Here is a 44,548-nt window from a genome sequence, read left to right as displayed (position 1 = left end):
GCATGATTCCATCCTTGATAAACTAAATCCATTTAGTTTCGCAAAGCCAGGAGCCCCACTTCCTGCGGGTGCCCTGTCGGCTTTATACAGGAGGACAGTAGCAAAACAGAGGCTTGGAGTCTATGGGAGGGGGAATGACGAAATTGCATTGAGTAGGAGGTGGAACTCCTCCTACTCGGTCTGAGGTCAATCTTTGTCTATTTGACAACTTTCAGGCTCTGGTGGCGAAGGGTTTCCATCCGCGTGCGGATCGACGATTCAATACCCGCGGCGTCCAGACCACATTCGGCCAGCAGTTCCCCATGCTTGCCATGGTCCATGAAGGTATCCGGAAGGCCCAGTTGAAGTACCGGCATGGTAACCAGATGGCTGTTCAGGAATTCCGTCACGGCGCTGCCTGCACCACCGGCAATGGCGTTTTCTTCCAGGGTTACCAGCAGCTCATGCTGCTCGGCCAGCTCCAGCACCAGTTCCTCATCCAGGGGCTTGACGAAACGCATGTCGGCGACCGTTGCGCCGATGGCTTCTGCGGCCGTCAGAGCAGGCGCCAGCAGGGTGCCAAAGTTGAGGATGGCAACCCCTTTGCCGTTGCGAATCTGGCGGCCCTTGCCAATCTCAAGCGGTGTCAGTTCCTGCTGTATTTCTGCACCGGGGCCAGTGCCGCGTGGGTAGCGCACCGAGGCCGGCCCTTCGTAGAGCATGCCGGTCTGGAGCATCTGGCGGGTTTCGTTTTCGTCCGACGGTGTCATCACCACCATGTTCGGCACGCAGCGCAGGTAGCTGATGTCGAAAGCGCCAGCGTGGGTCGGGCCGTCTTCACCGACCAGGCCCGCCCGATCAATCGCGAACAGCACATCCAGGTTCTGGATCGCGACATCGTGAATCAGTTGATCGTACGCCCGCTGCAGGAACGTCGAGTAGATGGCGACAACCGGCTTGGCGCCGTCACAGGCCAGACCCGCCGCCAGCGTGACTGCGTGCTGTTCGGCGATGGCGACATCGAAATAGCGTTCGGGGAAGCGCTGTGAGAATGCCAGCAGATCCGAGCCTTCACACATGGCCGGGGTGATGCCCACCACGCGCTCATCCTGTTCGGCCGAATCACACAGCCACTGACCAAAGACGTTGGCGTATTTGGGTTTTTTTGGCTTCGGTTTAACCGGTTCAGGTTTGCTGGGTGGAACCGGTTCGATCTTGTTGATGGCGTGGTAGCCAATCGGATCGGCTTCAGCCGGGGCAAAGCCTTTGCCCTTGGTGGTTACGACATGGAGGAACTGTGGGCCTTCAAGTTCGCGGATGTTCTCCAGGGTTTCCACCAGCAGGGGCAGGTCATGACCATCGATGGGGCCGATGTAGTTGAACCCCAGTTCCTCGAACAGGGTGCCCGGGGCAATCATGCCCTTGAAATGCTCTTCCGTCTTTTTCGCAAGGGCCATCAGGTGCGGAGCGCCCTGAAGGACTTTCTTGCTGCTGTCGCGAACCTGGTTGTAGGCGCGGCTGGACAGCAGCTTGGCAAAGTAGTTGGACAGCCCCCCGACATTACGGGAAATCGACATGTCATTGTCGTTCAGTATCACCAGCATGTCGGCGTGCAGATGGCCGGCATGGTTCAGGGCTTCGAAGGCCATGCCAGCGGTCATGGCGCCGTCGCCAATGACCGCGATACTTTTACGGCCGGTGCGTTGCAGGCGGGCGGCAATGGCCATGCCCAGCGCGGCACTGATGGACGTACTGGAGTGACCCACGCCGAAGGTGTCGTATTCGCTTTCTGCCCGTTTCGGGAAGCCGGCAAGTCCGTTTTTACGCCGGATGCTGCCCATGGCGTCACGCCGGCCAGTCAGAATTTTATGGGGGTAGGCCTGATGGCCAACATCCCAGACCAGGCGATCGGCCGGGGTGTTGAAAACATAGTGAAGGGCTACGGTAAGCTCAAGCACGCCCAGGCCGGCCCCGAAATGGCCGCCGGTCTGGCCCACTGACCACAGCAGAAACGCCCTGAGTTCCCGGGCCAGCTGGGGCAGCTGTTCCTGGGCAAGCTCACGCAACTGGGCCGGTGCATCAATCCGGTCCAGTTGCGGAGTGTTGGGCCGCTGTGATGGGATTTCCTTGAAAATATAAGTGTCCTGCATCTGCTCGGGTCTTTTCCGGTACGTTCAGTAACTGACGGGCATTATAAGGGAACAGGGGAAGCTGTTTCACACAAACCGGGCCAGTTGTTACGAAAATATTTACGGTCAGTGTGCGCCTTCGGGGCGCCGGGGTTCAATGGGCTCTTGCCACCACGTAATCGGCCATTGCCCGCAGCGGATCCGCTTCGGGGCCGAACGCCCAAAGGCTTTGGTGGGCGTTCTCAAGCAGGGCCGCCAGATGCTCCCGGGCACCGGCCACTCCGAGCAGGGCGGGATAGGTGGGTTTGGCCCGGGCGGCGTCAGAGCCCTGGGGTTTGCCAATAACCTGGGTGTCCCCTTCGATGTCCAGCAGATCGTCCTGGACCTGGAAAGCCAGGCCAAGGGCCTTGGCATAGTGAGTCAGCGACGCCCGTGCCTGTTCGCTGACCGAAGGCGCGGTGATGGCGCCAATCCGGACGCTGGCTTCGATCAGTGCCCCGGTTTTGTGCCGGTGCATGGTCTCCAGCTGGGCCAGAGCCAGGGTTTTACCAACGGATTCAAGATCGATCGCCTGGCCACCGACCATGCCCCTGTGACCGCTGGCGCTGGCCAGTTCCCGCACCATGGCCAGGCGCGCTGGCTCGGACAGCCCGGGGGCCTCTGCCAGCCAGCCAAACGCCAGTGCCTGAAGGGCATCCCCGGCCAGAATAGCGGTCGCTTCATCAAAGGCGATGTGGGTGGTGGGCCGCCCGCGCCGGAGCTCGTCGTTATCCATGGCGGGAAGGTCATCATGGATCAGTGAATAGGCGTGGATCAGTTCCACGGCGCAGGCGGGAATCAGGGCCCGGTCACCGGACTGGCCCAGAGCTTTTGCCGCGGCAAGGCACAGGGCGGGCCGGATTCGTTTGCCGCCGCCCAGTACGCTGTAACGCATGGCTTCCTGCAACCGGCCGGAAGCGGATTTCTGTTCCAGGCACCGGTCCAGTTCCGCGTCAACGCGGGTCCGGCAGGTTTCGAGAAAGTCCGCTGCGAGTTGGTTCGGTCCGGACATCAGTCAGCATCATCCGGAGAGAAGGGGTGGGTTTCAAGGCTGCCGTCATTGTTCTGAACCAGTTGCTCGACACGCTGCTCCGCGCTCTTAAGGGCCTGTTGGCATTCGCGGGTCAGTCTGACGCCGCGCTCGAACGCAGCCAGGGATTGCTCGAGGGACAGCTCCCCCTGCTCCAGATCGCGAACCAGCTTTTCCAGTTCATCAAGGGATTTTTCGAAATCGGCTATGGATGTGGCGCCTTGTTCACCGGCCATCAGGGGCCTCCGATCAGATCAGGTGTCAGAATTTCGCGGAGTATACCAGAGCTCGCTTGCTACCGCTGCCAGTGGAAGTGACGGTGTTCACCGGTTTCGGCATCAGGTCCCCAGCTCTGTTCCGTTACCTGGATATCGCCGGTGTCGGAAATACTGACCACCGTAGTCGCCCGGGTGCCGTAGTCTGGGCCGACAATGAAGGGAGAGGAAAGAAATCGTTCGGTATCAATTCCTACTCCGGTGTCGGGTAATAGCCGGTCCGGGGCCGGTGTGGTGTCCTGGAGCAGGGCAACCAGCTCATCGTGCAGCGCGCCCGCATCCATGCCGGCTGTGGCAACGGCATCGCCAACGGCCCCGCGCAGCCGGACCAGCTTGGGCCAGGGAGTCTGCAGAAGATGATTGCTCAGGCCGTAAACGCCCCGGTGGATATGCCTGCCGGGATGAGCGTCCCGGTTACTGAAGTACCAGCCGTCCCGGGGCGTCAGGTGAACAAGGTTAAAGCCGGAAAAATGATCGGCATTGCCATGCAGGTAGCCTTCAAGCTGCAGCCGTGAATCAGTGAGTGCCCGCAGGGGAAGTTCGCCCCGGCTGATATGGCCGGTTTCCGGTGTGCCTTCGCGTACGTTGGTAACGGCGCTGACATGCCCTTCGGCAGAGACCGCAAGCCAGGTTCCGCCGGACTGAAGATCCCGGCCAGCGAGCACCCGGGTGCCTGTGTCGGTCGTCCACCAGTCCATGAAGGCCGTGGGGCGACGAAAGAATTCATCCCGGTTGGCCGCGACAACCAGCGGAAAATGAGGGTTCTGGCCAAGGGCAAAGGCGATCAGGCACATGGTGGAGGGCAGGCTCCCGGAGTTAGTGAAGTTGACTCTTGCGCTGTGTATCATACCAGCCTTGGTTTTCCAGGGTGCGCGACAAACTATGACGCTGGTCTTCGAAATAGCATCGTATCTGGCCCTCGGCGCCTTTGCCGGCACTCTCGCTGGCCTGTTCGGTATCGGCGGTGGGCTGATTATCGTCCCGGTGCTTATTTTTACGTTCGGCCTTCAGGGGATCAGCCCGGAGATTGTTCCTCACCTGGCGGTGGGTACGTCGCTGGCAACCATCGTGTTCACGTCGGTCAGTTCTATCCGTTCCCACCACAGGCATGGCGCTGTGCGCTGGGATCTGTTCCGGCCCATGACCGTGGGCATTATCGCCGGAGCCCTGATCGGTGCCTGGACAGCGTCGCTGATGAGTGGCCCCGCCCTGGAACTGGTTATTGGCGTTTTTGTCATCCTCGTTGGTTTCAAGATGTTTTTTCAGGTGGATCCCAAACCTGGCCGGGATGTTCCCGGTATCGCGGGGTTGGGGGTTGCCGGCGGAGGCATCGGCTGGGCCTCGGCCATCTTCGGGATTGGCGGAGGCACTCTCACCGTGCCCTACCTGAGCTGGTGCAATGTGCGCATGCAGCAGGCGGTGGGTACATCGGCCGCTTGCGGCCTGCCCATTGCCATTGCCGGTGCGCTTGGCAACATCTGGACTGGCTGGCAGAATCCGGTCCTGCCGGAACTGAGTGTCGGTTTCATATATCTGCCCGCGCTGACCGGTATTATCTTCACCAGCGTTTTCTTTGCCCGGGTAGGTGCCAACCTGGCCCATCGGCTGAACCCCCGGGTTCTCAAGCGTATTTTTTCCATCATGCTTTTGCTGGTGGGTCTCCGTTTTCTCCTGAGCTGAGAGGTTATCGATGCTGCAACATCCCCAGATTGATCCGGTGGCCATTGCCATTGGCCCCGTCAAGATCCACTGGTACGGCCTGACCTATCTGGTGGGCTTTGTCGCCGGCTGGTGGCTTGGCAGGATCCGCACACGCAAACCCTGGTCTCCCATCAACGAAGAACAGATGGGCGATCTGCTGTTCTACCTGGCACTGGGGGTCATTCTCGGGGGGCGTGTGGGTTATGTGCTGTTCTACAATTTTGATGCCTTTTTGGCAGATCCGCTCTGGCTTCTGCGGGTCTGGGAAGGCGGTATGTCCTTCCACGGCGGCTTGCTGGGCGTGATATTCGCCATGTGGTGGTACGGGCGTAAAGTAAGCAGTGGCTTCTGGCGCATGGCCGATTTCGTTGCACCGCTGGTGCCGGTAGGGCTTGGCGCCGGACGGATTGGCAACTTCATTAACGGGGAATTGTGGGGCAAACCCACGGACGTTGCCTGGGGTATGGTATTCCGTACCGCGCCGGATTCCCTGGCCCGTCATCCCTCCCAGCTCTACCAGTTTGCCCTGGAAGGTGTCGCCTTGTTTGTCATCCTGTGGTGGTTTTCCTCCCGGCAAAGGCCCAGAATGGCCGTCTCCGGACTGTTCCTGATCTGCTACGGCGTGTTCCGCTTCCTGGTGGAATTCGTGCGCCAGCCGGACCCGCAGTTGGGCTACCTGGCCTTTGACTGGCTCACCATGGGGCAGGTACTGTCCTTCCCGATGATTGTTGTGGGTGCAGCCCTGATGTTTATTGCCTACCGGAGGCGCGCCGAATGAAAGCCTATCTCGCCCTGTTGCAAGACGTTGTCGATAACGGATTCGACAAGGGTGACCGTACCGGTGTTGGTACCCGCTCTGTCTTCGGTCGCCAGATCCGGTTCAACCTGAAGGATGGCTTCCCGCTGGTAACCACCAAGAAAGTCCATCTGCGCAGCATCATCTACGAACTGCTCTGGTTCCTCAGCGGCTCCACCGACAATACTTGGCTGAAACAACGCAAGGTATCCATCTGGAATGAATGGGCGCTGGAGAGCGGTGATCTCGGTCCCATCTACGGCAAGCAGTGGCGCAGTTGGCAGTGCCCGAACGGTGAAGTGGTGGACCAGATCAGTGAGGTCATCGAACAGATCCGCACCAAGCCCAATTCCCGCCGCCTGATCGTCTCCGCCTGGAACCCGGCGGAACTGCCCGATGAATCCATCGGCCCCCAGGACAACGTCCGCCAGGGCCGCATGGCGCTGGCTCCCTGCCACTGCCTGTTCCAGTTCTACGTGGCTGACGGCAAGCTCTCCTGCCAGCTCTACCAGCGCAGTGCCGATCTGTTCCTGGGCGTGCCGTTCAATATCGCCTCCTACGCGCTGCTGACCCACATGATCGCCCAGCAGTGTGATCTGGACGTCGGCGAGTTCGTCCACACATTCGGCGATTGCCACCTGTATCAGAACCACCTGACCGACGACATTGTCTTCGAGCAACTGAAGCGGGAGCCAAAGGCTTTGCCGAATCTGATTATCAAGCGCAAGCCGGCGAGTATCTTCGAGTATGAACTGGAGGACTTCGAGTTCCAAGGCTATGACCCTTATCCTGGGATCAAGGCTCCTATTGCTATTTGACCGAGAGTTTGGGCCCGGTCCGGTAAGTTTGGTGGTGGCCGGGCAGCGGGTGGGGCGTTCCGAAAAACGCTGTGAATACGTCCGTGTACGCTTGGCTCCGCCATCCCTGGCTCCGCACATTTCCGGAACGCCCCACCCGCTGCCCGGCGTTCGAACGACAGAGATCGAAGATCAAAAACCCCAAGGCGGATTGTGGTCAACACTGTGATGTAACGTTGAGCGGAAAATTTGAAATGGATGACTGGGATAGTCTGACTGAACTGCCGAATCGCAGCAGGGCGGGTATGCCTCTCCAAAAATGTGCGGAGCCATGGATGGCGGAGCCCAAGCCGCGCATGGATGCCTCGAGGCGTTTTTTGGAGAGGCATACCCGCCCTGGTGCAGCCCCGGAATTATGAGATCCAGAGTTACACGTAAAAGGGAGAGGAAGGTGAGAAAAGCCCTGATAGTGGCTATGTCCCGCAACCGGGTCATAGGCCGGAACAACAACCTGCCGTGGTACCTGCCGGGCGACCTCCGCTACTTCAAGCAGGCCACCATGGGAAAACCCATCATCATGGGCAGGAAAACCTGGGACTCTATTGGTCGGCCCTTGCCGGGGAGGATGAACGTGGTGATTTCCAGGAACGATGCCTGGGAGGCGCCGACCGGAACGGTAGCCGCGAAGTCATTGCCCGAGGCACTGGTGAAAGCCGAAGCCCAGGCCGAGCTCGAAGGCGGAGATGAAGTGATGATTATCGGTGGCGGGCAGATCTATGCCGAGGCGCTGCCAATGGTCGACCGCATGTACATCACCCAGGTGCACGCTGAGGTGGATGGGGATGCATTTTTTCCGGAAGTAGACTGGGATGAGTGGGAGGAAATCGGACGGGAGGATTTCTCCGCGTCCGATAACAACCCTTACGACTACAGCTTTGTGGCCTATCAGCGCTTGGCGTCGGCCTGACGGAGCGGGCGCTTGCCTGCGGGCTTGCCGCCTTTGCCAGGGGGCTTACCCTTCGGGCCGGGACCGCCACGGCCCTTGGGGCCTTTTTTGAAGCCGGGCTTGTATCCGGGCTTGCCACCCGGCCGGCCGCCCTGGCGATCTCGACGCGGCGGCGCGCTGGCTGAAATCTCCGGCAAGGCCTCCGGTTGCTCCAGCGGAAGCGAGCCCGGCTGGAATGCTTCCAGCCAGCAAGCCAGGGCGCCGGCCACCATCGCTGTGTCCATGTCATTGCGCTCGGCAATCTCATCCAGCAGCGCCATCGCTTTAGCCAGCTTGCCATCCTCGGAAAAACCCAATAGCTGCGCTTCGAACTGCTGCTCGCGCATTTTTTTCAGCTCAACCGGCGAAGGTAGCTGATAGGCTTGCATGGGTGAGTTGGTGGCGCGCTCCAGGGTGCGCAGCCAACTGCGTTCGCGGGGTGTGACCAGCAGGATTGCCTTGCCTTCCCGCCCGGCGCGGCCGGTACGGCCGGTGCGGTGGATGTAGGCTTCGGTATCGTAGGGTACATCGTAGTTGATTACGTGGGTGATCCTGGGCACATCCAGACCGCGGGCGGCCACGTCCGTGGCGACGATGATGTCCTTCTTGCCGCGTTTCAGGTCTTCAACGGTCTGCTCCCGCTGGCGCTGGTTCAGATCGCCATTGAGCGGTGCAACCGCGTGTCCGCGGGCAGAGAGTTTTTCGGCCAGCAAGGTGGTTTCCGCCTTGGTGCGCACGAAGATGATGGCGGCGTCGAACGGCTCCACTTCCAGAATCCGGGTCAGGGCGTCCAGCTTGCGCTCGGCGTACACCGGCAGGACAAACTGGGAGATACGCTCAACCGTGCGGGTTTCGCTCTCGATGCGAACCTCGACGGCGTCGCTCAGGTAGGTCTTGGCAACCTTCTTGATCTGTGGCGGCATGGTGGCCGAGAACAGGGCACGCTGACAGTTCTGCGGCGTTTTCGCCAGAATTGCCTCTACGTCATCAATAAAGCCCATGCGCAGCATTTCGTCCGCTTCATCCAGAACCAGTGCCTTCAGACTATCCAGCTTCAGGGTGCCCTTGCGCAGGTGGTCCAGCATGCGGCCCGGTGTACCCACGATAACCTGGGCGCCGCGGCGAAGACCTTTGATCTGGGGATAGAAATCCTGTCCGCCATAAATCGGCAGAACATGGAAATTACGGAACTTGCTGGCGTAGGTCGTAAACGCTTCGGCCACCTGGATGGCCAGTTCGCGCGTCGGCGCCAGTACCAGAATCTGGGGCTCGGTTGCAGAGGCGTCAATCCGACTCAGCAGAGGCAGTGCAAAGGCCGCGGTTTTACCGGTGCCTGTCTGGGCGACACCCAGCAGATGCTTGCCGGCAAGCAGCGCGGGAATGGTCTGGGCCTGGATCGGTGACGGGGTTTCATAGCCAACGGCAGATACAGCTTCAAGTACGGCTGGATCAAGCCCCAGTTCGGCAAAAGACAATTCAGACATTGATTTACTCGGAATTCGGAAGGTAGAGCATTGCCGGGCAATGCATGATGTGCGCGCATTATAGCGGTTTTCTTGCAGCTTTAATACGCCAAACCTTGTGGGGCCTGTAGGTAGTTGCCGGTGAGCGTCCCGTTGCCGCGAGCCGGCAGGCAGTGACGGTCTTCGGTTGGGAGATTGGGGTGGCTCAGGCCGCCATTTCCGATTTCAGGGCGTCGATGATGATGCGCGCGAAATCTTCCGGTGAGTCCTCCTGAAGGAAGTGCCCGCCACGCAGGGTGATGTGGGGCTGGCCGTGGGCCCCGGGAATCCGGCGCTGCATGTGCCGGTCGCCGCCGCGGGTGATCGGGTCGCCGCTACTGAAGCAGGTGATGAACGGTTTTTTCCATTTTTCCAGAACCTGCCAGGCGGCTTTGTTGGCTTCGCTGTCCGGAGTCCCAGGTTCGGTTGGTACCAGCCTGGGGAAAGCCCGTGCTCCGGCTTTGAAATCCGCGGATGGGAACGGCGCCTCATAGGCGGCAAGTTCCGCTTTGCTCAGGGTTCGCTCGGTGCCCAGTTGAACAATCCGCCCGACCGGGAACCAGGGGCTGTGGGTGGCAAACGTCTTCCAGACCGAAAACACGGCGGGCATCCGGGCTTCTCCCGTCGGCAACATGCCATTTCCGACAATGATGCGGCTGAATCGCTGGGGATGCTCGGCAGCCAGTCGCAAACCCAGCAGTGAACCCCAGTTCTGGCATACCAGGGTTATATCCGTAAGGTTCAGGTTCCCCAGCCAGTTAGCCAGCCAGGCCAGGTGACGGCGATAGCTGTAATCCGCAACCGAATCCGGCTTGTCGGACTTGCCGAAGCCAATCAGATCCGGTGCCAGCACCCGGTGGCCGGCGCCTGCCACCCGCGGAATCATGTGCCGGTAGAGGTAAGACCAGGATGGCTCGCCATGCAGCATCAGCACCGGGGAGGCATTGCGTGCCCCATCGTCAACATAGTGCATCCGGAGACCGGGCTCTACGTCGAAATAGTGTGGTGCAAAAGGGTAGTCCGGAAGGCCCGCGAAGCGGGCTTCATTGGTTCTCAGAATACGCATGCCATCGACTGTCCTGACTGATTGGTTGCGTGATTGCCGGGAGCCATCTGGTGGTCAGGCCTCCCTGATGCAATCGTCGAGTGTCAGGATAAATCAGATGGGGATTTTGTGTGTTTGAGTTGCGTAACAGAGCGTTGCCGGTTTGAATCAGGAGGCGATGCCCGGCATCTGGGCCGGGTATGGCAGTTCAACGCCCTGTCGCCGGATTTATACGGCTTATTTGTCCGGATCGACCAGTGGCTTGCGGTTGGAACGCTTGTCTTGCCAGTCGAGTTCCTTGGGGTTGTACCAGCCGATGGCGTCCAGCACCCTCTCCCGTGTCTGCGGTGACAATGTCGGCCAGAGTTCCTGGAAGCCCTCAAGACCCAGCTCCCGCTGTTTCTGTTGCCTGCTCTGCAGGCGATTGATAATGCGGGGCAGTTGCAGAGCCTCGCCCAGTTGCCCGGGCACCATCACGTCCTGGCCCATCACCTTGCGTCGGTGGGTCCGTGTGGCCAGTACCTTGCGCAACTGCCTGGCAGCTTCCAGCGCGGTTTCGGTGGTGAAGGTTTCCGGTTCCAACAACATGACCTGTTAAGTGGTTGATCAATAACCCCCCACTATAACCCGAAGATGACTACACTGGCCACGTCAGCGTGGTAGGCTAGAATGGCTTGCCATCATTCAGAACGATTTTCGGGGAATTGCCAGAACTATGTACGCAAAACTTGAAACACGGACTTTTCTTGCTTTGTTGGTGGGGGTCTCTCTGGCTTTCGTGTTTCTCATGAAACCCTTCTTCGGCCCCATATTCTGGGCCGTTGCGATTGCCCTGATTTTCCATCCGGTGCAACAGTCGCTGGTTCGTAAACTGGGAAACCGGCCCAATCTGAATGCGTTGATAACCCTCTTCATCTGCATGTTTATCGTAGTGATTCCCGTTCTGGTGCTGGTGACATCGCTGGTTGCCGAGGGCGTGGCGCTTTACCAGCAGATCCAGAGTGGAGACATACGCCCCGGGGAGTACATAGACCGCGTCAATCAGTCTTTCCCGGCTATTCAGGCATTTCTCGCGCAGTTTGATATCAGTTTCGCCGAATTGAGAGACAGGGCAGTGAGTATTTTCGTGGGAGGCAGCCAGTTCCTCGGCAAGCAGGCCCTGGGGCTTGGCCAGAATACCTTCCAGTTTTTCCTGGGGCTGGCGCTGATGGTTTATCTGGCGTTCTTCCTGCTGCGGGACGGCAGTGCGCTGGTGGAACTGATCATTAGAGCGCTGCCACTGGGGGATGAACGGGAGCGGTTGTTGTTTGCCAAGTTTGCGGAAGTCACCCGCGCCACCGTCAAGGGTAATCTGCTGATTGCCATCATCCAGGGAGCCCTCGGGGGGCTGATTTTCTGGGTTCTGGGTATCACCGGGGCGTTGCTCTGGGGTGTGGTAATGGCGATTGTATCGCTTTTGCCAGCGGTCGGCGCAGCGCTGGTCTGGGTGCCGGCTGCCATCTATCTGGCGGCGGTCGGGGATGTGATCGAGGCGGCGGTATTGACGGCATTTGGTGTGGTGGTTATCGGCCTGGCTGACAACCTGCTTCGCCCGATCCTCGTTGGGCGAGACACCAAACTGCCCGACTACATCGTGTTGCTATCGACCCTCGGTGGCATCGTGATGTTTGGCATTAACGGCTTTGTGATGGGACCACTGGTGGCGGCGTTGTTCATGGCGTTCTGGGGAATCTTCATACGTGAATTCAGTGAGGAGGCGCAGGCCGCGGAATCGGTGGCCGAAGAAGCTGTTGGACCGGAGCAGAGCGAAGAGACGGGGCCCGATGTCGGGTAGGGCGACATGCGACAAAAGTATGGTAGTCTCTGGAATGTTTGCCCCAGCCTGTGGAGATAGGCACCACATAACAAGAAAGAAACCGGTATCGATGAGATATCAGGAGTTAAGCAGGTGAGCACCATGAGAAACGCAACTACCCGACTGGGACGCCTGGCCGCTGCGGCCGGTATGGCGGTTACACTGGGCTTTGCCCCCGCAGCCTTCGCGGACGAGACCGTTGCACTCAAGAACGCACTTTACGGCGCAGGGTATGAGATCACCAATGTCAGCCCGAAAATGGACGACACAACCCGGGCTGCACTGGCCAGATTCCAGAAGGACAACGGGCTTCAGGCCAGCGGAGTTCTGGACGAGCCAACGAAAAAAGCCTTGGGCATGATGTCAGTAAAGGTCGCGTCCTCGGCTCCCGCACAGTCAGCAGGCGGTTCCGCCGCCCCGGCCCAGGAAGCGGCACCTTCCTCCACTTCGACGGCGGAACCGGAGCAGGAAGCCGCCATCGAAGAAAAGGACGATGGCGGCTGGTCTCTCTGGTAAGTCTGGTTCGCGCATGAGAAGCCCGGTTATCCAGTCTCTCAGTCGAGTTTGCTGAGGTCCCGGACGGCGCCTTTGTCGGCACTCGTTGCCAGCAGTGCGTAAGCCTTCAGGGCCGCTGACACTTTTCTGTCCCGGGGCAGTTCCGGCCTCCACCCTTTTGCATCCCGGGCTTGCCGGCGCCGGTCCAGTTCGCGCTGGTCCAGCTCGACATTGATGGTCCTGTTCGGGATGTCGATCCGGATAATGTCGCCGTTCTGAATCAGCCCGATCGCACCACCGGCCGCAGCCTCGGGCGAGGCGTGGCCAATGGAGAGGCCGGAGGTGCCACCAGAGAAACGCCCGTCAGTCAGCAACGCGCACTCCTTGCCCAGCCCCTTGGATTTCAGATAACTGGTCGGGTAGAGCATTTCCTGCATGCCCGGGCCGCCACGGGGACCCTCGTAGCGGATGATAACCACCTCGCCGGGTTTGACGTCATCCCCCAGAATGCCGGCAACCGCCGAATCCTGACTTTCAAATACCCTGGCCCTACCTTCGAAAACATAGATGCTTTCGTCCACGCCCGCGGTTTTGACCACGCAACCGTCCGGAGCAATATTGCCGAAAAGCACCGCGAGCCCGCCCTCTGGACTGTAAGCGTTTTCAACTGATCGGATACAACCGGATTCCCGGTCGCCGTCCAGGCTTGGCCAGCGGGTGTTCTGGGAAAAAGCGGTCTGGGTTGGGATGCCGGCCGGCCCGGCCTTGTAGAATTCCACCACTTCGGGAGGCGGGGAGCGCATGATGTCCCAGGTCTGGAGGGCTTCCTTCATGGTCTTGCTGTGCACGGTAGGCAGGTCGGTATTGATCAGCCCTCCGCGTTCCAGTTCGCCGAGAATGCCCATGATGCCGCCGGCGCGGTGAACGTCTTCCATGTGATACCTGGGCGAGTTCGGCGCCACCTTGCAGAGCTGGGGAACCCGGCGCGAAAGCAGATCGATTTCATTCAGGGTGAATGGAACACCGCCTTCCTGGGCGGCTGCCAGCAGATGAAGTATGGTGTTGGTGGAGCCGCCCATGGCGATGTCCATGACCATGGCGTTTTCAAAGGCGGCCATGGAGGCAATGCTCAGCGGCAGAACGCTGGTGTCATCTTCCTCGTAATAGCGGCGCGCATTCTCCACAATCTGTCTGCCGGCTTTCAGGAACAGCTGTTCCCGATCTGCGTGGGTGGCCAGCAGTGAGCCGTTGCCGGGCAGAGCCAGGCCAATGGCCTCGGTGAGGCAGTTCATGGAGTTGGCGGTAAACATACCGGAGCAGGAGCCGCAGGTTGGGCAGGCGCTGCGTTCATATTCCTCCACCTGTTCGTCGCTGGCATTCGGGTCTGCGGCGATGACCATGGCATCCACCAGGTCCAGCTTGTGTTCGGAAAGCCTGGTCTTGCCCGCCTCCATGGGGCCGCCGGAGACAAAGACGGTGGGAATGTTCAGGCGCATGGCGGCCATCAGCATGCCAGGGGTAATCTTGTCGCAGTTGGAGATGCACACCAGGGCGTCGGCGCAATGAGCGTTCACCATGTACTCCACGGAGTCCGCGATGATTTCCCGGGAGGGCAGGGAGTACAACATGCCGTCGTGGCCCATGGCAATGCCATCGTCCACAGCGATGGTGTTGAATTCCTTGGCAACACCGCCGGCGGCTTCTATTTCGCGGCACACCAGCTGCCCGAGATCCTTGAGGTGCACGTGGCCGGGTACAAACTGGGTGAAGGAATTGGCAACCGCGATGATGGGCTTGCCGAAATCTTCGTTTTTCATACCGGTGGCGCGCCAAAGGGCGCGGGCGCCGGCCATGTTACGGCCTGCGGTGGATGTCCGCGAACGATACTGGGGCATGGTGCTCTGGTCTCTCTGTTGTTGCCTGATGACGTTGTGCAAAAAAACAGAGGATACCAGATTAGACTCCAGGCGCATGGCTGTTTTCAGGAGCGCCGTTTACACTAGTTAACAGAGTTGCCAAACGTTTTCCGGTTTGAACCGACAAGGAGTATGCCTATGGTTGGCCAGGAAAGCCTGCCACTACGTCGCCTTAAAGAGTTTCAGCCGCTTAACCGGCTGACGGATGCCCAACTGGTCCTGCTTGCCAGCCGTGCTGAACGGAGGACCCACGGTCCCGGCCAGCGGGTTCTTGAGCGTGGCGTCCGGGATGGCCTCGACTTCTTCCTGATTGCAGGCAAGGTGGAGCTGGAATCGCTGGATGGCCGCAAGTCGGTCATTGAAGCGGGAACTGAAAAAGCCCATAACCCCATTGCCCGGCTCCAACCCCGAATGTACGACGTGACGGCGGTCACGTCGTGCGAATTTCTGGCGGTGGAACAGGAGATACTCAGTCAGCTTCTGAGAGCGGCGCCCGTAGAGCAGGTTGAGATGGATTCTGGAGAGGACTCCGGGGGTATGGAAGGCGAGGAGCACCATCTGCTGATGGAGTTCTACTCGGAACTGCGATCAAACCAGGTCAAGCTTCCGAGTGTTCCCGATGTCGCCTGGAAAGTCCGGCGGGCGGTCGACCGCGAAGAGTCCACGGCGGACCAGGTGGCACTTGCGGTGTCTGCGGATCCGGCCATGGCTGCAAAACTGGTTCGCGCCTGTAACAGTCCTTTGTACCGTGGATTCAGCGACGTCCGGAATGTCCGTGAGGCGGTGGTCCGGCTTGGCATGCGGACTACCCGGCAGCTGGTGACGGTGTTTTCCATGCGGGAAGTCTTCAAGACCCGCCAGGCTGCTCTGCAAAAAGAAATGGAAAAGCTCTGGCGCCATTCAAGGGAAGTGGCAGCCCTGTGCTGGGTGCTGGCGGACCATGCCACTCGCCTCAACCCGGAGGAGGCGCTGCTGGCGGGTCTGCTTCATGACATCGGAGTGGTGCCGGTATTGGTGCAGGCAGAGCACCACGTGAATCTTTTTGCCGATGAGGCCAACCTGAACCATGCTGTTAACGAGTTGAGATCGGACGTGGGCACGGCCGTTCTGGAGAATTGGTCATTCCCGCCGGCGTTCATTGAAGCGGTTCGGCATGCTGAAGACTGGGGTTACGAATGCCGTGAATCGGCTCCGCAACTGGTGGATGTGGTCATCGTGGCGCAATTACACTCGATGATTGGTTCCTGCCAGAATGCCGAGCTACCTCCGTTCGACCAGGTACCGGCATACCGGCGTCTGGGCGAACTTGAACTTAACGCCTCCCGCAGTTTACAGCTTCTGACGGAGGCCAGGGCACGGGTAGACGAGGTTCAGCAATTGCTGTCCATCCGATGATTGTCCGGGCTTGGTAAACTGCGGGATCTGCCTTCCAGTAACTGTTGCACTTATGAATGTACCTCTGTTTCCCCTCAATTCCATCGTCCTGCCCAGGGGCAGGATTCCCCTGCAGCTGTTCGAACCACGCTACATCGATATGCTCACCCGCTGCCTGAAGGAGGACCGGGGCTTCGTGGTCGTGCTGTTGCGGGAAGGTGGGGAGACCGGGCCCACCACCGCTTTCTACGATATTGGCACCTATGTGCGGATCATTGATTTCCAGCAGCTTGAAAACGGGCTTCTGGGAATTACCGTTGAGGGGGCGTCGAAAGTGTCGGTGGTCCGCAGCTGGCAGCAGGAAGACGGGCTCAATGTCGGTGATGTGGAGTGCCTGATCGAAGAGGCGGAAAGCGAGGTGCCCCAGGGTTTTTGCGAGCTGCCTTCGGTGCTCCGGGCGCTGTTCCGGCATCCGGTAATCCGGGACCTGAATATGGATATCGACTACGGCGATGCCCGGGATGTGGGCTGGCGCCTGACGGAGCTGCTGCCACTTGAGCGGCAGGAGAAGCAGGAACTCGTGGAGTTGCAGGATCCGCTGGAGCGGCTCAGCCGCCTGCAGGGACTGCTGGAAGCGCTGGAGGAGGGCTAGCAGCCTGCGCGATTTCTGCCGCGCAGACTGCTAGAGTCCGTGGTCCACCGGGCGAAAGTTTGTGATTGCCTCATTCCAGGCAAGTGACATGTAGGTTACCGCGAAAAGCAGCCACAACGCCGATGCAACAGCAACAGTCACATCCGGTGCCAGTGGCACCCGGTCATACCGGCTGTAACTGGCCCTTACCGCCCCGGTCACCGCTAGACCAAGCAGAATCCCGCCGATAACATCCGTAAACCAGTGAACCCCCAGGTAAAGCCGGCTCAGGGCCACAGGCGCCAGTGGAAGTGACAGGATGACGTAGGATTGCCAGCGCTTGCGGTTCCGGGTTTCGCCTGCCACGAAACTGGCCAGCAGGGTAACCATCAGCGTGATGCCGGCCGTGTGCCCGCTGGGGAAGGCGCCGGAATCCGGCGGACTCAGGACTTCGTCCGGCCGGGGGACGCCGAGCATGGTTTTCAGGCCCCAGACCAGAAGCATGGTCATCAGGGCGGCAATCAGAACGTGGGCCGCGGCGGCATAGTAGCCTTTGAACAGCAGTGCCACGCAGGCCAGGATTCCGGCAGCAATCAGAACAGGCGGATCGCCCAGCAGCGTGAAGGCAATGAACGGTCCGTCCAGCAATGGTTGGCGCAGTTGCTCAAACCAGTGCAGGGTTGCCTGATTGAATCCGTCCAGCAAATGAGTATTTGTGGCCAGCTGGCCCCAGATCAGCAGCAGGGCGGTGGCGCCCAGCGCGAGCGTGAAGGAGGCCAGAGGGAATTCCCCCTCCCGGGCTGGTCGCTGGTTGGTGTAAAGGCGCCAGAAACGGTGAGTGGCCGCGTATTGCCCCATCCACTGTTTCAGCCATTGGTAAAAACGGCCTTCTTCCCCGAGCCCGAGCTGAAACCGCAAGAGCACGAAATAGACGATGAGCAGCGCCGAAAGGCTGATGCCGGTGACGGCATAGAAGTGGGCTGGTGGTCGTATGCCGCTGGCCAGTGCGCTGCCCACCAGGAAGCCGGGGAAAACATACGCCGGCGCCCAGGCGACCGCCGAGCCGATGTTGAACGCCAGAAAACGATGCCATGGCATCATCAGCGCCCCGGCAATCAGGGGGATCACTGGCCGCACCGGCCCCACGAAGCGCCCGATGATGACACTCTTGCCTCCGTGGCGACGAAAGAAGCGTTCACCCTTGTCGGTGATCACCGGGTAGCGGCTTATCGGCCAGACGGTCGTCAGGCGGCCCTGCATCAGACGGCCCAGGCCAAAACTCACTGTGTCACCAGCTATCGCGCCCAGGCCCGCCCAGAGCAGGGCCTCTGGCAACGGCATCCCGGTCTGACCTGCCAGCAGGGCCACCGCAAACAGGATAGCGACGCCAGGAACAATGATGCCGGCAATGGCAAGGGATTCGGTGAAGGCGGTGGTAAAAAGGGCCAGTGCCAGCCAGCCTGGATGCACGCTCAACCAGGCCGACAGTTCGTTAAGCCAGGCATTGCTCATGTTTCGATGGTTTCTCCGGGGCTGAACCAGACTGAATCCGGGCTTCGTTTGCGCGCATCCTCCATGGCCTGATGCGCTCGCTTACGGAGCGTGTCGGTCCGGGTGTCGCCGCTGCCACGGGTGGTGCAACCCAGACTCACTGTTGCTTTGCCGACCGCCGGCCAGTGGTGCTCGGCAATGGTCCGGCGGATACGCTCAGCAATCACCCTCACTCCCTCTTCCGGCGTGAAGGGCAGTATCAGGAAAAACTCGGATTCGTTCAGGGTATACAGGGTGTCGCCGGCACGAATAACACCGAACAGATGCTCGGTCATGTGCCGGAAAAGCCCCTGAACCTGATCCTTGCCGTGCAAGTCGGCAACTTCGTTCGCGTAGTCAATGCTCAGGTCTATCACGGACAGGGGGTGCCCGGTGGCGATTGCCCGGCTGATTTCCTTTTGCAGGGTTTCGTCCAGAAAACGGGAATTGTGCGCGCCGGTGACCGGATCGATGATGGCAAGATCCTCGGCAGACTGTGCCATGTGATCGTAATGCCAGATGTACAGTGCGGCGACTGAGAGCAGAATGAAGAGCCCTCCGATGACGGTGATCGCATCTGCCGGAGCCTGTCGCAGGAACAGGATGACCGACATCGGAATCAGCAGCAGGAGCGAGAGTGCCAGGCCCTGACGCAATGGCAGGACCAGTAGGTTCAGTGCGACCAGGGGCATGGCCCAGTGGGAAATGCCCGGCGCATCCAGGGTCAGCAGGGCGGCCAGCATGCCGGCGTTCAGGCCCGAGAGAATGACCAGGTGGCCCGGAGCGGAAAGCTGGTGCCGGCGGCAGATGACGGTATAGATGGCGCCGGCCAGCGTCAGGGCTGCCATGCCTGTGGCCAGGTAAAACAGCTCGTAAAAGCCGTACTGGAGATTCTGCAAGGCCAGTGCAAAGATAAACAGACAGGCGATGCTGTAGCCGAAGGTGTGTGTCCAGGTTCTGAGGCGGGTTTCAGTCATGAAACCGGCCCCTGTGCCTGCGGTCGGCTAGGTTGCGCCGGCTGCGACCAGGAGCTGTATGCCTGGCTCCGGTTACCCCCCTGTTGCTGGGCCCGGCGCAGGGCATTGGCCGCACTTTGCTGAAGCGTGTTGGCGTCGTCTCCGATATTGAGCCCGGCAATGCCTGTGCTGACGGTGAGATTCATGCCGTGACCTTCCAGCAGTGTTGCCAGCCCCTTGCGAATGGTTTCGCCCCGGGCGATGGCGTCACTGGTGGAAATGCCCGGGAGGATAACCAGAAACTGGAGATCCGCCACCCGGTAGTAGGTATCAAAATCCCGTATCTGGGAATGCAGGTAGCGGCCGATGCGTGGCAGGATTGAACGGATATCCTCGTCCGGATCATGATCGCTCAGATGGGTGTCCAGCCCGATCATGATAATGGACATGTCCGTACCTTCCCGCTCGCTGCGCTGGATTTCCTTGTGCAGGTCGGCAGAGAGGTAGTCCCGGCTGGCGGCCTGGGTCAGCTCATCGGTCCGGCGCAGTGGCGCCAGTTGCCGGGTTTTGTATTCACGCAGGAACACCAGCAGGGCCGACAGCAGTATGGTGAGAAGAAACGCGCTGATCATCTGGTGACGGTCTGCCAGGCCGACTGCCCACTGTGTGGCAGCCATGGCCAGGACCACGAAGACCAGGGTAATGAGTGCCGCCGCCGCAGGCGGAACAAGAGCGAATGCAGCGAGAGGGATGGCATACAGCCAGTGGCTCAGAACCCAGGGGCCGGTCCAGAAACTGGCCAGGAGAATCAGCAGGAGAATCAGGAAGAAAGCCTGCTGAAGCCGCGGCCAGGGTTGGTTTGTCCGGCTGGGGTGAAATGTTTTGCCCGCAATCACAACACCGGCGGCTGCGGCCGCTGCCGCCGCAACCATGGGTTCGCCCAGCATGACGCACAGAACTGCAATCGCAATCAGCGCCACGAAGCCTGCCCGTGACAACTTGCTTAACAGGAATTTTTCGGCCATTTGGGCCATGGTGTCCTTCCTTTTCCTCAACTCCCTGAAAAAACGTTCCCGAGGTTTTCAAGTATGGCATACCGCAGCGGTATAATATCCGTTTGGGATGCGTACTTGAAACGGGAAAGGTAAAGTTAGGCGCTTATTCCTGATTTTCCTTTGAAATAGCGTTTTGGAAACAAAAAGGTAACTGAATGGATATTGCAGCGTATATGGCTGAAGTGGGGAAGCAGGCCCGCGCAGCGGCAACACAGGTTGCGCGCTCGACTACCGCTGTTCGCAATCACGCCTTGCTGGCGACAGCCGAGGCCCTTGATGCGGAACGGGAAGAGTTGACTGTGGCCAATGGCAAAGACCTGGAGCGGGGCCGGGAAAATGGCCTCGATGCGGCCATGCTGGACAGGCTTGAGCTGACGCCCCCACGGATCGACGCCATGATCGAAGGGCTGAAACAGGTGGCATCGCTGCCGGACCCCATTGGCGCCATTACTGATATGGCGTACCGCCCCTCGGGCATTCAGGTTGGCAAGATGCGGGTTCCTCTCGGTGTGATCGGCATCATTTACGAGTCCCGCCCCAATGTGACCGTTGAAGCGGCCAGTCTGTGCCTGAAATCCGGAAACGCCACCATTCTCCGGGGTGGTTCCGAATCGATCCATTCCAATCAGGCCATTGCCCGCTGTCTCGCGGGGGGATTGGCAAAGGCTGGCCTGCCGGAAGCAGCCGTACAGGTCATCAAAACAACGGACCGCGCCGCCGTGGGAGCGCTGATCACCATGCCCGCGTATGTGGATGTCATCGTGCCCAGAGGGGGTAAGGGTCTGATCGAGCGGATCAGCCGGGATGCCAGGGTGCCGGTAATCAAGCATCTCGACGGTGTATGCCACGTTTACATCGACAGCCATGCCGATCCGGAGAAGGCGCTGAAGGTGGCGGTCAACGCCAAAACCCAGCGGTACGGCACCTGCAACACCATGGAAACGCTGTTGGTAGACAAGGAAATTGCGGAGGATATTCTGCCGCTTCTGGCACCGGCCTTCGTCGAAAAAGGGGTGGAACTTCGCGGTTGTGAACAGACCCGTGCCATTGTTGAAGGTGTTGCCAGGGCTACCGAGGCAGACTGGGAAGCCGAGTATCTGGCCCCGGTTCTGGCGGTGCGGGTAGTTGATGGACTGGATGGCGCCATTGACCACATTAGCCGGTACAGCTCGCAGCACACCGACAGCATCGTCACCGAGAATTACACCCGGGCGCGCCGGTTTATCACCGAGGTGGATTCCAGCTCGGTGATGGTCAATGCCTCCACACGCTTCGCGGATGGCTTCGAGTATGGCCTGGGCGCGGAGATTGGTATCTCCACTGACAAGATCCATGCCCGTGGACCGGTGGGACTTGAGGGGCTCACGTCCCAGAAGTACGTTGTGTTTGGCGACGGGCATATCCGGACCTGATGCCCATGCATGTGATTTATGGCGGAACCTTTGATCCGGTGCACCATGGCCACCTGCGGCTGGCCCTTGAAATTGGTGACCGCCTCGGGGTCGGGGTCGTCAGCCTCGTGCCCTGTCATATTCCGCCGCATCGGGGGCAGACCGGCGCGTCTTCCGACCAGCGTCTGGGCCTGCTCAGGCTGGCGGTTGCCGGCGAGCCTCAGTTGCGGATTGACGACCGGGAGCTGGCTCGGGAGGGCGCGTCTTACACAGCCGATACCCTTCGCCAGTTGCGGGCTGAACTTGGCCCGGACAAGCCGCTGGTAATGGTGGTCGGCACCGATGCCTTTGCCGGCTTTGATCGCTGGCGGGAGTGGCAGCAAATCCCCGACCTTGCCCATGTGGTTGTGGTTCGCCGGCCTGGCCCGGCGCCGGACCCGTCGGGCAAGCCGGCGCAACTGCTGGCGGAGCGGGCAGTGACAGGTCCGCAGGCGCTGCACCGTCGCCCCTGTGGCGGGTTTCTTGAACTGGATCTGCCGCTTCTGGATATCTCTGCCACGGGAATCCGGGAGCGTATCCGCGACGGCCGTTCGCCCCGTTACCTGGTGCCCGATACGGTCTGGCGGGAAATTCGCCGTCAGGGGCTTTACGGCGCATGCCCCGGCGGGAACTTTTAGTGCTACAATCGCGTCTGAGTATGATATTTCGGGCGGCCATTCGGGCAAACGCCCGTCCAACAGGGTGATTATGCAGGCAGAGCAACTGAAAGACCTGGTAGTAAATGCGCTTGAAGATGTGAAGGCACAGGACATCAGCGTGATTGATGTCCGTGACCGAACCAGTGTCACCGACTTCATGGTCCTGGCATCAGGAACGTCCAACCGACATGTGAAATCCCTTGCCGATTCCGTGGTTGTCGAGGCCAAAGAACAGGGTGTTCGCGCGGGCAACGTGGAAGGCACCGGCGTCAGTGACTGGATCCTGGTAGATCTTGGCGATGTGGTTGTCCATGTCATGATGCCTGCCACCCGGGAGTTTTACGATCTGGAGCGCTTCTGGCGGGATGCTCCGGATCTTGGTGTTGCAGGCAGCGAATAATCATGCGGTTACGCCTGGTCTGTGTGGGGCAGAAAATGCCCGGCTGGGTCAGTACCGGATTCGGAGATTACGCCCGCCGCATGCCGCCGGAGCTGCCCCTGGAACTGGTGGAAATAGCCATGGCCCACCGGGGCAGGAATCCCGACATTCCCAGGCTGATGCAGCGTGAAAGCGACGCCATTCTTGCAGCGACGGGCCCGAAGGACCGGGTGGTTGCGCTGGAAGTTGGCGGGCGGCCCTGGTCGACCGCAAAACTGGCCAGCCAGCTTGAAAACTGGCAGCAGGATGGCCGGGATGTGAGCTTCCTGGTTGGTGGCCCTGACGGTCTGGCGGAAGACTGCCGGAAACGGGCCGACCAGCAATGGTCCCTTTCGCCCCTTACCCTGCCTCACCCTCTGGTGCGAATAGTCCTGGCGGAACAACTTTACCGGGCCTGGTCGATCACCCGCAACCACCCGTACCATCGGGCTTAGGGGGCTCTATGCCGTGGGGCGAGTTCAAGGATACGGCGGCGGAACGCCGGCTGTTCCAGCGCCGGACCCTGGCCATGTTGGTGCTTGTTGTGCTGGCGATTGGTGGCCTGCTTGCGCGCATGTATCAACTGCAGGTCGTGGAGCACGACGTTTATACAACCCTGTCTGACAAGAACCGCGTGCAGGTCCAGTCGGTCCCCCCGCCCAGAGGTCTTATCTACGACCGCAACAACACCCTGCTGGCCGAGAACCGCCCGGTTTTCAGTGTGACACTTGTGCCGGAACGTGTTGACGGCATGGATGACACTCTCGGGCAACTGGGCACTATTCTGGATATTTCCGAGGAAGACCTGGAGCGCTTCCGGCGCCGGCTTCAGGAACCCCGGCGGCCGTTCCAGGAAATTCCCCTTCGCTACGACCTCAATGAGCAGGAGATGGCTCGCCTCGCGGTGCTTCGCCACGAACTCCCCGGTGTGGAGGTGAGTGCCGAGCTTGTCCGATATTACCCGTACAGCGAGCTGACCGCCCATGCGCTTGGCTTTGTCGGCCGAATCAACCGGGATGAACTGCAGCGTATCGACCCGGTGAACTACGCGGGCACCAACTACATCGGAAAATCGGGCATCGAACGGTTTTACGAGGAAATCCTCCACGGCCGGGTCGGTTATCAACACGTCGAGACCAACGCCCGCGGGCGGACCCTGAGGGTTCTGGAGCGTGAAAACCCGGTGCCTGGCGAAGACCTTCAGCTGCATCTCGATCTCAGGTTGCAACAACGTGCCCATGAGCTGCTGGCTGGCCGCCGGGGCGCTATTGTCGCGATTGAACCTGCCACCGGAGGCATTCTGGCGCTGGCCAGCGTGCCGGGATTCGATGCCAACAAATTTGTCACCGGTATCAGTGTCAAGGATTACCGCGAGCTCAGTGAAAGCAACGACAAACCTCTCTTCAACCGCGCTCTGCGTGGGCAATACCCGCCGGGCTCAACGCTCAAGCCCATGCTTGCTGTTGCCGCGCTCGACAGCGGTGCCACCACCCGGGAATACACCATATGGGACCCTGGATATTTCCGTCTGAATGCAGGTGGCCGGCTCTGGCGGGACTGGAAGCCGGGTGGTCATGGCTGGGTGGATCTTAAAGACGCAGTGGCAGAGTCCTGTGACGTCTACTTTTACGAAATGGCCGTCGAGATGGGCGTGGACACCATGTACAGCTACCTGTCCCGCTTCGGCTTCGGGGAGGACGCCGCCCTGGACGTTTCCGGTGCACTGAGTGGCCTGCTTCCATCGCGGGACTGGAAGCGGGCGGTCAAGAATGAGCCCTGGTACCCGGGGGATTCGGTGAACTTTGGTATCGGTCAGGGTTTCATGCTCGCCACACCACTGCAACTGGCCACGGCTACCGCCCTGATAGCCAATCGGGGCAAGTGGGTGGAGCCGAGGTTGCTCAAGGGCATAAAGGGGGATCATCCGGCCGATGAATATTTGCCCGAGGAAACCCACGAGCCGCTCAGGCTGAAAAATCCGGGTGACTGGGAGTATGTGGTGGAATCGATGGTCGAGGTCATGCATGGCCGGAAAGGAACTGCCCGCGGCGCAGCCCGCGGCGCTCCCTACAAGATGGCTGGCAAGACCGGAACGGCTCAGGTGTTCAGCCTGGCAGAGGATGAGGAATACGACGCGGAAGAGATCCGTGAGCGACTCAGGGACCATGCGCTTTTCGTCGGCTTTGCGCCCGTGGACAACCCGAAGATTGCGGTGGCCGTGATTGTTGAGAATGGTGGCAGTGGCAGCGGCACGGCGGCACCGGTTGCCCGTGCCCTGTTCGATGCCTGGCTGCTCGACTACGCCGGGCAGGCGGAGGGCGCGCTGGTCAGCGGTGTTGAAGCGCAGGTGCCGAACTGATGGCTGTCAAGGCGTTACTGGACCCAACCGCGACTAATCCCCTGGGCCGGCAACGGAGCATCTGGATGGCGTTGCATCTTGATCCGATCCTGCTGTTGTTGTTGCTCTTGCTGGTTTTTGGCGGCCTGTTCGTACTTTACAGCGGTGCAGACAGGAACCTGGAAGTGGTCAAGGCGCAGGGAATCCGAATGGGCGTGGCATTCGTGGTGATGCTCGTGTTCGCGCAACTGGACCCGTCGGTGTTTCGTCGCTGGGCGCCCTGGCTCTACGGAGCCGGGGTCATTTCGCTGATTGCGGTCATTCTGGTGGGGGTGGGGGCAAAGGGTGCGCAGCGCTGGCTGGCCTTGCCGGGACTGCCCCGCTTCCAGCCTTCCGAACTGATGAAACTCGTGGTGCCCATGATGGCGGCCTGGTATCTCTCCAGGCACTTTCTGCCTCCGCGCGGCCGGCATGTGGCAGTGGGGCTTGTGATCGTTCTGATGCCCATGGTGATGATCATGAAGCAACCGGATCTGGGGACCTCACTGTTGGTGGGAATGGCGGGTATTTTTGTTGTGTTTTTTGCGGGGATCAGTTGGAAACTGATCGCCGCTTTTGTGGCCATGGTGTCGGTGTCTGCGCCACTGATGTGGTTTTTTGGTATGCGGGAATACCAGAAGCAGCGGGTCTTGACGTTGCTGGATCCTCAAAGCGATCCGCTTGGCGCCGGCTGGAATATCATCCAGTCCAAAACCGCGATTGGGTCCGGAGGGGTTGACGGTAAGGGCTGGCTGCAGGGCACCCAGTCCCACCTCGAGTTTTTGCCGGAGAGCCATACCGATTTTATCGTTGCCGTGCTGGCGGAGGAGTTCGGTTTTATCGGTATGGTGGCCCTGATGACCCTGTATTTCCTGATCATACTCCGGTGCCTGTACATCGCAGCCACGGCCCAGGATTCCTTCGGTCGCCTGCTGGCCGGCGCACTGGCCATGACCTTCTTTATTTATGTCTTTGTCAATATCGGGATGGTAAGCGGACTTTTGCCCGTGGTGGGTGTGCCATTACCCCTGATCAGCTATGGTGGAACGTCCAGTGTTACCCTGATGGCCGCATTCGGAGTGTTGATGTCGATCCATACTCACCGGCGCATGATCGGCGCCTGAGCGGAATGCCATCAACCATGGCGGCCGGGTAATGGTGAAGGCCTCGGATAACCCGTTACAATGGGAGCAACGCTGCCGGAACTTTGGTGACGGCGGCCCAGGTGGTCAAGAGGAAAACCGGACTGTGAACTGCAAACCTTCCCTATTGTTCGTTCTGGCGGTTACCGCGGCAGTGATCCTCAGTGGGTGCGCTTCTGCGCCCGAGACGGATCACTCATCCCGCTATACCCTGGCGAATGATCGGGCACCTTCGGGCAATTTTGATACCTCCGGGCTTAACGACGCGGTTCCGGTTTACGAAGCGCCCAGTCGTTCAGGAAATAAGTCTCCCTACACGGTCTGGGGCAAGCAGTATCGTGTTCTCGACAGCAACAACGGTTATACAGCTCGGGGCACGGCGAGCTGGTATGGCGAAAAATTCCATGGCCATAAGACCTCCAACGGCGAAACCTTTGACATGTATGCCATGTCTGCGGCCCACAAATCATTGCGGATCCCCGGGTACGCCCGGGTAACCAATCTTGATAACGGTCGCTCGGTGATTGTCCGGGTTAATGATCGCGGGCCTTTCCATGGCGACCGGTTAATCGATCTTTCCTACGCGGCCGCCAAAAAGCTGGGTTACCAGGCCCGGGGCACTGCGAGGGTTGAAGTTGCCGCCATCACGGTGAAGCCAGATGGCTCCATGTTTCTTGCTGGCAAGCCCTTTTCGCCGGTGGATGCCGGACCCACCGAAAGCCGGGTGAGGGCAAGCGGTGAGATGGCAATGGAGAAGCGCTCGCTGTTCGTGCAGTTGGGCTCTTTCAGTAGCCGCGATCCGGCCGAGAAGTTGCTCGGCCAGGTAAGGGCAGTACTTGAGAACCCTGCGCGGGTCAGAGCTGTCGATACCGCCTCCGGACGGTTTCACCGTGTTCAGGTGGGACCATTCCGGGATGAAGATTCCGCCAGGAAGACCCAGAGTCTCCTGGAGGCGCGTGGATTTGATCAGTCGATCCTGCTGACGGATTCACACTGAACTGGTCAAAAAAAGACGCTGAAAACGACACACACCCAACGACGAACGAATGGACCCATGGCCTTAAAATCTGCTTTCCGAACACTATCTGTTGTCTTTGTACTGATGCTCGCCCTGGCCGGCAAGGTGATGTCGCAGTCGGTGCTGATCCCGTCGCCACCCCAGATTGCCGGCAGCTCCTATGTCCTGATGGATGCGAAGAGCGGCCGGATCATCATGGAAGAGAACAGCCATGAGCGCCTTCCGCCGGCGAGCCTGACCAAGATGATGACGGCCTACATTGTCGAGCGGGAGCTGGACGAGGGGCGAATCTCCATGTCCGACATGGTCCCGATCAGCGTCAAGGCCTGGAAAACAGAAGGTTCCCGCACCTTTGTCAAGGAAGGAACCCAGGTTGCCGTCGAGGATCTTCTCAGGGGGGTTATTATCCAGTCCGGCAATGATGCCTCCGTGGCCCTGGCCGAATTCGTCGCCGGCAGTGAAGGTGCCTTTGTTGATATCATGAACCAGCAAGCGCAGCTGTTGGGCATGAAAGACACCCATTTCGAGAACGCTACGGGGCTGCCGTCTCCGGATCATTTTTCAACCGCCTACGACCTGGCGATCCTGGCCCGGGCGATCATCAACGATTACCCGGAAAACTACCCGATCTACGCAGAAAAGCATTTCACCTACAACAACATCCGTCAGCCGAACCGGAATAGTCTCCTGTGGCGGGACAACAGTGTTGATGGTCTGAAGACCGGCCATACTGAAGAGGCCGGTTACTGCCTGGTGGCTTCGGCCAAGCGCAATGACACCCGTTTGATTGCCGTGGTCATGGGTACAGGCAGCGCTGAATCCCGGTCACAGGAAGTTCAGAAGATGCTGAACTACGGCTTCCGTTATTACGAGAGTGAGCGTCTGTTCCGGGCCGGACAGGAACTGATCGAGGCCAGGGTCTGGGGCGGTCAGGCGGATGAGGTCTCGATCGGCATGGCGGAAGATGTTTACGTCACCATTCCCCGGGGCTCCAGGGACAGCCTTGAGTCGACAGTAGACCTTGATTCGGTGATCAAAGCGCCCATCAAGGTGGGGGATGAGCTGGGACAGGTCAAGGTGTCGTATAACGGTGACGTGCTGGTTGACCAGCCGGTACTGGCTCTGACCGACGTTCCCGAGGGTGGTTTCTTCAAGCGCATCTGGGATGCCATAAAGCTCTTTTTCGTTCAGTTATTTCAGTAGGGTGCCGTCGGTCCCCGGGAGTGAAACGGCATGAGTCAGCCGAAAGCGCCAAAAATTGAGTTTCCATGCGACTACGTGATCAAGGTGATTGGCAGTTCTGCACCGGATTTCACTGAGTTCGTGGTCGAGGTCGTGAAACAGCACGCGCCGGGGATTTGCGAAACCGATATTTCGGTGAATGAGAGCAGCAAGGGCCGCTTCTCATCGGTGCAGCTGAAAATCGTGGCCACCGGTGAGGCTCAGCTCAAAGCCCTGTTTGACGAGCTCAAGGCCAGTGGCCGCGTGCACATGGTGCTGTGATCCAGATGGCTGAACTGATCGTCCGCTCCCTGGGAGAACAGCCCTATCCGGAAACCTGGGAGGCCATGAAAACCTTCACCGCCAACCGGGACGACACCGTGGCCGATGAGCTATGGTGTCTTGAACATCCCCGTGTCTATACCCAGGGCCAGGCGGGCAAGGCCGAGCATATTCTGGCGCCCGGTGATATCCCGGTGATCCAGGTAGACCGCGGCGGCCAGGTGACCTATCACGGCCCGGGCCAGCTGGTGGTTTACCTGATGATCGATCTGTCCCGGAAAAAACTGGGTATCCGCAGCCTGGTGGATGAGATTGAACAGGCCATCGTCCGCACCCTTGCCGGTTTGGGTGTGGAATCCGCACCGCGACCTGATGCACCGGGGGTCTACGTGGGCGATTCGAAAATCGCGTCGCTCGGCCTGCGCGTGCGCCGGGGCTGCTCGTTCCACGGGCTTGCCCTCAATGTGGACATGGACATGGAACCTTTCCAGCGCATCAATCCCTGCGGTTACGCTGGCATGGCCATGTGTCAGCTGCGCGATTTCGTTGCGGGTGCGAGGGTTGCGGATGTCCAGAAACGCCTGGCAGAGCATTTGGCCGGGGGGCTTGGCTGCTCAGAGGTTGAGTTCCGTCAGGGCTGGTAGTCCAACCGTCGCTTCGGTTAGGTCAGCCCACCGGACTGGCCGTATAATGGCGTGAGCCGCCAAACCTGGTGAAATTCTCTGATCCGAACAGGTTATTCATGTCATCCAGACGCTCAGGAAATTCGGTCTCCCGCATCAAGACAGGCAGCTTTGAACGCCGCTTGAGCATGACGCGTGCCGGTTTGTTCGCTGGTACCCGCATGGCCTCGCATATGGCCACCAACTGGTTCAGCAGCAGGGAGAACCGGGAAAAGCGCCACAGGGCGATGCTTTCCAGTCAGGCGCGATTTCTGGTGGATGAGCTGGGTAAGCTTAAGGGCAGTGTGGTGAAAATTGGCCAGGTGATGGCTCTGTATGGCGAACATTTTCTGCCCGAGGAAGTGACCGAAGCGCTGCACACCCTTGAGGACCAGACCACCTCACTGGAATGGCCGGCGATTGAGCGGGTGCTGAAGGCTGAATTGGACCCAGAGCGGCTTGCCGGGCTGGACGTGGATCCTGAGCCCATCGGCGCCGCCTCGCTGGGCCAGGTCCATCGCGCCTGGCGCCGCAGCGACGGGCTCGAGCTGGTTCTGAAGGTGCAATACCCCGGCGTGGCCGAGGCTGTGGACAGCGACCTGAATGCCGTTGCCCAGTTGCTCCGGGTTGCCAGGCTGGTCAGTTTTGGCCCGGAGTTTAACGATTGGCTGGAAGAAGTCCGCGAGATGATGCACCGTGAGGTGGACTACCGCCTGGAAGCCAAGACGACGGAAAGGTTCCGTCAGATACTTGCCGGGGACCCCCGGTTTATCGTGCCGAGGGTTTTGCCGGAATTCTCAACCGAGCATGTCATCGCCTCGACCTTTGAGCACGGCCACTCGGTCAGTTCCCAGGCCGTCAGAGACTTGCCTCTGGCACGCCGCAGTGCGTTGGGGGAGGCGGCATTGGAGCTGTTTTTCCGGGAGCTGTTTGTCTGGGGTGAAATCCAGACCGATCCCAACTTTGGCAATTACCGTATCCGGATCGCCGGCGAAGAGGGCGAAGATCCCGGGTATGACCGCATCGTCCTTCTCGATTTCGGGGCTGTGCAGGTATACTCGGACAAGTTTCTCAAGCCGGTGATCCAGATGATCAGGGCCTCGTACGAAAACGATCTGCAGGCAGTGATCGACGGTGGCGTGAAGCTGCGGTTCATGAGCACGGAATGGCCGCAGGAAGTGCTGCAGAAGTTTGGTTTGGTGTGTATGTCGGTACTCGAACCCCTGTCCAGCGACAAGGATTCCTGGCCGGATTATGCCGTCAACCGTCATGGGCAGTACCGCTGGAAGCAGAGTGACCTGCCTTCCCGGGTGGCTCGCCAGGCGACCCGTTCCGCCATCAGCCGGTATTTCCGGGTGCCTCCCAAGGAATTCGTGTTCCTGAACCGCAAGCTGATCGGGGTCTACACGTTCATTGCCGTTCTGAACTCCGAGTTCAATGGCGAACCATTGCTGCGCAAATACCTCTATGGCGAGGGTGACGATGCCCCGGATGCCTCTGCCACCAGCCAGAGCACGAAGGCGTAGCGGGCGCCCTTGCCGATAGCCACCAGAATAACGAAGTTCAGCCAGGGCACGCGCATAATGCCACCCACCAGGGTCAGCGCGTCGCCTCCCAGGGGCAGCCAGCCCATCAGCAGTGACCACTGGCCATAACGATTGAAACGGTTCCGCGCCTTGTGCAGCTGCAGTTCGCTGACCGGAAACCAGCGTTTGTGCTTAAAACGGTCCACTTGCCGGCCGATAACCCCATTAACGACCGAGCCAAGCGTATTGCCCAGCGTTGCCCAGAACCAGAGCCACCACCAGGAATAACCCTGGGTGACCATTGTGCCAAGCAGGATTTCCGAGTAGGCGGGCAGCAGTGTGGCGGCGGCGAATGCCGTCAGAAATAGCGTCAGGTAGGCCACCGGGCCCTCCTTGATCTGTGATGAACGGAACCTCCAGCACCCCGCAGACTCCCAGGCGCCTGTTGTGTCAATGCTCCTGATTATGGGCCAGCATTGTGGTTACTATGGCGGCGATTCAAAGCATCAATTTTCAATTCCGGCTTGCCGTGTCATCATCCTGCCGTTGTCTTACTCATCTCAAAACTGATCGCTACAGACGTTTCGGAGGTCTTTATGGAGCGGGTCACGATATACGGCCGTTCAAGTTGTGGATTCTGTGTTCGGGCAAAGGACCTGTGTGAGACCAGAAACATCACCTATGTCTGGGTCGATATGATCGAGAAAGGCATGAGCAAACAGGATATTGCCGACAAAATCGGCCGGCCGGTGCGCACCGTGCCCCAGATTCTCGTCGGTGACCAGTATGTGGGCGGATTCGACCAGTTCCATGCCTATGTGCATCAACACGAAGCGGGGCTGGCGCGCTAAAGGCGCAGCGGTGCGCACAGAACACACTGGTGTTCCCCGAAAACCGAAAAAAGCCTTGCAGATCAACTGACAGGCCCTTTCCAGTGCGTCCCGGGGGCTGTGAGTGCCCGGCCTAAAGCTGGAACCCGGTTTTCAGCTTCCTTTCGATCAGAGTATTCTTCAGTGTGGCAACCCGCGGCAGCCCGTTGTCAAACGGCGGGAAACTTTCCCCGAAAATGAGGGGTTCCAGATAGTCCCGGCAATCCTGGGTGATGCCAAAACCATCGTCCGTGATGTAATGAATCGGCATCTTCTTTTCCTGGTTCGCCACGTCACTCAGGGGCGCTTCGCCAATCTTCCAGCGGTAGGGCTTCGCCTGTTCGCGAACAATGGTCGGCATCAGTGCCTGTTTGCCTTCCAGGGCCATTTCCACCGCGGCCTTGCCCACGGCATAGGCCTGTTCCACATCGGTGGCGGAGGCAATGTGGCGGGCACTGCGCTGAAGGTAGTCAGCCACGGCCCAGTGGTATTTGTGGCCCAGGGCCTGCCTGACCATATTCGCCAGGGCGGGCGCAACCCCGCCAAGCTGGGTATGGCCAAAGGCATCCTTGGCACCGGCGTCGGCCAGGAATCGGCCGTCTTCGTACTGGGCACCTTCGGAGGCGACGACAACACAGTAGCCGTATTCCTTCACACAGTGATCGACCCGAGCCAGGAAACTCTCGCGATCAAACGGGATTTCCGGGAACAGGATGATGTGCGGCGGCTCGCCCTCGCCCTGTCCGGCCAGTCCACCGGATGCGGCAATCCAGCCGGCATGGCGCCCCATCACCTCCAGGATGAACACCTTGGTGGACGTCTCGCACATGGACTTGATGTCGAGGCTGGCTTCCAGGGTTGAGGTGGCAATGTATTTGGCCACCGAACCGAAGCCCGGGCAGCAGTCGGTGAACGGCAGATCGTTGTCCACGGTTTTTGGAACCCCGATGCAGGTGATGGGGTAGCCCATCTTGTCGGCAATCTGGGAAACCTTGTAGGCAGTGTCCTGGGAGTCTCCGCCGCCATTGTAGAAGAAGTAGCCAATGTCGTGGGCGCGGAATACTTCGATCAGACGCTCGTATTCGCGACGGTTCTCAGAGATGTTCTTGAGCTTGTGGCGACAGGAGCCGAATGCGCCCCCGGGGGTGTGAATCAGCGCCTGGATGGCATCATCGCTCTCAAGGCTGGTATCAATCAGCTCTTCCTTCAGCGCCCCGATAATGCCGTTGCGTCCGGCGAATACCTTGCCGATTTTGCCCGGATGCTTGCGGGCGGTCTGGATGATGCCACAGGCACTGGCATTGATGACGGCGGTGACACCGCCGGACTGAGCGTAGAATGCGTTCTTGATGGCCATCTCGGGCTGGAGCCTCCTGCTGGTTCGACAATGGCGCAGATGATACGCCAAACGCCGGCAATTTTCATGGGCAGGATTGCGGATAGCGCGGCTCTTGACGGGGTGGGGCGGATACGGGAGGCTTGTCGGGTTTCAATACAGGGGGCAGTGGTCGAATGCACATTCATATCCTCGGAATCTGTGGCACCTTCATGGGCAGCCTGGCCGTTCTGGCCCGGGAGCTGGGCCACACAGTGACCGGATCGGATCAGGGCGTTTACCCGCCCATGAGTACCCAACTGGAGGCCCAGGGCATCAGCCTGATGGAAGGGTACAGCCCGGATCACCTGGAGCCGAAGCCGGATCTTGTGCTGATCGGTAATGCCATGACCCGTGGCAATCCGGAAGTGGAAGCGGTGCTCAATCGCAATATTGATTATATGTCCGGCCCCGAGTGGCTGAGCCGGGAAGTGCTCAGGCACCGTTGGGTGATGGCGGTGGCCGGCACCCATGGCAAGACCACAACGACGTCTATGTTGCTCTGGGTACTGGATCAGGCCGGGTTTGAGCCGGGGTATCTTGTCGGCGGTGTGCCCAGGGACTTTCCGGTGTCGGCGCGGCTGGGGCGCAGTGACTTCTTTGTCATCGAGGCGGACGAATACGACAGCGCCTTCTTCGACAAGCGCTCCAAGTTCATCCACTACCGACCACACACCCTGATCCTGAACAACCTGGAGTTTGATCACGCGGATATCTTCGAGAATGTCGAAGCCATTGAGCGACAGTTCCATCACCTGGTCCGAACTGTCCCCTCCCAGGGACTGATTGTCCGGCCTGCGGTGGATGGCCATCTCGATAATGCCCTGGCCATGGGCTGCTGGAGCCAGGTGCAGGACACCGCCATTGGCAGCGAGACCCCGCGCATGTCGGATTGGCGGGCCGAACTGCTCTCCGAGGACGGCAGCCGGTTTTTGGTGATTCACCACGAACAGCCGGTGGCGACGCTGAAGTGGGATCAGACCGGCCTGCACAATGTCCGCAATGCCCTGTCTGCCATTGCCGCCGCCCGCCATGTCGGCGTCACCCCGGATCATGCGGTGGCGGCCCTGTGCCGGTTCTCCGGCGTCAGGCGGCGGATGGAATTGCTGGCCGATATCGGCGGCGTGCGCGTCTACGACGATTTTGCCCACCACCCGACGGCCATTGCCACCACCCTTGAAGGCTTGCGAAACCGGGTTGGTGACGAGCCGATACTGGCGTTGATTGAGCCGCGCTCAAACACCATGAAGCAGGGTGTCCACCAGCAGGCATTGCTGTCCAGCGCCAAGGCGGCCGACCAGGTATTGTGGGCCAACCTGAATGACATGGACTGGCTGCCGGCGCTGGTTTCCAGTTGGCAGCAAGGCAACGCGGGGTCTGATCTGCACCGGATTGAAGCCTCTGTGGAGAATCTGATCGCCCGGGTACTGGCAGATCTGCCCAGCCCCTGCCACATTGTGATCATGAGCAACGGTGGTTTTGGCGGCATTCACGGTAAACTCATTGCCGAGCTTGAGCGTATTCGTGGCTGATCCGGCGTGGCCGGAGACTTCATTTGACTGACGAGTGGCGGAATCCATGACCAACGACCAGAGCCGGGCATCAACCGTTAACCTGGCCTTGACCGGCGCGTCTGGTGCCCAGTATGGCCTGCGGCTGCTGCAGTGCCTGGTGTCGGCCGGTTGCCGGGTGAACGTGATGATCAGCCGGGCCGCGCAGGTGGTGATTGCCACGGAAACCGACCTGAAATTGCCGGGGGCGCCGCCGGCCATGCAGGAGACACTGTCTGCCTACGCCGGCGCCGGGCCTGGCCAGGTTCTGGTGTTCGGCCGGGAAGACTGGTTTGCATCGCCGGCCTCCGGCTCCGGGGAAAAAGCCCCGCTGGTGGTTTGCCCCTGCAGCACGGGCACAATCTCGGCCCTGGCGACCGGGGCCAGCAACAACCTGATCGAACGGGCCGGTGATGTTGCCCTGAAGGAGCGGCGCGCCCTCATACTGGTACCCCGGGAAGCGCCTTTCTCGGAAGTGCATCTGGAGAACATGCTGAAGCTGACCCGCATGGGTGCCGTGATCCTGCCGGCGAGCCCCGGCTTCTACCACAAACCGCAATCTGTCGAGGATCTGGTGGACTTCATTGTCGCCCGCATCCTTGACCATCTGAACCTTCCCCAGGACCTGATGCCCCGCTGGGGCGAAGCCCGTGCCGAGGACAAGCGCAAGAGCTGATGCTGCGCCTGGCGATGGTTTTGGCCAGCCCGATTGATGCTTTTCATCATTGAGCAAACGGACCTCCGGGCCGAGACTTGGTGAACGACAATCACAACACAGGTTATTCACCGAGGTTCACCATGATTCCACGCACTCTCTTCGACGCCGATCTTGAAGGCTTCCGCGATTCTGTCCGCAAGTTTCTTGAGCAGGAAGCCGTGCCTTACCATGACCAGTGGGAGAAGGACGGCCAGGTCAGCCGCGAGCTCTGGCGGAAAGCCGGCGAGCTGGGCTTTCTCTGCCCGTGCCTGCCGGAAGAATTCGGCGGCGTGGGCGCGGACTTCCGCTACAGTGCGGTGTTGATTGAGGAGGTGGCGAGAGCCGGCCTGACCGGTATTGGCTGGGGCCTGCACTCGGACATCGTGGCGCCCTACGTGCTCAACTATGGCTCCGATGAGCTGAAAAACCATTACCTGCCCAAACTGGCCAGCGGTGAGATGATTGGAGCCATTGCCATGACCGAGCCAGGCGCCGGCTCGGATCTGCAGGGCGTTAAAACCACAGCAGTCAAAAACGGCGATCACTACGTTCTCAATGGCTCCAAAACCTTCATCACCAATGGCCAACTGGCCGACGTGGTCATTGTTGTCGCCAAAACCGATCCCAGGGAAGGTGCCAAGGGCATCAGCCTGTTCATGGTGGAAGCCGGGTGGGAAGGTTTCGAAAAAGGCCAGAACCTCAACAAGGTGGGCATGAAGGCCCAGGACACCTCCGAACTCTTTTTCCAGGATGTGAAAGTGCCTGCGAAGAACCTGATCGGCCCGGGCGAAGGCCAGGGTTTTTTTCAGTTGATGCAGGAGCTCGCGGCAGAGCGTCTGCAGGTGGCTCTCAGTGCCGTTGCGGCAGCCGGGGCGGCCTGGCAATGGACCCTGGATTACGTGAAAGAGCGCAATGCCTTTGGCAAGCCGGTGATCGCGTTCCAGAACACCCGGTTCAAGATGGCGGAAATGAAAGCGGAAATCACCGCTGCCAGGGTGTTCACGGATCGTTGCCTGGAACTGCACCTGGAGAAGAAGCTCGACACTCCGACGGCGGCGATGCTCAAACAGCTCACCACCGACCTGCAATGCAAGGTGATGGACGAGTGTGTCCAGCTTCACGGTGGCTACGGCTATATGTGGGAGTACCCGATTGCCCGCGCCTGGGCGGATTCAAGGGTGCAGCGCATCTACGCCGGCACCAACGAGATCATGAAGGAAATCGTCGCCCGCTCACTCTGAGCAGGGCACGGCTCCCTGGCTCCGGAGTGTATGCGCCCCCGGGGCCAGTCGGTTACCAAACTTTACAAATTGCCAAGCCTGTCAAGGTCTCCGGCAAGCACATCCCCTAAAGTAGCGGCACAACCTCTGACAAGGATAAACGGTTGCCGCGATGAAATACCTCATTTACCTGTCTGTTGCTGTTTTTCCCCTCGTCCTGGCCGGTTGTGGCGAGGAGTCCGACCAGCTGCCTGTGGACGGTCGGGACTTCGATGGGGTGGGGTACAGTGAGCCGGCGCCCTATACTGGCAAGGTCATCGACGGCTACCTGAACAACGCCCGGGTCTGGCTGGATATGGATGGTGACGGTCAGCCCACCCCGGGGCCCCTTGTTATCGAACTCGAAAATGGCCGGGAAGTCACCCTCGATGCCGGCGAACCAACCGCACTGAGCGGTCCGGGTGGCCGGTTTGCAATGGATATCTCGGAACTGGTACTGGAGCCGTCGGTAGGCCCGGATATCGATCCGAGGGACTACCCCCTGTATGCCGTGGCCCTGCCCGGCAAAACCTTTGAAGAGACCCGCAACGGCGAGGTTCCGGTGGCCAGCGCCTACATAATGTCGGCGCCTCCGGGGGTCCGGAACGTCACGCCACTGACGACCCTGGCGCACTACCGGGGTTTGGCGGGTCTTGGCTCTTTTCTTGAGAATCCGGCCGGAGCGGCCGCCAGTCTGGCGGATCTCAACCTGGTGCGGGATTACATCCTCGTTGGGGATGACCGCGCCCACGCCTACGCCCGCGCCCTGGCAAGGTTCATGGCCAGCCAGGTCCCCGCCGCCTATAACGATCTGCTGGCGGCAGAGGGCAGTGTTGGCACGGAGCGCCTTCTCAACAAGGAAGCCGTGTTCCTGCTGGGTCTGTCACTGGTTCAGAATGCGGAAGCTATCATCGCCGTGGTCGATGCGGCCGAACAAGGGGGTTACGCGAATATTGACGTCGATGCCCTTGAGCTCCCCGAGGTCAGTGTCGATCTCAGCGATCCGGTCCTGCTTACGAACCAGAAAATCTATGCCGAGCCCGCCAGCCAGGATTTCCTGCCGGCGAGCCGCTCCGGCCTTCTGATCTCCGCTGAACTTACGTTTGATTACACTGAGGGCGGGCGGCTTTTGTCGGTGTCGGCGAATGGATGCCTGGCACCCTCCATGCCTGAACTGGCAAGGCTGATCAGTGTGAATGGCTACATGGCGAAACTTCAGACCCAGTGGCTTCCTGCCGTCGCGCTCTCGGAGCAGAGCCGGATCAATTTCGACATTGAAGGTACCGATGAGAGACTGGTTTTTGACTGGGACAATCAGCGGATATATTTTGAGACCGGTACCACCTGCCACGACCATGAAGGTGTTTCTGCGGACTCAACCGAGCTGGGGGGCAACCCGGAGGTTGTCTACAGCTGGACCATTCAGGGTGGGAATCTGGTGGAGCTTGTTGCCCAACACGTTGGCGGAATGACCCGCAGGCTCGTTCCGGAAACCGCCAATGCACCACAGGTGTTCCCGGGTTACCGGATGTGGCAGAGCGGTAGCGAACGGGAAGCTGTGACCTTTGCCGCCGGTATCGAGAGCTGCAGCCCACAGGCCGATGCCGCGGACCTGAGCCAGGTGGTTACCGCCTATCAGGCATACCAGTTCTCAGGCTATGAACCCCAGCCTGCCGGTTTTACCGACCCGGTTCTGGAATTTGATCGACGTGAATTTTCCGGGCCTGAGCAACCGAATCTGCGACTGTTGCGCTATGGATTCCTTAATCCGGATCTTCTCCAGCTAGCCCGTGTGAACGGCGATGGCAGTTTCGAATGGGTGATGAATTACCCCGCGGCAGGTGGTCCAGGCTTCGTTTTCCAGCAACCTAACCTAATCCGAGATGCCTACCTCAAACGCTACAACTCTGCCGGTGACTGTGGCCGTGAGTTTGAGGGGGTGCCCAGTTCGGCGTATGCGCGGGTGGAGTACGGTTATCAGAGGTTGTCCGATTATCTTGTGGGATTGCTTGAGTGATGCTGCCCGACAGGTAGGGCGTCAGTTTTTTGAGCTAAGTTTCGGAATAATTTCTTTTATAACATGGGATTGCAGAAATTGGATGCTGTAATGATGTAACTATCTGTAAATTCCTTATCCTGCATACTCAATGCTCTTAGCAAAGGGTACGCCCGCATGCCGTTGTCATCTGCCAGCGGTCGGTTTTCCTTCCTGGAGTATTACCTTCGGCTGGTCACCCGGGAATTCGAAAACTGGCGACCTACGCTTCAGGTCGTGACTGGAAGTTCGAGCTTCTGATTCTGGGGCAATTCTTATGCCTCTCCATGGAGCGGTTGAGCTTGAAGTGAATGGGCAACAGAATGCCCATGTGTCGATCATTGAAAGTACCCTGTTCCATCCCGGACTGCGACGGTCTCAGGCACCGTTCCTTTGCCGCAAACGATAGACGAGGCCCGCCACTTCCCCGATCTGATGTTTCAGTTTTTGCATGGACTCCTGAGCTTCCTTGACGACTGCCATGGCGGTATCACCCAGATCATTTATGCTCACGATTTTGCCTGATATCTCTGCAGACGCATTGTGCTGCTGTTCCGCCGCCGCCGAGGTCCCGTCGCAGGCTTCGGAAATCCGCTCAATAAATGTGACAAGTTCGGCAAGGGTATTCTCGGAGCTGATGGCATTTTCCACCGTTTGCTGTGCGTAGCTGTCGCACCGCTCCATGGATCGAGTGGCATTCGAAACGGTCTCATGAAACCGGCTAAGAGTTTCGTTGATTTGTTCGGTCGTTGTCTTTGTTCGCAAGGCGAGGCTGCGAACTTCATCGGCGACGACTGCGAAACCCCGGCCGGCCTCTCCAGCCCGAGCCGCTTCGATGGATGCATTCAAAGCCAGCAGGTTAGTCTGCTCTGTAATGTCTCCAATGACACTCAGAGCCTGGGTGACACCTCTGCTCGCCTCTGTCAGTTGTCCCACGGCGTGCGAGGCCTCCTTGAGTTCCCGGGAAAGTGAATCCATACTGTTCCGCGTTTCTTGCGTCAGCTCCTGGCCGCTGGCCACTCGATCATTGGCCATTCGCACCTGGTCAAGCATACCGGATGCGTTGCTTGCCACTTCTCGCGACGTAGCAGACATTTCCTCGCTGGCCGAGGCAATGGTATCTGTGGCGGTAGACTGTTCCTGAACCGCTGCGTGAGCGTCATTGCTGCGGGCAATGGATTGTTCCGCGCCACTCTGAAGTTTGCCGATAACGTCGTCCATTCGCTTGACGATGGCGTCGAGTTCCGCTTGTTACTGACTTATCACCAGATCGAGAGAACCAATATCATCTACTCTGCCGGTGAAAATGTGTTCAGCAACTGTATCGTTGATAACGTCTCGGGCGCGATTGACGCATTGTCGCAGCGGCCTGGTGACGGCAATAATCGCAGAGGCGCTGACCAGAAATGTGGCTACCCAGACTGTCAGAATGGCCAGGAGGGATGCGGCGAAAAACTGTCCGACGCTGGCTACAGCCAGACTGATGGCCATCATTGTGATCAGCTTTGTGTGCAGTGACACCCCGCGCCGAAGGCTCGCTGCCTGGATGGGACCTTTATTTGGCTGATTCTTTCTCAGTCTGTTGTAGAGCTTTTCAGCGCGGGATTCGGCTTTGGAATCAAGCTGAGAGCGGATGGATTGCAGCTCGACGAGCTCCCCATTTTTTCCAATGACGGGGATGGCGTAGGCTCTGACCCAGTAGTGATCGCCATTCTTGCATCTGTTTTTGACGGCGCCCAGCCAAGTCTCACCCGATTTTAACCTGCGCCACATCTCTTCATAGGCCGCTCGGGGCATATCCGGGTGTCGGATGATATTGTGGGGCTGGCCAATCAACTCTTCCCTCGAGAAGCCGCTGATTGCGACGAATTCATCGTTGATATGGGTGATCTGACCTTTCGGGTTTGTTGTTGAAAGAATGTTGGCACTTCGACTGACGGGTATGTTCCGGTTGGTAACAGGGTGGTTCGCTCTCAAGGTTCAACCTCTTTAAGAATAATATGATGGATATTCTATCAGTATTTTTACGGATTCCTCTACGCTTTAGATCATGCTGTGGATCACTGCATGTTGGTTGTTGATCTGCGAAAGTACTCGACAATGAGATTGATGGATTCATCCAAACTCTCCAGAAGTGCGGTCAAGACCATAAAAACGAAATCCTTAGCTGGTTCCCATCCATAAACATAAAACACTGATATTAAATAAAAAAAGTAACTATTGGTAAACGGGATCGCCGGGTCGTCCAGAAAGCGAAGGACATCCGTCTCATAGTCGCGCAGCCGCTCCAGCAGGTTGCGGGCGCGCGTGCGTTTGAGCCGGCCGCGCCGGCCCTGGCGTTGGCTTTCATCCGGTGGCGGACACGCTTTTTCCGCCCGGCCAAGGCATTTCCGGTACACCTTGCGCCACCGGTCCGCCTTGTCCGGCGGCAGTCAAGCGCTTTTTGAGAAAAAGTGAGCTGAATAGTTGCTTAACGACAAAGGTTCACGAACGTGGGCGCAGCCCATCGTCTCGTGCAATGCGTTTTATGCCCTATGCCCGATTTCTGGCACAGAGTTCCATGGGCGGATATTCTTTAACTGCTCTTCAAGGGCATCTTCTGCAATTTCTGTGTCGTAAGCTGCCTGAGCCCGCAACCAGTAGCCATTGGAAAGTCCAAAAAAACGGCAAAGCCGAAGATCTGTGTCTGCAGTTATCGAGCGCTTCCCGGCAATAATCTGACCTATTCTTTGGGCTGGCACACCAATTTCTTTAGCGAGGCGATATTGAGAAATACCCATCGGCTCAAGAAACTCTTCTTTCAGCAACTCGCCAGGCGTTACGGAGTTAATGTTGCGCATGAGTTACCTCCTAATGATAATCGACAATTTCGACATCTTCCGCACCGGCCTTCGTCCAGCGGAAACAAACTCGAAATTGCTTGTTAATTCGAATGCTGTGCTCACCTTGGCGGTCGCCATACAATGGCTCCAACATATTGCCGGGTGGCACTTTAAGATCACTCAACTGACTTGCGGCCCTTCGCCCCATAAGAACTGCACGTGATAGTTTCCCATCATACAGCTCAAGCCCTTTGAAGGCCGCGCAGGCGACCCACCTATTCATATCCAGTAAGGCTTCCCTTCAAGTGGGTATGAAGTTGAACAGCGACCCCGCGCTCAGCGCAAGGCCGACCTGATCCTCGAAGTACTCGCGGACGCGTTCGTAGGGCAAGAGCTGGTACTGCGACAGATAAACCGCATGCGCCTTCAACCGGGGGCCATACTGCACCGGGCGGTCGACCGCTTGGTCACGGGAATGGCTTGGACACTCGGTAATCGCTCAACGATATCCCTGAGCCACTTGAGGTGTTGCAGGTAGGACCGGATCTCTTTGTTGGTCGGCTTGCGAACTTCTCGCTTCAGACGCTGCCAACCGCTGATTTCGATCCCAGGTGGCGATACCAGCAAGTCATTCACCAGTGCCTTTGTTTCGTCGTTGAGTTCGCTGACGATGGACCGGTAACAACGTTCATTGACGGTGGTCCGGGCATCCTTGGCAAGCCGCAACAGCACTGTGAAGCCGGGAATCTCAAAACGGTGACGCACCAACTCTTCAAGGAGGATGTTGATTATATCAGCCGGAACCTCGCGGGACTCGGTGAAAGAGCAGCGTGAGCAGGATCAGCGGCGACTAATGTGGGATGGCCGGGATTCTGGTGACATCTCACAGATAACCCTAAGACTTGGTTTGATCCGTATGGTTGTTACCCAGCCCCGTGGTTAGTGGGCATACCGCACATACCGCCGCATCAGGTTGGGCCGGTGCGGCGTCGTCAGGCTCCGCACCTTGGCCATCATGTCGCTTTCTTTCTGCTTCCAGGTGTCGTCGTCCATATCCCGCCAGTAGCGGGGTGGTCGGTTCGTTTTCTTGTCGTATTCCGCAGTGACTGGATCGTTGGGGCGAAACTCTTCCCATAGCGGTATATCCGGCAAGGGGCGGCTGGTGTCCATGAAGTTCTGGAATAGGTCCCACAGGGCAAAACATTCCTCGCCGCGCACTTTTCCGATCAGGTTGCCCAGCGGAACCAAGATGGGCCGGTAGCGGTGGACCAGGTAGAGGGTGTGCACTACCTGGCCGGGCGGAATGATTTCGTTGGTCAGGTAGGCATCGAACTCGTAGAACGGGGCGCTGTCTTCTTCCGGCTGCCCGGTTTTGCCCCAGCTCCCTTTTTTGTTATACCGAAACAGCGTGACCAGACCGGTGCGGCGGTTGAGTTCCCACTGGGGGCCTTTGGAGGGCTTGATGGCCCAGCGGGGGAAAAACTTGAATGGGGCTGCGCCTATAAACCACGCAGCAAGTGGAACGCCAAAAAAATACGGAATCACTTCCAGTATCTGAAGTCCCCATTCAGCAAACGACACGTTCGATGATGTGTGGTATAGATCCACAAGAGACGCCAGAAAGAAAAAGGGAAACATCCCTAAGAAGATAACCTTCCCAAAAATTGCGAGAATATTGAAGAAATTGGTCCGAAAAGCCGGAGGAGCATGTCGATACTTCTGATGGTCAATCCGCTGATGGAACTCAATATGCTCAAACCCGGAGGGTTTGGATTCGATCTCCCGCAGCACCTCTGGACGGAACCGCTTTCTGAACGATTGGGGCGCGACGTCCTCTGTTAGCCCCCAGGGCAGCCGCATATCAAACGTCCGGTTAAACCAGGACCGCCCAGGATCAGCGGTCTGGCGCTGCTGGTTCGGCACACCATGCTCGTCGTAAGCCTGTGGGCCGTAATAACTATCGGTCATGCTCGATACGTCCTGAATCATGCTTTGGCAAACCCATTCACCCAATAGAGTTGATCATCGTTTTCAAAATCCGGCTCCGTATGTTCGGCGTTGGCCGCATCGTACCGCGTCGTGTCTTTGGGCACCGGCGCTGGAAACGCGTAGGGTTCGTCGCCAATGATCACACGGTACTGTGCCTTAGCCTGCCAGGAGTAACGGATCTCATGCTCACTGGTCGGGATACCCAAAAGGCGTTTCGTTGTGCGATGGGTATCTGGTGTTTTCACATAGAGAATGTGGCCCGTGGGCGTGGCCTGCTGGTGCAGAATGCTGCCTTGCTGCAAATCATCCGACACCGGGCGCTTGGACATTGGCACCGAGTCCCGCCCCAGTCGGCGGGATTGACTCAACAGTTGCACTTCGCACACAGCTTCGATGCCCGGAGAGCCCAATATCCCCGGCAGGTTACTGTCGACTCGAATGGTGTGAGTCGCATCCTGCAAGGCGCGAAGGTCAGGCGTAAGAGGTGCTTTCATCTCCTTCGCCTCAACACTCAGCAGCAGCGGAACAGGCTGGTGAGTCAGGCGCAGATTGATCAGCAGGCCCACCAGACGGTAGTAGGCTTCCACCGCGTTGTCGTCTCCCTGCAAATGAGGCAAACCATCGTGATCGCCAAAGGGGCCGTTGCGCAGCCAGTTTTCAATGGGCTCGTCCTGAAGCACCATGACCAAGGCCGTGCCTCCCAGCATCAGCGCCAGACCAATCCAGCCAAGCGGCCCCAATCCTAATAGCGTGGCCTGGGCAGGCACCATAGCTGCCAGAGTAATGAACACGCCGCTTGCCGTGGTGACACCATAGCCCCAGGCAGCCGGGTCACCCGTATTGAGGGCATAGAGTGTGTCGGACAAGCTGATTCCGGTAGCGGCTAGACCACCAGCGGCACCCATCACCATTTTCATGGTCACTGCTTTAACGCCCAGTGCTCGGGCAATGGTTTGAGCCACTTCACCATCGAATTCTAGGTTAAGAAAAGCCGCTAACTTGCCTTTTACATGATCGTTGGCGAAGCGCTCCGCTAATAAGAGCGCTGCCAGAGAAGAGTTATACGCTCCGGCAGACGCTCCAGACATCGCTCGATAGAAACCTCTTTGTCGTTTTATCTCTGAATA

The 44,548-nt window shown here is 59.1% G+C and carries 45 protein-coding genes and 2 pseudogenes (1 of these 47 cut by a window edge); 25 read left to right on the top strand and 22 right to left on the bottom strand.

Features of this window, described 5'->3' with window-relative positions; all coding sequences use genetic code 11:
• The coding region (locus QPL96_RS14375; protein WP_303288002.1) for a hypothetical protein at window positions 1–184 on the top strand (184 nt) is incomplete at its 5' end.
• 13 nt (window positions 185–197) lie between these two features.
• Here QPL96_RS14375 and dxs read toward each other — a convergent pair.
• The 4 genes from dxs to QPL96_RS14355 form a co-directional block, all read right to left on the bottom strand.
• Entirely contained in the window at window positions 198–2,129 is a 1,932-nt protein-coding gene (dxs, locus tag QPL96_RS14370; protein ID WP_303288001.1) for a 1-deoxy-D-xylulose-5-phosphate synthase, read from the bottom strand.
• 133 nt (window positions 2,130–2,262) lie between these two features.
• Window positions 2,263–3,159, bottom strand: a complete 897-nt coding sequence (locus QPL96_RS14365) for a polyprenyl synthetase family protein (RefSeq protein WP_303288000.1) — start codon at window positions 3,157–3,159, stop codon at window positions 2,263–2,265.
• Window positions 3,159–3,413, bottom strand: coding sequence for an exodeoxyribonuclease VII small subunit (locus tag QPL96_RS14360; RefSeq protein ID WP_303287999.1), 255 nt, complete (start codon window positions 3,411–3,413; stop codon window positions 3,159–3,161). The genes QPL96_RS14365 and QPL96_RS14360 overlap by 1 nt, the downstream gene beginning before the upstream one ends.
• A gap of 59 nt (window positions 3,414–3,472) precedes the next feature.
• Window positions 3,473–4,246 carry an NRDE family protein gene (locus tag QPL96_RS14355; protein WP_303288006.1) on the bottom strand — a complete coding sequence of 258 codons (774 nt, stop codon included), beginning with the start codon at window positions 4,244–4,246 and terminating at the stop codon, window positions 3,473–3,475.
• Window positions 4,247–4,334: 88 nt separating this feature from the next.
• On the opposite strand from QPL96_RS14355, the gene QPL96_RS14350 reads away from it, so the two are divergent.
• The 4 genes from QPL96_RS14350 (at window position 4,335) to QPL96_RS14335 (ending at window position 7,713) form a co-directional block, all read left to right on the top strand.
• Window positions 4,335–5,132, top strand: coding sequence for a sulfite exporter TauE/SafE family protein (locus QPL96_RS14350; protein ID WP_303287998.1), 798 nt, complete (start codon window positions 4,335–4,337; stop codon window positions 5,130–5,132).
• A 10-nt stretch (window positions 5,133–5,142) separates the two neighbouring features.
• Window positions 5,143–5,931 (top strand): prolipoprotein diacylglyceryl transferase, encoded by a 789-nt coding sequence (lgt, locus tag QPL96_RS14345; protein WP_303287997.1) that lies wholly within the window; start codon window positions 5,143–5,145, stop codon window positions 5,929–5,931.
• The gene (locus QPL96_RS14340; RefSeq protein WP_303287996.1) at window positions 5,928–6,767 is read left to right on the top strand and encodes a thymidylate synthase; all 840 of its coding nucleotides are present in this window, start codon (window positions 5,928–5,930) and stop codon (window positions 6,765–6,767) included. Before lgt ends, QPL96_RS14340 begins: the two co-directional genes overlap by 4 nt.
• Before the next feature lie 430 nt (window positions 6,768–7,197).
• Window positions 7,198–7,713 (top strand): dihydrofolate reductase, encoded by a 516-nt coding sequence (locus QPL96_RS14335; protein WP_303287995.1) that lies wholly within the window; start codon window positions 7,198–7,200, stop codon window positions 7,711–7,713.
• Here the strand turns inward: QPL96_RS14335 and QPL96_RS14330 are convergent.
• From QPL96_RS14330 to QPL96_RS14320, 3 genes are all read right to left on the bottom strand, one after another.
• Window positions 7,692–9,215 carry a DEAD/DEAH box helicase gene (locus QPL96_RS14330; protein ID WP_303287994.1) on the bottom strand — a complete coding sequence of 508 codons (1,524 nt, stop codon included), beginning with the start codon at window positions 9,213–9,215 and terminating at the stop codon, window positions 7,692–7,694. The two genes, QPL96_RS14335 and QPL96_RS14330, sit on opposite strands and share 22 nt — an antisense overlap.
• 184 nt (window positions 9,216–9,399) lie before the next feature.
• Window positions 9,400–10,299: a haloalkane dehalogenase gene (locus QPL96_RS14325; RefSeq protein WP_303287993.1), complete on the bottom strand. Its 900-nt coding sequence runs from the start codon at window positions 10,297–10,299 to the stop codon at window positions 9,400–9,402.
• 216 nt (window positions 10,300–10,515) lie between these two features.
• Entirely contained in the window at window positions 10,516–10,866 is a 351-nt protein-coding gene (locus QPL96_RS14320; protein WP_303287992.1) for a hypothetical protein, read from the bottom strand.
• 127 nt (window positions 10,867–10,993) lie between these two features.
• Between QPL96_RS14320 and QPL96_RS14315 the strand changes: the two genes are divergently transcribed.
• Both QPL96_RS14315 and QPL96_RS14310 read left to right on the top strand, forming a co-directional pair.
• On the top strand, window positions 10,994–12,112 hold the full coding sequence (locus QPL96_RS14315; protein ID WP_303287991.1) for an AI-2E family transporter: 1,119 nt from the start codon (window positions 10,994–10,996) through the stop codon (window positions 12,110–12,112).
• A 123-nt stretch (window positions 12,113–12,235) separates the two neighbouring features.
• On the top strand, window positions 12,236–12,649 hold the full coding sequence (locus QPL96_RS14310; protein WP_303287990.1) for a peptidoglycan-binding domain-containing protein: 414 nt from the start codon (window positions 12,236–12,238) through the stop codon (window positions 12,647–12,649).
• Window positions 12,650–12,687: 38 nt separating this feature from the next.
• On the opposite strand, the gene ilvD is transcribed toward QPL96_RS14310, so the two are convergent.
• A complete protein-coding gene (ilvD, locus tag QPL96_RS14305; RefSeq protein ID WP_303288005.1) occupies window positions 12,688–14,523 on the bottom strand; it encodes a dihydroxy-acid dehydratase in 1,836 nt (611 codons plus the stop codon).
• Window positions 14,524–14,682: 159 nt separating this feature from the next.
• Here ilvD and QPL96_RS14300 point away from each other — a divergent pair, with 159 nt between their 5' ends.
• Together QPL96_RS14300 and QPL96_RS14295 are read left to right on the top strand one after the other, a co-directional pair.
• Complete coding sequence (locus QPL96_RS14300) at window positions 14,683–15,939, top strand: HDOD domain-containing protein (RefSeq protein ID WP_303287989.1); 1,257 nt, start codon at window positions 14,683–14,685, stop codon at window positions 15,937–15,939.
• A 52-nt stretch (window positions 15,940–15,991) separates the two neighbouring features.
• Window positions 15,992–16,570 (top strand): LON peptidase substrate-binding domain-containing protein, encoded by a 579-nt coding sequence (locus tag QPL96_RS14295; protein ID WP_303287988.1) that lies wholly within the window; start codon window positions 15,992–15,994, stop codon window positions 16,568–16,570.
• 30 nt (window positions 16,571–16,600) lie between these two features.
• Here QPL96_RS14295 and QPL96_RS14290 read toward each other — a convergent pair whose 3' ends face one another.
• Genes QPL96_RS14290 through QPL96_RS14280 form a run of 3 tightly spaced genes read right to left on the bottom strand, consistent with a single transcriptional unit; the run spans window position 16,601 to window position 20,069 of the window.
• Entirely contained in the window at window positions 16,601–18,061 is a 1,461-nt protein-coding gene (locus QPL96_RS14290) for a bifunctional DedA family/phosphatase PAP2 family protein (RefSeq protein ID WP_303287987.1), read from the bottom strand.
• Window positions 18,058–19,056, bottom strand: coding sequence for a GGDEF domain-containing protein (locus QPL96_RS14285; RefSeq protein ID WP_303287986.1), 999 nt, complete (start codon window positions 19,054–19,056; stop codon window positions 18,058–18,060). The genes QPL96_RS14290 and QPL96_RS14285 overlap by 4 nt, the downstream gene beginning before the upstream one ends.
• Complete coding sequence (locus tag QPL96_RS14280; RefSeq protein ID WP_303287985.1) at window positions 19,053–20,069, bottom strand: GGDEF domain-containing protein; 1,017 nt, start codon at window positions 20,067–20,069, stop codon at window positions 19,053–19,055. The genes QPL96_RS14285 and QPL96_RS14280 overlap by 4 nt, the downstream gene beginning before the upstream one ends.
• Before the next feature lie 176 nt (window positions 20,070–20,245).
• Here QPL96_RS14280 and QPL96_RS14275 point away from each other — a divergent pair, with 176 nt between their 5' ends.
• From QPL96_RS14275 to QPL96_RS14225, 11 genes are all read left to right on the top strand, one after another.
• On the top strand, window positions 20,246–21,502 hold the full coding sequence (locus QPL96_RS14275; protein ID WP_303287984.1) for a glutamate-5-semialdehyde dehydrogenase: 1,257 nt from the start codon (window positions 20,246–20,248) through the stop codon (window positions 21,500–21,502).
• 5 nt (window positions 21,503–21,507) lie between these two features.
• A complete protein-coding gene (gene nadD, locus QPL96_RS14270) occupies window positions 21,508–22,158 on the top strand; it encodes a nicotinate-nucleotide adenylyltransferase (protein WP_303287983.1) in 651 nt (216 codons plus the stop codon).
• Between the two features lie 70 nt (window positions 22,159–22,228).
• Entirely contained in the window at window positions 22,229–22,579 is a 351-nt protein-coding gene (gene rsfS, locus QPL96_RS14265) for a ribosome silencing factor (protein ID WP_303287982.1), read from the top strand.
• Window positions 22,580–22,581: 2 nt separating this feature from the next.
• Entirely contained in the window at window positions 22,582–23,052 is a 471-nt protein-coding gene (gene rlmH, locus QPL96_RS14260; protein WP_303287981.1) for a 23S rRNA (pseudouridine(1915)-N(3))-methyltransferase RlmH, read from the top strand.
• Between the two features lie 8 nt (window positions 23,053–23,060).
• Complete coding sequence (mrdA, locus tag QPL96_RS14255; RefSeq protein ID WP_303287980.1) at window positions 23,061–24,956, top strand: penicillin-binding protein 2; 1,896 nt, start codon at window positions 23,061–23,063, stop codon at window positions 24,954–24,956.
• Window positions 24,956–26,098 (top strand): rod shape-determining protein RodA, encoded by a 1,143-nt coding sequence (rodA, locus tag QPL96_RS14250; protein ID WP_303287979.1) that lies wholly within the window; start codon window positions 24,956–24,958, stop codon window positions 26,096–26,098. Before mrdA ends, rodA begins: the two co-directional genes overlap by 1 nt.
• Window positions 26,099–26,222: 124 nt before the next feature.
• Window positions 26,223–27,113: a septal ring lytic transglycosylase RlpA family protein gene (locus QPL96_RS14245; protein ID WP_303287978.1), complete on the top strand. Its 891-nt coding sequence runs from the start codon at window positions 26,223–26,225 to the stop codon at window positions 27,111–27,113.
• Between the two features lie 57 nt (window positions 27,114–27,170).
• Window positions 27,171–28,337, top strand: a complete 1,167-nt coding sequence (locus tag QPL96_RS14240; protein WP_303287977.1) for a D-alanyl-D-alanine carboxypeptidase family protein — start codon at window positions 27,171–27,173, stop codon at window positions 28,335–28,337.
• A gap of 30 nt (window positions 28,338–28,367) precedes the next feature.
• Window positions 28,368–28,637: a YbeD family protein gene (locus QPL96_RS14235; RefSeq protein WP_303287976.1), complete on the top strand. Its 270-nt coding sequence runs from the start codon at window positions 28,368–28,370 to the stop codon at window positions 28,635–28,637.
• Window positions 28,638–28,642: 5 nt separating this feature from the next.
• Window positions 28,643–29,281, top strand: coding sequence for a lipoyl(octanoyl) transferase LipB (gene lipB / locus QPL96_RS14230; RefSeq protein WP_303287975.1), 639 nt, complete (start codon window positions 28,643–28,645; stop codon window positions 29,279–29,281).
• 98 nt (window positions 29,282–29,379) lie between these two features.
• On the top strand, window positions 29,380–30,825 hold the full coding sequence (locus tag QPL96_RS14225) for an AarF/ABC1/UbiB kinase family protein (RefSeq protein ID WP_303287974.1): 1,446 nt from the start codon (window positions 29,380–29,382) through the stop codon (window positions 30,823–30,825).
• On the opposite strand, the gene QPL96_RS14220 is transcribed toward QPL96_RS14225, so the two are convergent.
• On the bottom strand, window positions 30,765–31,208 hold the full coding sequence (locus tag QPL96_RS14220; RefSeq protein ID WP_303287973.1) for a YqaA family protein: 444 nt from the start codon (window positions 31,206–31,208) through the stop codon (window positions 30,765–30,767). The two genes, QPL96_RS14225 and QPL96_RS14220, sit on opposite strands and share 61 nt — an antisense overlap.
• 213 nt (window positions 31,209–31,421) lie before the next feature.
• Between QPL96_RS14220 and QPL96_RS14215 the strand changes: the two genes are divergently transcribed.
• Window positions 31,422–31,676 (top strand): GrxA family glutaredoxin, encoded by a 255-nt coding sequence (locus QPL96_RS14215; protein ID WP_303287972.1) that lies wholly within the window; start codon window positions 31,422–31,424, stop codon window positions 31,674–31,676.
• A gap of 112 nt (window positions 31,677–31,788) precedes the next feature.
• Here the strand turns inward: QPL96_RS14215 and QPL96_RS14210 are convergent, their stop codons facing one another.
• Window positions 31,789–33,051, bottom strand: a complete 1,263-nt coding sequence (locus QPL96_RS14210; protein WP_303287971.1) for a 6-phosphofructokinase — start codon at window positions 33,049–33,051, stop codon at window positions 31,789–31,791.
• A 155-nt stretch (window positions 33,052–33,206) separates the two neighbouring features.
• On the opposite strand from QPL96_RS14210, the gene mpl reads away from it, so the two are divergent.
• The 4 genes from mpl (at window position 33,207) to QPL96_RS14190 (ending at window position 38,592) form a co-directional block, all read left to right on the top strand.
• Window positions 33,207–34,601, top strand: a complete 1,395-nt coding sequence (gene mpl / locus QPL96_RS14205) for a UDP-N-acetylmuramate:L-alanyl-gamma-D-glutamyl-meso-diaminopimelate ligase (RefSeq protein WP_303287970.1) — start codon at window positions 33,207–33,209, stop codon at window positions 34,599–34,601.
• A 46-nt stretch (window positions 34,602–34,647) separates the two neighbouring features.
• Complete coding sequence (locus tag QPL96_RS14200; protein WP_303287969.1) at window positions 34,648–35,295, top strand: flavin prenyltransferase UbiX; 648 nt, start codon at window positions 34,648–34,650, stop codon at window positions 35,293–35,295.
• A 122-nt stretch (window positions 35,296–35,417) separates the two neighbouring features.
• Window positions 35,418–36,557: an acyl-CoA dehydrogenase family protein gene (locus QPL96_RS14195; protein ID WP_303287968.1), complete on the top strand. Its 1,140-nt coding sequence runs from the start codon at window positions 35,418–35,420 to the stop codon at window positions 36,555–36,557.
• A 151-nt stretch (window positions 36,558–36,708) separates the two neighbouring features.
• Window positions 36,709–38,592, top strand: coding sequence for a hypothetical protein (locus tag QPL96_RS14190; RefSeq protein WP_303287967.1), 1,884 nt, complete (start codon window positions 36,709–36,711; stop codon window positions 38,590–38,592).
• A gap of 396 nt (window positions 38,593–38,988) precedes the next feature.
• Here the strand turns inward: QPL96_RS14190 and QPL96_RS14185 are convergent, their stop codons facing one another.
• The 9 genes and pseudogenes from QPL96_RS14185 to QPL96_RS14145 all read right to left on the bottom strand — a co-directional run.
• The gene (locus tag QPL96_RS14185; protein ID WP_303287966.1) at window positions 38,989–39,831 is read right to left on the bottom strand and encodes a methyl-accepting chemotaxis protein; all 843 of its coding nucleotides are present in this window, start codon (window positions 39,829–39,831) and stop codon (window positions 38,989–38,991) included.
• A gap of 30 nt (window positions 39,832–39,861) precedes the next feature.
• On the bottom strand, window positions 39,862–40,587 hold the full coding sequence (locus QPL96_RS14180; protein ID WP_303287965.1) for a PAS domain-containing protein: 726 nt from the start codon (window positions 40,585–40,587) through the stop codon (window positions 39,862–39,864).
• A gap of 239 nt (window positions 40,588–40,826) precedes the next feature.
• Window positions 40,827–41,042: pseudogene (locus tag QPL96_RS14175) on the bottom strand (IS66 family transposase); the annotation flags it as partial.
• A 93-nt stretch (window positions 41,043–41,135) separates the two neighbouring features.
• Window positions 41,136–41,450, bottom strand: coding sequence for a HigA family addiction module antitoxin (locus QPL96_RS14170; protein ID WP_303287964.1), 315 nt, complete (start codon window positions 41,448–41,450; stop codon window positions 41,136–41,138).
• A 10-nt stretch (window positions 41,451–41,460) separates the two neighbouring features.
• Window positions 41,461–41,640 carry a type II toxin-antitoxin system RelE/ParE family toxin gene (locus QPL96_RS14165; RefSeq protein ID WP_339752930.1) on the bottom strand — a complete coding sequence of 60 codons (180 nt, stop codon included), beginning with the start codon at window positions 41,638–41,640 and terminating at the stop codon, window positions 41,461–41,463.
• Between the two features lie 105 nt (window positions 41,641–41,745).
• Window positions 41,746–41,892 (bottom strand): annotated as a pseudogene (locus QPL96_RS14160) (transposase); the annotation flags it as partial.
• The gene (locus QPL96_RS14155; RefSeq protein ID WP_303287963.1) at window positions 41,859–42,197 is read right to left on the bottom strand and encodes a hypothetical protein; all 339 of its coding nucleotides are present in this window, start codon (window positions 42,195–42,197) and stop codon (window positions 41,859–41,861) included. The gene QPL96_RS14155 and the pseudogene QPL96_RS14160, both read right to left, overlap by 34 nt.
• A 174-nt stretch (window positions 42,198–42,371) precedes the next feature.
• Window positions 42,372–43,400 carry a hypothetical protein gene (locus QPL96_RS14150; protein WP_303287962.1) on the bottom strand — a complete coding sequence of 343 codons (1,029 nt, stop codon included), beginning with the start codon at window positions 43,398–43,400 and terminating at the stop codon, window positions 42,372–42,374.
• Between the two features lie 17 nt (window positions 43,401–43,417).
• Window positions 43,418–44,548: the end of an ABC transporter permease gene (locus tag QPL96_RS14145; protein WP_303287961.1), read on the bottom strand. The gene runs 2,736 nt beyond the window's last position; the window shows 1,131 of its 3,867 coding nt (coding positions 2,737–3,867); the start codon falls outside the window, past its right edge; the stop codon is at window positions 43,418–43,420.

Source organism: Marinobacter sp. SS8-8 (assembly GCF_030540945.1).
Classification (GTDB): Bacteria; Pseudomonadota; Gammaproteobacteria; order Pseudomonadales; family Oleiphilaceae; genus Marinobacter.
This window is presented reverse-complemented; position numbering and strand designations above follow the sequence as displayed.

Bases quoted from the DNA above. Each gene is read 5' to 3' on its own strand.
- dxs (WP_303288001.1), bottom strand. From the start codon at position 2,129: ATGCAGGACACTTATATTTTCAAGGAAATCCCATCACAGCGGCCCAAC.
- QPL96_RS14365 (WP_303288000.1), bottom strand. From the start codon at position 3,159: ATGTCCGGACCGAACCAACTCGCAGCGGACTTTCTCGAAACCTGCCGG.
- QPL96_RS14360 (WP_303287999.1), bottom strand. From the start codon at position 3,413: ATGGCCGGTGAACAAGGCGCCACATCCATAGCCGATTTCGAAAAATCC.
- QPL96_RS14355 (WP_303288006.1), bottom strand. From the start codon at position 4,246: ATGTGCCTGATCGCCTTTGCCCTTGGCCAGAACCCTCATTTTCCGCTG.
- QPL96_RS14350 (WP_303287998.1), top strand. From the start codon at position 4,335: ATGACGCTGGTCTTCGAAATAGCATCGTATCTGGCCCTCGGCGCCTTT.
- lgt (WP_303287997.1), top strand. From the start codon at position 5,143: ATGCTGCAACATCCCCAGATTGATCCGGTGGCCATTGCCATTGGCCCC.
- QPL96_RS14340 (WP_303287996.1), top strand. From the start codon at position 5,928: ATGAAAGCCTATCTCGCCCTGTTGCAAGACGTTGTCGATAACGGATTC.
- QPL96_RS14330 (WP_303287994.1), bottom strand. From the start codon at position 9,215: ATGTCTGAATTGTCTTTTGCCGAACTGGGGCTTGATCCAGCCGTACTT.
- QPL96_RS14325 (WP_303287993.1), bottom strand. From the start codon at position 10,299: ATGCGTATTCTGAGAACCAATGAAGCCCGCTTCGCGGGCCTTCCGGAC.
- QPL96_RS14320 (WP_303287992.1), bottom strand. From the start codon at position 10,866: ATGTTGTTGGAACCGGAAACCTTCACCACCGAAACCGCGCTGGAAGCT.
- QPL96_RS14315 (WP_303287991.1), top strand. From the start codon at position 10,994: ATGTACGCAAAACTTGAAACACGGACTTTTCTTGCTTTGTTGGTGGGG.
- QPL96_RS14310 (WP_303287990.1), top strand. From the start codon at position 12,236: ATGAGAAACGCAACTACCCGACTGGGACGCCTGGCCGCTGCGGCCGGT.
- ilvD (WP_303288005.1), bottom strand. From the start codon at position 14,523: ATGCCCCAGTATCGTTCGCGGACATCCACCGCAGGCCGTAACATGGCC.
- QPL96_RS14300 (WP_303287989.1), top strand. From the start codon at position 14,683: ATGGTTGGCCAGGAAAGCCTGCCACTACGTCGCCTTAAAGAGTTTCAG.
- QPL96_RS14295 (WP_303287988.1), top strand. From the start codon at position 15,992: ATGAATGTACCTCTGTTTCCCCTCAATTCCATCGTCCTGCCCAGGGGC.
- QPL96_RS14290 (WP_303287987.1), bottom strand. From the start codon at position 18,061: ATGAGCAATGCCTGGCTTAACGAACTGTCGGCCTGGTTGAGCGTGCAT.
- QPL96_RS14285 (WP_303287986.1), bottom strand. From the start codon at position 19,056: ATGACTGAAACCCGCCTCAGAACCTGGACACACACCTTCGGCTACAGC.
- QPL96_RS14280 (WP_303287985.1), bottom strand. From the start codon at position 20,069: ATGGCCCAAATGGCCGAAAAATTCCTGTTAAGCAAGTTGTCACGGGCA.
- QPL96_RS14275 (WP_303287984.1), top strand. From the start codon at position 20,246: ATGGATATTGCAGCGTATATGGCTGAAGTGGGGAAGCAGGCCCGCGCA.
- nadD (WP_303287983.1), top strand. From the start codon at position 21,508: ATGCATGTGATTTATGGCGGAACCTTTGATCCGGTGCACCATGGCCAC.
- rsfS (WP_303287982.1), top strand. From the start codon at position 22,229: ATGCAGGCAGAGCAACTGAAAGACCTGGTAGTAAATGCGCTTGAAGAT.
- rlmH (WP_303287981.1), top strand. From the start codon at position 22,582: ATGCGGTTACGCCTGGTCTGTGTGGGGCAGAAAATGCCCGGCTGGGTC.
- mrdA (WP_303287980.1), top strand. From the start codon at position 23,061: ATGCCGTGGGGCGAGTTCAAGGATACGGCGGCGGAACGCCGGCTGTTC.
- rodA (WP_303287979.1), top strand. From the start codon at position 24,956: ATGGCTGTCAAGGCGTTACTGGACCCAACCGCGACTAATCCCCTGGGC.
- QPL96_RS14240 (WP_303287977.1), top strand. From the start codon at position 27,171: ATGGCCTTAAAATCTGCTTTCCGAACACTATCTGTTGTCTTTGTACTG.
- QPL96_RS14235 (WP_303287976.1), top strand. From the start codon at position 28,368: ATGAGTCAGCCGAAAGCGCCAAAAATTGAGTTTCCATGCGACTACGTG.
- lipB (WP_303287975.1), top strand. From the start codon at position 28,643: ATGGCTGAACTGATCGTCCGCTCCCTGGGAGAACAGCCCTATCCGGAA.
- QPL96_RS14225 (WP_303287974.1), top strand. From the start codon at position 29,380: ATGTCATCCAGACGCTCAGGAAATTCGGTCTCCCGCATCAAGACAGGC.
- QPL96_RS14215 (WP_303287972.1), top strand. From the start codon at position 31,422: ATGGAGCGGGTCACGATATACGGCCGTTCAAGTTGTGGATTCTGTGTT.
- QPL96_RS14210 (WP_303287971.1), bottom strand. From the start codon at position 33,051: ATGGCCATCAAGAACGCATTCTACGCTCAGTCCGGCGGTGTCACCGCC.
- mpl (WP_303287970.1), top strand. From the start codon at position 33,207: ATGCACATTCATATCCTCGGAATCTGTGGCACCTTCATGGGCAGCCTG.
- QPL96_RS14200 (WP_303287969.1), top strand. From the start codon at position 34,648: ATGACCAACGACCAGAGCCGGGCATCAACCGTTAACCTGGCCTTGACC.
- QPL96_RS14195 (WP_303287968.1), top strand. From the start codon at position 35,418: ATGATTCCACGCACTCTCTTCGACGCCGATCTTGAAGGCTTCCGCGAT.
- QPL96_RS14190 (WP_303287967.1), top strand. From the start codon at position 36,709: ATGAAATACCTCATTTACCTGTCTGTTGCTGTTTTTCCCCTCGTCCTG.
- QPL96_RS14185 (WP_303287966.1), bottom strand. From the start codon at position 39,831: ATGGACGACGTTATCGGCAAACTTCAGAGTGGCGCGGAACAATCCATT.
- QPL96_RS14170 (WP_303287964.1), bottom strand. From the start codon at position 41,450: ATGCGCAACATTAACTCCGTAACGCCTGGCGAGTTGCTGAAAGAAGAG.
- QPL96_RS14165 (WP_339752930.1), bottom strand. From the start codon at position 41,640: ATGGGGCGAAGGGCCGCAAGTCAGTTGAGTGATCTTAAAGTGCCACCC.
- QPL96_RS14150 (WP_303287962.1), bottom strand. From the start codon at position 43,400: ATGACCGATAGTTATTACGGCCCACAGGCTTACGACGAGCATGGTGTG.